Source organism: Proteiniphilum sp. X52, assembly GCF_003712195.1.
Taxonomy (GTDB): Bacteria; Bacteroidota; Bacteroidia; order Bacteroidales; family Dysgonomonadaceae; genus Proteiniphilum.
This window is the reverse complement of the sequence record NZ_RDSD01000020.1, coordinates 1-57671: the sequence shown is the minus strand read 5'-3', so window position 1 is coordinate 57671 and position 57671 is coordinate 1. Positions and strand designations below refer to the sequence as shown.

Annotated in this window: 41 protein-coding genes and 2 tRNA genes (1 of these 43 running past the window's edge); 25 read left to right on the top strand and 18 right to left on the bottom strand. The window is 47.1% G+C overall.

Features of this window, described 5'->3' with window-relative positions; genetic code table 11:
- The 6 genes from D7D25_RS13985 to D7D25_RS13960 form a co-directional block, all read left to right on the top strand.
- A protein-coding gene (locus tag D7D25_RS13985; RefSeq protein WP_122969557.1) for an SIS domain-containing protein crosses the window boundary here: on the top strand, nt 1-169 show its end. It extends 884 nt beyond the left edge of the window; only the last 169 of its 1053 coding nucleotides appear in the window; the start codon falls outside the window, past its left edge; it ends in the stop codon at nt 167-169.
- Between the two features lie 272 nt (nt 170-441).
- Nucleotides 442-1326 (top strand): ROK family protein, encoded by an 885-nt coding sequence (locus D7D25_RS13980; protein WP_122969556.1) that lies wholly within the window; start codon nt 442-444, stop codon nt 1324-1326.
- Between the two features lie 64 nt (nt 1327-1390).
- The gene (locus D7D25_RS13975; RefSeq protein WP_255417319.1) at nt 1391-4198 is read left to right on the top strand and encodes a sugar-binding domain-containing protein; all 2808 of its coding nucleotides are present in this window, start codon (nt 1391-1393) and stop codon (nt 4196-4198) included.
- A gap of 47 nt (nt 4199-4245) precedes the next feature.
- Nucleotides 4246-5298, top strand: a complete 1053-nt coding sequence (locus D7D25_RS13970; RefSeq protein ID WP_255417318.1) for a DUF4434 domain-containing protein — start codon at nt 4246-4248, stop codon at nt 5296-5298.
- 294 nt (nt 5299-5592) lie between these two features.
- Entirely contained in the window at nt 5593-5781 is a 189-nt protein-coding gene (locus tag D7D25_RS13965; protein WP_148038935.1) for a hypothetical protein, read from the top strand.
- Nucleotides 5782-5817: 36 nt separating this feature from the next.
- Complete coding sequence (locus D7D25_RS13960; RefSeq protein ID WP_122969553.1) at nt 5818-6159, top strand: antibiotic biosynthesis monooxygenase; 342 nt, start codon at nt 5818-5820, stop codon at nt 6157-6159.
- Between the two features lie 343 nt (nt 6160-6502).
- Here D7D25_RS13960 and D7D25_RS18590 read toward each other — a convergent pair whose 3' ends face one another.
- On the bottom strand, nt 6503-6946 hold the full coding sequence (locus D7D25_RS18590; RefSeq protein WP_122969577.1) for a cold-shock protein: 444 nt from the start codon (nt 6944-6946) through the stop codon (nt 6503-6505).
- 49 nt (nt 6947-6995) lie between these two features.
- Nucleotides 6996-8111 carry a DEAD/DEAH box helicase gene (locus tag D7D25_RS13945; protein WP_122969552.1) on the bottom strand — a complete coding sequence of 372 codons (1116 nt, stop codon included), beginning with the start codon at nt 8109-8111 and terminating at the stop codon, nt 6996-6998.
- A gap of 336 nt (nt 8112-8447) precedes the next feature.
- Between D7D25_RS13945 and D7D25_RS13940 the strand changes: the two genes are divergently transcribed.
- The 4 genes from D7D25_RS13940 to D7D25_RS13920 all read left to right on the top strand — a co-directional run bounded on the left by D7D25_RS13940 (nt 8448) and on the right by D7D25_RS13920 (nt 11674).
- Nucleotides 8448-8522: transfer RNA gene (locus D7D25_RS13940), tRNA-Val, on the top strand.
- A gap of 778 nt (nt 8523-9300) precedes the next feature.
- On the top strand, nt 9301-9525 hold the full coding sequence (locus D7D25_RS13930; RefSeq protein ID WP_148038934.1) for a hypothetical protein: 225 nt from the start codon (nt 9301-9303) through the stop codon (nt 9523-9525).
- A gap of 29 nt (nt 9526-9554) precedes the next feature.
- Nucleotides 9555-10148: an RNA polymerase sigma-70 factor gene (locus tag D7D25_RS13925; protein ID WP_122969549.1), complete on the top strand. Its 594-nt coding sequence runs from the start codon at nt 9555-9557 to the stop codon at nt 10146-10148.
- A 119-nt stretch (nt 10149-10267) separates the two neighbouring features.
- Complete coding sequence (locus tag D7D25_RS13920; protein ID WP_122969548.1) at nt 10268-11674, top strand: hypothetical protein; 1407 nt, start codon at nt 10268-10270, stop codon at nt 11672-11674.
- Between the two features lie 39 nt (nt 11675-11713).
- Here D7D25_RS13920 and D7D25_RS13915 read toward each other — a convergent pair whose 3' ends face one another.
- Nucleotides 11714-12109 (bottom strand): hypothetical protein, encoded by a 396-nt coding sequence (locus D7D25_RS13915; protein WP_122969547.1) that lies wholly within the window; start codon nt 12107-12109, stop codon nt 11714-11716.
- Nucleotides 12110-12192: 83 nt separating this feature from the next.
- Between D7D25_RS13915 and D7D25_RS13910 the strand changes: the two genes are divergently transcribed.
- The 11 genes from D7D25_RS13910 (at nt 12193) to D7D25_RS13860 (ending at nt 30534) form a co-directional block, all read left to right on the top strand.
- Nucleotides 12193-13098, top strand: coding sequence for a FecR family protein (locus D7D25_RS13910; protein WP_122969546.1), 906 nt, complete (start codon nt 12193-12195; stop codon nt 13096-13098).
- Nucleotides 13099-13354: 256 nt separating this feature from the next.
- Nucleotides 13355-16699, top strand: a complete 3345-nt coding sequence (locus D7D25_RS13905) for a TonB-dependent receptor (RefSeq protein WP_158602626.1) — start codon at nt 13355-13357, stop codon at nt 16697-16699.
- A 30-nt stretch (nt 16700-16729) separates the two neighbouring features.
- The gene (locus D7D25_RS13900; protein WP_122969544.1) at nt 16730-18652 is read left to right on the top strand and encodes a RagB/SusD family nutrient uptake outer membrane protein; all 1923 of its coding nucleotides are present in this window, start codon (nt 16730-16732) and stop codon (nt 18650-18652) included.
- A gap of 17 nt (nt 18653-18669) precedes the next feature.
- Nucleotides 18670-18939 carry a twin-arginine translocation signal domain-containing protein gene (locus D7D25_RS13895; protein ID WP_122969543.1) on the top strand — a complete coding sequence of 90 codons (270 nt, stop codon included), beginning with the start codon at nt 18670-18672 and terminating at the stop codon, nt 18937-18939.
- A gap of 10 nt (nt 18940-18949) precedes the next feature.
- Nucleotides 18950-19297: a hypothetical protein gene (locus tag D7D25_RS18170; RefSeq protein WP_185140265.1), complete on the top strand. Its 348-nt coding sequence runs from the start codon at nt 18950-18952 to the stop codon at nt 19295-19297.
- A gap of 368 nt (nt 19298-19665) precedes the next feature.
- Complete coding sequence (locus D7D25_RS13885; protein WP_122969576.1) at nt 19666-21657, top strand: glycoside hydrolase family 97 protein; 1992 nt, start codon at nt 19666-19668, stop codon at nt 21655-21657.
- Nucleotides 21658-21952: 295 nt separating this feature from the next.
- Nucleotides 21953-25183 carry a glycoside hydrolase family 2 TIM barrel-domain containing protein gene (locus tag D7D25_RS13880; RefSeq protein ID WP_122969542.1) on the top strand — a complete coding sequence of 1077 codons (3231 nt, stop codon included), beginning with the start codon at nt 21953-21955 and terminating at the stop codon, nt 25181-25183.
- 63 nt (nt 25184-25246) lie between these two features.
- Complete coding sequence (locus D7D25_RS13875; RefSeq protein WP_185140264.1) at nt 25247-27364, top strand: prolyl oligopeptidase family protein; 2118 nt, start codon at nt 25247-25249, stop codon at nt 27362-27364.
- A gap of 272 nt (nt 27365-27636) precedes the next feature.
- Complete coding sequence (gene ahpC, locus D7D25_RS13870) at nt 27637-28203, top strand: alkyl hydroperoxide reductase subunit C (RefSeq protein ID WP_122969574.1); 567 nt, start codon at nt 27637-27639, stop codon at nt 28201-28203.
- Between the two features lie 73 nt (nt 28204-28276).
- Complete coding sequence (gene ahpF / locus D7D25_RS13865; RefSeq protein ID WP_122969541.1) at nt 28277-29827, top strand: alkyl hydroperoxide reductase subunit F; 1551 nt, start codon at nt 28277-28279, stop codon at nt 29825-29827.
- Nucleotides 29828-30060: 233 nt separating this feature from the next.
- Nucleotides 30061-30534 (top strand): Dps family protein, encoded by a 474-nt coding sequence (locus D7D25_RS13860; RefSeq protein ID WP_122969540.1) that lies wholly within the window; start codon nt 30061-30063, stop codon nt 30532-30534.
- A gap of 190 nt (nt 30535-30724) precedes the next feature.
- On the opposite strand, the gene D7D25_RS13855 is transcribed toward D7D25_RS13860, so the two are convergent.
- The 4 genes from D7D25_RS13855 to D7D25_RS13840 all read right to left on the bottom strand — a co-directional run bounded on the left by D7D25_RS13855 (nt 30725) and on the right by D7D25_RS13840 (nt 36283).
- The gene (locus D7D25_RS13855) at nt 30725-31435 is read right to left on the bottom strand and encodes a LytTR family DNA-binding domain-containing protein (protein ID WP_122969539.1); all 711 of its coding nucleotides are present in this window, start codon (nt 31433-31435) and stop codon (nt 30725-30727) included.
- Nucleotides 31436-31439: 4 nt separating this feature from the next.
- Nucleotides 31440-32477, bottom strand: a complete 1038-nt coding sequence (locus D7D25_RS13850) for a sensor histidine kinase (protein WP_255417317.1) — start codon at nt 32475-32477, stop codon at nt 31440-31442.
- Nucleotides 32478-32711: 234 nt separating this feature from the next.
- Nucleotides 32712-35570 (bottom strand): outer membrane beta-barrel protein, encoded by a 2859-nt coding sequence (locus D7D25_RS13845; protein WP_255417316.1) that lies wholly within the window; start codon nt 35568-35570, stop codon nt 32712-32714.
- A 224-nt stretch (nt 35571-35794) separates the two neighbouring features.
- Nucleotides 35795-36283 (bottom strand): histidine phosphatase family protein, encoded by a 489-nt coding sequence (locus tag D7D25_RS13840; protein ID WP_122969537.1) that lies wholly within the window; start codon nt 36281-36283, stop codon nt 35795-35797.
- Nucleotides 36284-36424: 141 nt separating this feature from the next.
- Here D7D25_RS13840 and D7D25_RS13835 point away from each other — a divergent pair, with 141 nt between their 5' ends.
- The gene (locus D7D25_RS13835) at nt 36425-36613 is read left to right on the top strand and encodes a hypothetical protein (RefSeq protein WP_122969536.1); all 189 of its coding nucleotides are present in this window, start codon (nt 36425-36427) and stop codon (nt 36611-36613) included.
- A 9-nt stretch (nt 36614-36622) separates the two neighbouring features.
- On the opposite strand, the gene tdh is transcribed toward D7D25_RS13835, so the two are convergent.
- The 9 genes from tdh to D7D25_RS13790 all read right to left on the bottom strand — a co-directional run bounded on the left by tdh (nt 36623) and on the right by D7D25_RS13790 (nt 51022).
- On the bottom strand, nt 36623-37648 hold the full coding sequence (gene tdh / locus D7D25_RS13830) for an L-threonine 3-dehydrogenase (protein WP_122969535.1): 1026 nt from the start codon (nt 37646-37648) through the stop codon (nt 36623-36625).
- 64 nt (nt 37649-37712) lie between these two features.
- Nucleotides 37713-38903, bottom strand: a complete 1191-nt coding sequence (gene kbl, locus D7D25_RS13825; protein ID WP_122969534.1) for a glycine C-acetyltransferase — start codon at nt 38901-38903, stop codon at nt 37713-37715.
- Between the two features lie 27 nt (nt 38904-38930).
- On the bottom strand, nt 38931-40442 hold the full coding sequence (rmuC, locus tag D7D25_RS13820; RefSeq protein ID WP_122969533.1) for a DNA recombination protein RmuC: 1512 nt from the start codon (nt 40440-40442) through the stop codon (nt 38931-38933).
- 150 nt (nt 40443-40592) lie between these two features.
- Entirely contained in the window at nt 40593-41813 is a 1221-nt protein-coding gene (locus D7D25_RS13815; protein WP_122969532.1) for a bifunctional 3,4-dihydroxy-2-butanone-4-phosphate synthase/GTP cyclohydrolase II, read from the bottom strand.
- A 17-nt stretch (nt 41814-41830) separates the two neighbouring features.
- Nucleotides 41831-43789, bottom strand: a complete 1959-nt coding sequence (locus D7D25_RS13810; protein WP_122969531.1) for an LptF/LptG family permease — start codon at nt 43787-43789, stop codon at nt 41831-41833.
- A gap of 490 nt (nt 43790-44279) precedes the next feature.
- Nucleotides 44280-44669 (bottom strand): START-like domain-containing protein, encoded by a 390-nt coding sequence (locus D7D25_RS13805; protein WP_122969530.1) that lies wholly within the window; start codon nt 44667-44669, stop codon nt 44280-44282.
- Between the two features lie 348 nt (nt 44670-45017).
- Complete coding sequence (locus D7D25_RS13800; protein WP_122969529.1) at nt 45018-47003, bottom strand: glucosamine-6-phosphate deaminase; 1986 nt, start codon at nt 47001-47003, stop codon at nt 45018-45020.
- Nucleotides 47004-47102: 99 nt separating this feature from the next.
- Complete coding sequence (locus tag D7D25_RS13795) at nt 47103-48494, bottom strand: MFS transporter (RefSeq protein WP_122969528.1); 1392 nt, start codon at nt 48492-48494, stop codon at nt 47103-47105.
- Nucleotides 48495-48595: 101 nt separating this feature from the next.
- Nucleotides 48596-51022, bottom strand: coding sequence for an endonuclease MutS2 (locus D7D25_RS13790; RefSeq protein ID WP_122969527.1), 2427 nt, complete (start codon nt 51020-51022; stop codon nt 48596-48598).
- 275 nt (nt 51023-51297) lie between these two features.
- On the opposite strand from D7D25_RS13790, the gene D7D25_RS13785 reads away from it, so the two are divergent.
- Nucleotides 51298-51371 (top strand) — tRNA-Met (locus D7D25_RS13785).
- Between the two features lie 257 nt (nt 51372-51628).
- Here D7D25_RS13785 and D7D25_RS13780 read toward each other — a convergent pair.
- Nucleotides 51629-53968 carry an outer membrane beta-barrel protein gene (locus D7D25_RS13780; RefSeq protein ID WP_122969526.1) on the bottom strand — a complete coding sequence of 780 codons (2340 nt, stop codon included), beginning with the start codon at nt 53966-53968 and terminating at the stop codon, nt 51629-51631.
- Nucleotides 53969-54032: 64 nt separating this feature from the next.
- Nucleotides 54033-54593 (bottom strand): hypothetical protein, encoded by a 561-nt coding sequence (locus D7D25_RS13775; RefSeq protein ID WP_148038933.1) that lies wholly within the window; start codon nt 54591-54593, stop codon nt 54033-54035.
- A 353-nt stretch (nt 54594-54946) separates the two neighbouring features.
- Here D7D25_RS13775 and D7D25_RS13770 point away from each other — a divergent pair, with 353 nt between their 5' ends.
- Nucleotides 54947-56248, top strand: coding sequence for a cobyrinate a,c-diamide synthase (locus tag D7D25_RS13770; RefSeq protein ID WP_122969524.1), 1302 nt, complete (start codon nt 54947-54949; stop codon nt 56246-56248).
- Nucleotides 56249-56358: 110 nt separating this feature from the next.
- Entirely contained in the window at nt 56359-57123 is a 765-nt protein-coding gene (locus tag D7D25_RS13765) for a creatininase family protein (RefSeq protein ID WP_122969523.1), read from the top strand.
- Nucleotides 57124-57671 lie beyond the last annotated feature (548 nt).

The following is a 57671-nucleotide window of genomic DNA, read 5'->3' as shown; positions in this document are numbered from 1 at the left end:
CCATCATCATCCAAACATCCTTCCGGTCTATATAGACGAGACCGATGAGTTCCTTTTCTCTGTCCATAGTATTATTCCAGTGCAGCTGTTTATTGACGAATATGCCAAAAGACATGGTTTTGCAGCCGGTAGTTTCTCTCGTGGGGCAAAAGTAACGATGATAGAATAGGAAGAGTATGATGGACACGAATAAAAAAAGATATCCGTTCTTTTGTTTATCACAATTCTGATATATCTGATATTCGGGTTTTTCGTGGAAGGTCATTCATTTGCCGATAGCCTTTCTCAATGGGGGTAAAGAAAACTTTTTGTCTTTCATAGTGACTGTACCGTTGTCGCCTTGTTATTTGCCATTCTTGGCGATGAGACGACGGCTTTGGTCTCGTTTGCCGTATTAGGAAAAGTCAGCTTGGATGTAAAAAGTAATTAAAACAGATAGATATGAGTGCTAATATAATAATAGGTGTAGATCTCGGAGGAACTAAAATTCTTACCGGTGCCATAAACTTACAAGGTGAGATTGTTGGGACACCCGTGAAGGTACCGACGGAAAGCACATTGTCTGGTGAGTTGATATTTGAGAAAATCACCCGTTCTGTACAGCAGGTGATGAAGGAAAACAGCATCAAACCAGAGAGTTTGCGTGGTATCGGTATTGGCTCCACTGGACCGGTGGATGCGGACAAAGGTATCATTCTCGAATGTCCGCAGTTGCCGACCATGCATTATTTCCCTTTGCGTGGTGAGCTTGAAAAACATTTCAGCGTTCCTGTACATGTGAACAATGACGCCAATTGCCTGATTCTGGCGGAAGCCATGTTTGGTGCAGGGAAAAGTTGTAGCAGTATTGTCGGTTTCACGTTAGGGACAGGTTTGGGATGTGCGCTCGTTTTCAACGGAAAATTATGGGAAGGTGCCACTGGTACAGCCGCTGAGATATGGCCGTCTCCTTATAGACAGGGGCATATAGAGGATTTTATATCGGGTCATGGCGTTTCGGAAATCTACTATTCCATCGCGCATAAAAGCCTATCGTCACTGCAAATATTCCAATTGGCTGAACAGGGAGATATCAGTGCCTTGCAGACTTGGCGGCTATTTGGCAAGCATCTGTCCGTCCCATTGGCATGGAGTATTAACCTCATAGACCCCGAAAAGGTCATATTGGGAGGCTCCATCGCACATGCGTATAAGTATTTTAAAGATACGATGGAAGAATATTTGCATAAGAATATCTGTCCTGTTCCTGCTCGTCGAACGGCAGTCGTGCCCTCTTTATTGGGCGATGATGCCGGCTTTATCGGAGCTGCTTGCTTGCTCTTGTAAGTGGCTCCCGTCCCTCATAGATAACTATAAGATATACTGCCACATAAGCGAAAAATAAACCTATATGAAAATTATCTTTATGATGAAAATTATCCCTATTATCATCTTTATTTTCGTAAGTATAACTGCCTCCGCCAGTCATCCGGGCGGGAAGCAAATGCTGACAGAATGGGAAATGATATCCTCCACACAGGTATCTCAAACGGGAGATATTCTCTCTTCCCGTCGTTATGAGCCTCAGAAATGGATAAAGACCACGGTTCCGACCACTGTGCTTGGGACACTTGTGAAGGCAGGCATCTATCCGGATCCGCACTTTGACCTAAATGATTTAAGGATACCTGACGCCTCTGATGATTTGAATCAAAGGCTTGGACTGAGTAAATACAGCTATCTGGACGGTGTGGATAATCCGTTCAAAGACCCCTATTGGTTCAGGACAACGTTTACTATTCCTGCCAGCCAGAAAGGAAGGCGCACGTGGTTGAACTTCGATGGAATTAATTACAGGGCAGATGTCTGGGTCAACGGCAGGCAAATCGTTTCCGCCAAGGAAATGGCTGGTATGTTTCTGCGCTTTCAATACGACATATCGCAATATGTCGACTATCAGAAAGAAAATGTGATAGCGGTCAGAATCCATCAGGTAGACAATGTTGGCACCCCCTCTCCGGGCTATATGTTTGAGCCTTTTGGACCCGGACGAGGACAAGGAGAGGAGATATTCCGTGATGTCACGCTTAAATTTATGGCAGGCTGGGACTGCGCCCCTGTGGTGCGGGACCGGAATATGGGCATGTATCAGGACGTTTATCTTACTTATACAGGTGATGTGAAGATAGAGAATCCCTACATTGTTACAGACTTACACTTGCCTGATACGACCAATGCCTATATTACCGTATCCGCCGAGCTTCGGAACACGACCCATTCAACTCAAAAAGGCATCCTGAGGGGAACAATAGACTTGTTAAAAGAAATTGACTTCTACACCTATAAGAAACAGATGCCGGGCGACATGCGGACCATTGTATTTGAGAAAGAGGTGGAAATTCCGGCGGGACAGAATATCGAGATAGCATTCACTCCCCAAGATTTCGAGCAACTCCATATTCGTAATCCCTATCTATGGTGGCCCAATGGTTATGGGAGACAATATCTGCATACGCTGAACCTGACGTTTGAGACGAAAGGAAAGGAGTCTGACACTTTTAATACTACCTTTGGAATCCGTAAGATTACCTCGACACTCAAAGAAATCGATGGCGAATTTGGACGGATATTCTGGGTGAATGGCAAGCGGATTTTCTCTCGTGGGGGTTTCATACAGCCAGATATGATGCTTGATATGAACAAGAAGCGGATGTATGACGAGGCTCGTTTGTTAGCTCTTTCGGGTGTGAACATGATTGCCAACGAAGACATGCCCTCGCCCCCAGAGCATGTCATGGAAACGTATGACAAATATGGATTGCTCGTTTGGGAAGTCTTCTTCCAGTGCTGGACGAGTTATCCGGGTATGGAGACATTCAACAATCCCGTTGACACGGAACTGGCGTTGCGGAACATGTATGACGTGGTGAGACGCTACCGCAATCATCCCAGCCTTGTATTGTGGTGTATGCAGATAGAAACCATTGTCAGAGAAGAGCTTTATGTGCCTTTACGTGAGTATATCAGACATCAAGACCCGACGCGTCCTTTCATCGCGACGTCCAGTCATGGATGGGATATAGACAAACTCACACCTTACATGAAGCCCGATTTGCCTACGGGTATGACGGACGAGAACGAGCCGGACTATACATGGTATCCACATGCATACTATTATGAGAAGGTGTTGGAGGTGAAAGATCAGATGTTTCGGAATGAGATGGGCGTGCCTGCCGTCTCCACTCTCGCCAGCATGAAGAAATACATCAACGATTTGGGAAAGGGTGAGCGGACCGCCATTTATCCCTTGGACAGGACATGGGCTTATCACGATGCTTGGGATACCATCTATACACCGTCATTGAGTTACGCCTATAAGCCTTATGATATAGCCATCAGGAAACAGTTCGGACAACCGGAAAGTGCGGAAGACTACATTCGTTGGGCACAATATATCAATGCGGGCAGCTATCGGGCGATGTACGAGGCGGCGAATCACCGAATGTGGGACATCACCTCGGGGGTGATGCTCTGGAAACTGAATGCCACATGGCCCCAAGTGCTTTGGCAAATCTACGACTGGTTTCTGAACCCCAATGCGGGATTCTACTATGCGAAGAAGGCTTTGGAGCCATTACACATACAAATGAACGAGCACAACCGGATGATTTCTGTGATTAACACCATCCATACCCCGCAAACAGGATTAAACGCTGATGTCAAGGTATACGATTTCGGGATGAATATTGTATGGCAGAAACAACAATCTCTCTCTATCGGAGAGGATTGCTTCCAAGAACTGTATACGGTTCCCCAGCCCCCACACATCACGCCCGTTTACTTTGTGCGCTTGCTTCTGACGGACAAGGACGGTAAAATCGTTTCAGAGAATATATATTGGCTTTCCGCAGATGGGGAAAATGATTTCAGAGCCATTGCCCAAATGCCGAAAGTAGATCTGAACCTGACCTATCATGTCCTGACGAAAGACGACGATGTGATCATCAAAGCCAAAGTGAGGAATCCGACAGACAGGTTGGCTTTCATGCACCGCCTGATGATCACCAAAGGCTCAACGGGCGAGGAAGTATGGCCTACATTCTGGTCGGATAATTTCCTCACACTCTTTCCGGGTGACGAACGGGAGGTCACGGCTATTGTCTCCCGCCAAGACCTTGACGGGACGGAACCTTTCCTGCGGCTTGATACAGACCAATGAGTGACTACGATGTAAGTCTTATTGATAATTTATAATTGATAATGAAAATGATGAAGAAAATCTATTTACTGATGGTCGCCCTCTCACCCCTCCTCCTATCAGGTTGCGGAGACGATGACGCCGAGAACCAGACACAGCCACTGACAAGTCTGTCTTCCTCAGAGTATATTACCGTAGACGCTCAACGGGCGTTGACCGGCTCTTTTGTAACGTTTTGGGACAAGGGAGACTGGACACAATACCAGTGGAACGGTCTGTTTGAGGGAATGCGGAAGATAGGCATGAATATCGTCATCATCCAGTTTACCGCCTATGAGCAAAACGCCTGGTATGACACATCCAACACCTTCTCTACCAACATCTTTAAATTTGCGCTTACCCGATTGCTCAATGCGGCGGAGCTGAAAGGGATGGAAGTCTATATAGGGCTTTATTTCCATAACGAGTATTGGAGTAACCAGACCAATGCCGACTGGTTGCGGCTCCATGCCGACCGCTGCATCAGCGTCGCCCGTGAGATATATCAGCGGTATGGCACCTCCACCGCGTTTAAAGGCTGGTATCTGCCCCATGAGCCCGAACCCTATGCCTATCATTCCACAGAGCTATTGGCATCGTTCCGTGACAACTTTGTGAATCGCGTCTCCGACAGCTTACACCAGCTCTGCGACAAGCCCGTCGCCATTGCCGCCTTTTGGAACAGCAACCTGACATCTCCCATACAGCTGCAACATTTCATGGCAGAGCTGGGACGATGCAACTTGCAAGTCATCATGTTGCAAGATGGTGTTGGCGTGGGACATGTCAGTCTCGACCGCTTAGAGGATTACTACCAGAGCGCGGCAATAGGACTCTATGAGGAAAACACAAACTATCAGGGAGAATTCTGGACAGACATGGAGACCTTCGAAAGCTCCGGGGAACCAGCCGGTATAGACCGTATCAAGCAGCAGTTGGCTATCGAATTAGCCGTGCAGCACATCAGTCGTGCGGTCTCATATCTTTATGAGGAGAACATGTGTCCCACAGGCCCTTACGGGGCAGCCGCCTTAAAGCTCCGAAACAACTATACGAGCTTTATTACCTCAGGATATCAGTAACGCCAAGGTCCCCTTCCTTGTACCCCTCTCCTTTTGAAGGAGGAGGGAACATCGGAAAAATATAGTGGGAAAAGCAGTGTAAATCCGATAAAGCGGTTACTTATTGCGCTTGCTATCCCCAAAACTGATTAATATACCACTGAAAAATCATTATTTTAGGGTATTGCACAATTAACCGAAGAGGAGTAATTTTAATTTTTAATTGGGAGCTCCCCTGGGAGACAGCTGTTTAAGTCAGATCAAATAAAAATTGCAGTGATGGTCAGTTATTCAAATTCAGCATGCGATAATTGCATGAAACATTCCGAACATGAAACAAGGCTATATTGTGTGAACGTGGCGGAACGGGAAGTTTTTGACATTTTCAGGATTTTAGGTGTCCCCATGAATGAACAGGATATTCTGGTTGAGACAATCAACAAGGAAAACACCTGCTGGTATAATTTAAAGATGTTACTGGATACGCTTGTCCGCAATAAATAGCATAATAATTAATAAACGTTTTAAAAAATCACAGTTATGTATGTAATGTCACGTAATATGAAGGTGGCGAAGAACCTCACACACGCAGTCCTTGAGGATTTATCGCTCCCTTCCAGGTCTAGTAAAGCAGAAGGTTTTATTCGCCGCGATATATTGGTCAACAGGGAGGCGGACGATTTTGATATAATAAAAGTGCTTATTTACTGGAAAGACAAGGAATCCCGGGAGAAATGGCACGCCAGCAAAGAGCACTCTCTGTCGCATATCGACAAGCATAAGTTAAGGAAAGAAATGGGGCAAGAACCCATAAACCGTAAAGACCTGAATATGACTTTTGAAGAATTTGAGTTGATCTCAACATTCGCCGCTGAACAGTAATAAAACAACTTGTGAGTATCCGTATTATTGGAACGGAAGTCACATCAAAACCCCTGAATCTTTCAGCTCCTTTTTCCGGCTTTTTCTGGCAGTGATATGGAGATGAGAGTTGAAGATTTTTTCATGATGTATAATATACCCTACTCGCAACAACTTCTTACATTTGCACAATGAAAAAATATCTTTTTATTTTCTTATCATGCTGTGGATATGTCAATGCCCAGACGCTGGATCCCTCGTCGTCCACCAAGTATCGTCTGTTTCCATACCTCATCCGATGCGACAAGGGTGTTCATGGATAACGGGGAGACGTATCCGTACAGGAAAACGCTCTGGCTATCCTTTAATCCGTAATGACAATATTCACGGCATTCATCCCTTTTTTGCCGCGTTCCAGCTCGAAGGTAACCTTATCTCCCTCATCGATAGAAGCCGGTGCGCCGCTGATATGGAAGAAGTATTTATCCATATTGGCCGCATTCTTGATAAAGCCGTATCCTTTGTCGGGATTGAAATATTCCACACGCCCTTTGAGTGGAGGCTCGTCGATTTCTTCTTTTTTAGGTGTGGAAACTACGATATTGTCAATGTCGATTTCCTGCTTTTTTACCGGATCCGGTGGAGTGTCGGTGATCACCCCGTTTTCATCCACATACGCGATCATATCATCCAATGAGCCGGAGCCTGCGTTAGCTTTACGTTCCTCTTTACGTTTTTGTTTTTCCAAACGTTTTTCCTGTTTTTTCTTTTCTATGTTTCTTTTGTTATACGAAACTGATTTAGCCATATTTATACCTGAAATATCTTTATTTATTTTTTGTTTATTGAATTGTTGTTTAGCTTGCCACCACAAGGGTTTTTCCCGTCAATTTCTGGATATCTTTTAACATATCCCTCTCTTCATCGGCACAGAACGTCAACGCTGTACCTGTGTTCCCTGCCCTACCCGTGCGGCCGATGCGATGCACATAGGTTTCGGCCACATCCGGAAGATCGTAGTTGATGACCAGTTCCAGATTGTTGATATCGATTCCCCTGGCTGCAATATCGGTCGCGATAAGGGTCTGTATTTTATGCGATTTAAAATCGGACAGGGCCTTTTGTCTGGCATTTTGTGATTTATTCCCGTGAATGGCGGCACTATCTATTCCGGACTTGCTGAGTACCCGCGCGATCTTATCCGCTCCGTGTTTGGTGCGGGAAAATATCAATACCGATTTCCTCTTGTCTTTCTTCAGCAGGCTGATCAGCAGATTTTTCTTTTCCGGCTTTTCCACAAAATAGATATATTGCTCTATGGTGTCCACTACCGAGGATACCGGCGCCACCTCTACCCTGACCGGCTTGTGCAGGATAGAACGTGAGAGATCAGCTATGGAAGCCGGCATGGTGGCCGAAAAGAGGAGGGTTTGCCTCACCCTGGGGAGTTGTGGCAACAACCGTTTGATATCGTGGATAAATCCCATGTCCAGCATCCGGTCGGCCTCATCCAGCACAAAATGGCGGACAGAATGGAGACTGATGATCTTCTGGTTCATTAAATCGAGCAGACGTCCCGGAGTAGCGACCAATATATCTATCCCCTGTTTCAACGCGTTTACCTGTGCATTTTGTTTCACTCCACCATAAATGACACAGTGACGGAGACCCGTATAGCGGATATAATCACTCAGGCATTCATTGATCTGTATGGCCAGCTCACGCGTAGGTGTTAAAATTAACGCCTTGATCTCTCTTTTCCTTCCATAAGATTTATCCAAATACAATTGTTGTATGATGGGGAGTACAAAAGCTGCGGTCTTGCCTGTTCCGGTTTGTGCCAGTCCCAAGATATCACGGTTGTCGAGTGCCGGGGCAATAGCCTGTTGTTGTATTGGCGTGGGAGTTGTATGTCCTTTTTCGTTCAGAGCCCTCAATACCGGCTCTACAATAGTCAATTCTTTAAATGTCATGTTTTAATATTAAACAAGATGTACCACGTTAAATTGTATGGGCACATTCTTGCAACTGATTGATAACTTAAACAAATAAGTTGATTTTGATGTCGATTTCGACGATGGGAAGACCCGCGATAAACAGCGGAGCAAAACATTGATGAAGAAAGATCCAATATGAACTTAATTGCTAATGGGTGCAAAGATACGAAAATAAATCGGTTTATCAGCTATTATTCAATTTACGGTGAAATTATATACCCAATTAATCGTCTTAACATATCCATAATTTTTCTTATCTTTTCTCTTGGAATTATAATGAAGGTATCATATTTTTTTATATTTTTGCGGTCCGAACTGTTAGCTCAGCTGGTTTAGAGCGCTGCCTTGACAGGGCAGAGGTCGCCGGTTCGAACCCGGCACAGTTCACGGTATAAATATCAAGGTATTAAGGAGTTTTCGCTTCGGCGCGGACTCCTTTCGTCGTATTATTACTATCGTTTATGTCCAATTTTAGACACAAAAACTCATCTAAAACTTACCTTTTAAAATATGGTAACTTTGAAACTTATAATTGTGCCGGCAAAAGTGGTTAAAGATGCAAAGCACAAGATACGGATTGCGGTATCACACAAATCGACAAAAGAAAAGCCAAGCCCGCAGAAGAAAATCGCATATCCAAGGCGCCAGCGCCTTATACCCGCAAAATGGTGGGCAGGATTCGGGCATTGAAACAGAATAATCAAAAAACAAGCCTCCGGGGGGAAACGATCCGTTTCAGCGCCGATGGCGTGTGTATCTTTACCGGCTAAATCCCCAATGCGGACTTCCTGAAAGGCAAAGAGAAACCGCACCAATCGGGGAAGGATACAGCATGGCGCGCTCCCTGCCGGATTCATTCATAGCGAACAAGATTTTAGGGATTTAATCTTTTTCTATCTATTCAAAATTCAGGAATTTTTGAAGAACACTTTAACAATTATTTCTGATTTTGATGACAAAAAACTACTTTTGTGAATAATTAAACAATCATTTTATATGATACCGACCTGTTCAAAATAATCATTAGCAGGGGAATGAATATTTCCGTTAAGCTAAATGAGAAAAGGACAAACTTGTTTGGACTATGCGGTATCGAGGAATTGCTAATCGAGGTGCGGAGGCGACTCAATTAGCTAACTCTATTGAAAATAAAAATATTAGCCATATGAAGAAATATAAAAACATTCAATACTGCTTAATTGCATTTCTACTCTCCTTCCTTCTTTCCTCTTGTGATAACACATTGGATCAAAATCCCGCAGACTCATTCCATGAAGGGTCGCTCTTTCAGAATATAGATGTCGCAGAAGCATTCCTATACAATGTTACGATTGGATGGGCGGAGACAGGGAAGCTTACTCCCGATACAAGGGAGACCTGGGCGGGGTGAAGTGAGTATACAGAGAGAGGAGACGAGGAATGAACGGAAAAGACGCAAGGTATGAAAACCTGTTCCGAAAAGCTGCCTTTCAGGACGACGAGCAGGCCTTCAAAGAACTTTTTATCGAGTTTTACCCGGCCCTGTGCGTGTTTGCCATGCGGTATATCCTTTCCCCCGCGACGTGCGAGGATATCGTGCAGGACACTTTCTATCGGCTATGGAAAAACCGGAAAAAGATCGAAATCACCTCTTCCTTCCGGAACCTCCTGATCACCAGCGTGAAGAACCATTGCACGGACTATCTCCGGAAACAGTCCGTCCGGAAAGGAGATGCCGAATGGCAATCCGCTTCGGCTATCGCCGGCGCCCCCGATACGCCGGAGACGATTTATACCATCAACGAACTGGAGGAGATGCTCCACCGCGCCTTGGGCCGGTTGCCGGAAAATGTCCGGAGGGTGTTCGAACTGAGCCGGTTCGAAAAGATGACTTATCGCCAGATCGCGGAGGAGATGTCCGTCTCTCCCAAAACGGTAGAAGCTTATATCAGCAAGGCATTAAGCGCCCTGAGGGATGAGTTGGGCGATTACCTCCCCTTGCTGCCGCTCATATATGGAATGGCTTACATTTGATCCGGTGCAAAAACAGAATAACCCGGGTTTTGCGGGGAAAAATATCCATCTCTTAAAATATTTATTTTACCTTTGTGTCGAGAAAGTCACCGTTATTCATCCCAATGTGATCATCCGTTATGAAAAAGAAAAAGAAGCCGTCTCCGCAGATCCTTTCCCCCGAAAACTATATCCGCCAGAGGGCCCGGAATCTTCCCATATTCAAGTGTTTTGTCAATGACGGATGGGATGAGGAGGGCCTCGCACACGTTACCATAGCCCGTAAACATGTGAACGGAAATGTCACTTATTGCGCCTATCTTGTCGATCTGAAATGCCTCGGGATAAAGGACACCTTGTACCAATTCAATCTGCCGGAATATGAATTCGACGAGTATAAGAACAAATTGGCAACCCACCTTGGGTTGATTGAATGCGAATACAATCTGGCCCACAACATCGTTCATGCCGGATGGGAATATGCCGGGGATATCGGTTTCGAACCGCACAAGGACTTTCTCTCCATCACACAATACATGCTCGAGGAGGACAGCGACGAGATACCTTTGATCGATATCCGTTGCGGCGATGAAAACGGGAAACCCCTGTTCGTGCAGGGCCCTCTGGAGGACGACACCATGGCCGCAATGATCATAAACAGACTGGAAAAGAGGCTTGGAACCGGGAATTATGATTATGTGTTAGGGGCGGGCAATCCCTTTGATACCCCTTATGGCGATGAAGAGGATGACGAGGAGGATTTTTTTGATGAATATGCCGGGAACAGCTACCAGGAAAATGCGGCGATTTTCCTGGAGTTAACCCGATACTTGGAAAATGCGGGTCCGGAAGACGCGTCGTTTGCCGGTGACCACGACGAAGAGGATACGCAAGAGTGGGAAAGGTTCCAAAGGATTGAAGCGCTCACGGATCTGTTGTACGGCGATCTCACCGACTTCAAGGAAGTGGACAGGATGGTCGGAAAGTGGGGAAAAGAATCGCAGGGTTACACCATCACCAATGCCGCTTACGGGCAAATGCTCGGTTTGAAAAATGAGGATGAGGTCACGTATGAGGACTTGTCGTATCTGACCAAGGAGGATGACGGGGACAAGTTGCGGGAATATATATGCGAACGGTGGGGGGAACGGCTCCCTTACTTCGAGTTCCTCGAAATACAAAGCCTCGATGATCCTTCGGGGAAAAAAGCCAAAATCGCGGGGGCGCTTGAGCGATACCCCGATCATGCCCTTTTAAAGCTGGAAGAGAAAGCGATAAAGATCCAAGATAAAAAGTTGAAGAAAACGGAACTTTCATTCCGATCGGTGTTCGGTGAAAGGACGGAGATCACCCCGCATGAATATGTGAGTTGGCAGGTGGGGAGGCTTCACTACTTCGCTTCGACCCGCGATCTGGCCGGTATCGAAGCCCTGTCCCTTTTCCATGATCCCGAACTCCACAGGGAACACGACCAGGCAGGCATGTTCCTTTCCATACTGTACGCCATGAGAATTTCCGTGTTAAGGCTGTTCTTGTTAGAAACTTGACACCCCGGAACAAAAATGGATCATCGATTTGGAATTGTTTCATGTCAAGCGGCCGATTATTTCGGGTAACCCGGAAATCATGTAAAAGGGTAAATTTATCAACCGAAAATCTTTTTTGGCCAGCGTTGCCACCTTGTCCACGCTGTATTGTCCCGACCAAACCCGGACAGCAACATCATGATCGGTTTCGCCCATAAACTGGTGAATGGATGCCGAACCGACAAATCTGCCGATGAGCGCATGGATATCGGACAGTTGTGCCGGCAGCAATAACATATATTTCGGGTAGTTCTTCGTAAAAGTTAACGAAACAGTGAAACCATATTCAACTCTTTTATCATAGCTGCAAATATAGGCAATTTGTTTAATTGCATGGGTAATTTCTTTAAAAAAACATCTCATTGCATGGGTATTTTTTTCTATTTTCTGTCTCATTGCATGGGTGTTTATTTAAAAACTCCATTTTAACATAGGGGTTTTTCCCTCTCATACGTCAAGTAAATATAAAAAGGGTAAAAATGGCCGATTTCAACAAGGAGATATGCGACTTATCCGAAAATCTCGTGAGACAAAAGGAAATTGACACCGCGAAAGCCTGGTCGAGGCTATCCCGGAAGATCGCTTTCGACCTTTTCCGGGTAAAGGCGTGGAACACTGCGCGGACAGCCGCGGCCATCCTGCTCCCTGCCTTTTTACTGCATCAATATGTGGTAGGGCCGATGCTGAAAAAAAGCGAGCCGCAGGAGATGATCACCATCACCTCCGCGCCGGGAATGGTGACAAAAGCCGTGCTGCCGGACGGGAGTGAGGTGTGGCTGAACGCCCTGAGCTCGCTTACCTACCCGCGACGTTTCACGGAAAAGGAACGCGCGGTGCGACTCTCCGGAGAAGCTTATTTCAAGGTGGTTTCCGACAAGAAACACCGTTTCAATGTGGAAACCCGGAAAATGACCGTCAGCGCTTGTGGGACGGAATTTAACGTGAATGCGTACGAAAGTGAGACGAGCCACGAGGTTACTTTGGCACGCGGACAGGTAGAGGTCTCTTCTCAAACCGGCTCAAAAGCCACGGAAGCATTGGCGGTGAACGAAAAGGCGGTCCTCCGGCTGGAAACCGGCCATATTCATGTGGTGACGGCGGATCCCTATGTGGAAACAGCCTGGAAAGACGGAAAGATGGTGTTCCGCCGGGAAAAACTCGACAAGATTGTCACCAGGCTTTCCCGCAAATTCGGGGTGGATATACGCCTGGAGGGCGACAAGCTTAAGGAATACGAATACACGGCCACGTTTACCGACGAAACGCTCGAAGATATCCTCGACCTGTTGAAGCGGTCGGCACCCATCACCTATTCCATTTCCAAACAAAGGCAATTGAACAATGAAACATTCACCCGCAAGGAAGTCATCATAAAATCACGTTAAACCGCACTGTTTTCAGAAAAATAAGGAGGAGCGCCTATGATAAGATAAATGCCGATTGAAACACAAAAACGGGAGAGCTTGACAGCCTCCCCCGCCCATGACTTGCATTGCCGTCGCGGAAAATCTCACCTCACCGCCCGGCAACCGGTTACTAACCCATAAATGAATTTAATAACAATGTAAAAGTATGAATAATAAATCAATCAACCAAAAAGCACGCCTTTTTTATGCTTTGTTAAAAAAAACACCCATTGCTATGAGAATAACGCTTTTACTCCTGTTCGCGCTTGCTTTTCAACTGCAAGCCGGACACATCTATTCTCAGGACGCCAAAATTTCGCTGGACATGAGGAATTCAACCATCGAAAAGGTATTGCAGACCATTGAGGAGAAATCCGATTATTATTTCCTGTACAACAACCGGTTAATCGATGTCGACCGGAAGGTAACCATCCGGGTAAGAAATGCAGCCATTTCCTCAGTATTGGAGCGGCTTTTTAAATCGGAAGATGTCAATTATGAGGTGAAAGGTTCCCAAATCGTCCTTTCTCCCAAGGAGATGCACAGCCAGATAACCGCTGTTGCCGAGGCAAGGCAACAGCAGAAAAAAACCATTGCCGGAACCGTGGTCGATGCCGCCGGCGTACCCATTATCGGGGCCAACATTATTGAAGCGGGAACAACCAACGGAACCGTCACCGATGTGGACGGGAAATTTTCGTTAAGCGTGGAAAATAACGCGACTATCCGTGTTTCCTATATCGGGTACTTGGAGCAGAACATTGGTACGGCCGGACAAAATTCATTCACGATCACCCTGTTGGAGGATGTGCAGACACTACAGGAAGTTGTAGCCATCGGATACGGCACTCAACGCAAAGAAAATCTTGTCGGCGCGGTTTCCGCGGTTTCCGGAGAAGAGATTCAAGCGGTTCATTCCGGCGATGTGACCAACGCCATATCCGGACGCTTGCCGGGGGCAATTGTTATGCAACCTTCGGGAGAACCGGGGCGTAACGAGGCTAAAATCTGGATACGCGGCAGGACAACTCTCGGCGATAACACGGGGCCGCTGGTTGTAATCGATGGAATTCCGGACAGAAGCTTATACGAAATAGACCCGAATGACATTGAAAGTATTTCTCTGTTGAAAGATGCCTCTGCCGCCATTTACGGGTCCCAGGCAGCCAATGGGGTAATCCTGGTGACGACCAAAAGCGGCTCGGAAGGCAATTGGATGAGCTACAGGTTTTATCAGGGATTTAAAACACCTACGGTTCTGCCGAAAGTTGCCAATGCCGGAGAATACGCCCAATATATCAGCGATTATCAGGATTATGAAGGCCTTGCAAGACTTTATTCCGATAAAGATGTCGAATTATATAAAAACGGGAAGGATCCCTGGGAACACCCGCAAACCGATTGGATGAGCGACCTTGTGAGAAAATGGACGACGGAAAGCAACCATCATCTATCCTTAAGCGGTTCACTCAATAAAATGAGGTATTACACATCTCTCGGCTTCAGGAACGACCAGGCAATGTACGCCCAGGAATCTACGAATTACAAGCAATATAACCTCAGATTAAAATTGGACATTCCTGTAACGGATTGGCTGGAAACGTCGGTTTATTACGGAGGATTCATGACCACAAGAAAATACCCTACCACCTCAACTTATCAATTGGTGGGTTGGGCAACAATGGCATTGCCCACACAACCTTCTTTCTGGCCGACCGGGGAACCGGGCCCTGACTTTGAAGGAGGAGTCAACCCGGTGGTAAACACAAGTTTCGACGCAGGCTATGATCAGCAAGACAATTATAAAAACGAGGTAACATTCAGGGGAAGTTTTAAGCCGGAGAAAATAAAAGGCTTCACCCTCAACGGATTCTATACTTTTGACGTGAACAATCAAAATAGAAAACTCTTCAGAAAACCCTGGACTCTATATTACCCCAATTGGGATTCCGCGGTGCGCAATGCCGAGGGATATATTACCAGTATGGAGTTGACACCGAGAAAAAGGGGATTGGAGAATCCTGAACTTACCGAAGCAAATTTCAGGTATTTGAAAAAAATGTACAACATAAGCGCAACCTATGAAAAAGACCTGGGCGATCATGCTTTTTCTATTTTTGGCGCTTTCGAAGAATTAAAAGAAAATATATACGGATTTGATGCGTACAGAAAATACTTTATTTCCGATCTTGTCCAGACGCTTGATGCCGGGGGAGAAAAAGACAAAACCAACTCCGGGCAGATGAGTATTTATGCAAGGCAATCGTGGATTGGAAGGCTAAATTATAACTTCAGGGAAAAATACCTGCTCGAGTTTATCTTGCGTCGAGACGGGTCCTTGAAATTTCCACCCAACAGCAGATGGGGAAATTTTCCTGCGGTTTTGTTTGCCTGGCGGGCTTCCGAAGAAGATTTCTGGAAAAATAACCTTTCCGTAATTGACTATTTCAAACTAAGGACATCATACGGACAAATGGGTATGGATCCGGGAGATCCTTTCCAGTATATCCATAAATACAGCCTGGCTACCGGCATGACCTTCGGTAGCAATAAGGATGTGGTAACAAAGATCTACCAATCGGTCATTGCCAATCCGAAAATAACATGGGAAAAACAAACGACATTCAATGTCGGCTTCGATTCTCAATTCCTGAATCAGATGTTCCACCTCAATACCGAGTTTTTCTATAACAAGCGTTCCGATATTTTGGCGGCGCGCGACGCATCCGTTCCCGCATATACAGGTCTGGCCTTGCCGTTGGAGAATATTGCGGTTGTCGATAACAGAGGGTTTGAAATTGATGCCGGATTCCATAGAAAGATTACGTCCGATCTAAGCTTGGATTTAACCGGAAACGTAAGCTGGAACAAGAATAAAATTGTTTTCATGGATGAACCCGAAAGAGCTGTCCCCTGGCAACGATTAACAGGACATCCATACGGGGCACAACTGGTTTACAAAGCCATAGGCATATTTAAAACACAAGCGGAAATAGATGCTTATCCCCATTGGAGTGGGGCAAAACCGGGAGATGTTATTTTTGAAGACGTAAGTAAAGACGGAAAAATAGATGCCGATGACCGAATTCTCTTGGACAAAACCGATGCTCCGCAACTTTTTTATGGAATGATTCTGGACCTGACCTATAAAAATTGGACGCTTTCTTTACAAGGACAAGGACAAGGCACATATTACAAAAGCCCGATTGAAGGCAACAGAGGAATCGGGCAAAACGTTTACAAATGGATGGCAACAGATTATTGGACTCCGCAAAACAGTAATTCAAACAAGGCCCGCCCGTTTCATCGATCCGACCAATACTGGTCCTATATCAGCAATGCAAACACATACTGGTATGACAATATGGCTTATTTCCGCTTGAAAAATGTGGTTGTAGGTTATAATTTACCGAAAGAACTAACAAGTAAAGCCGGATTGGCAAATGTGAACATTTTCGCCTCGGGTTACAATTTATTTCTGATTTACTCCAAGCAAAGAAATTACGATCCGGAAGTTGGTAATCCCCAATATTATCCCGCAATGAGAACAGTATCACTGGGGGTAAAGGTTAATTTTTAATATAAATAACCCTGTAATCACACAAACAATATGAAAAAATATATAAACATTCAATACTGCTTCATCGCATTTCTACTCTCCTTTATGCTTTCCTCCTGTGAAAACGCATTGGATCAAAATCCCGTAGATTCGTTCAGTGAAGAATGGATCTTTCAGGAGATAAACCTTGCGGAAGCATTCCTGTTTCAATGCTATGATGTGATGGGCGGAGACAGGGAAGAAGTTTTAGGAATGCGCGAAGATTTATTGTCATCTGCCACGGATGAACTTCTTAATATTCATAGGGCCGGACAAGTCACTTTTACAAAAGGGAATCTTACTCCCGATTATTTGGGGCACTTTGGCAATTGGCGATATGGATGGATCCTGTGGGACTTTAATTATTCCAACATTAAAAACGTTAACACGCTTTTGGGCGAAATCGACGAAGTTCCCACACAATCAAAAGCCGATGAGGATAAAATTGCACAGATTAAAGCGGAAGCTTATTTTATAAGGGCTTTTAATTATACAAACCTGCTTCGGTCATACGGAGGCGTGGTGCTTATCGATAAAAAGTTTAATTTGAACGATGATTTTTTATCCCGGGAAAGAGCTTCATTGGAAGAAACGTTGAATTTTATTTTAACCGACTTGGACAAAGCGATTGCCGGATTACCCGACAAAAAGGAGATCGATCAGGGCAGAGCTACTAAAGGTGCCGCTGCCGCGCTAAAATCAAGACTTTTAAGTTTTGTTTCAGGAGAATTGATGAATGGCGGATATGAATCTTCGAACGATTTGGTTTCCTTTCAAGACAATAACAGAAGGCAACGACTTGCGGACGCGAAAAATGCGGCCAAAGACATTATTGACGGAAAATTCGGACATTATGCCCTTTCAGGCGCCACCCACGAACCTCCTGCAAGTATGACGGATGAGGAACTGATGGCTTACGCCGAAAATTACAGCAATGTTTTTCTACAAAAAGGAGCCTGGGATGACGAAGTTATTTTCGGAACACAATACCTGAACAGACAGGGCAACAGGGTTCGCAACAATCTCTACTGGGGCCCCAACGGATACAATTGTTGGGGAAATAACGAACCCATAGAACATATTGTCAGACAATTTGAAATGAAAGATGGAACCCCTTTCCAATGGGACAAGTACAACCCGGGACAAACAAGCATCCGGGAATTTACAAAGACGCAATTGAATGCAAATCCGGAACTAAACCCTTATGTTGGCAGGGAACCTCGTTTCTACGCAAATATTCTTTTCGATGGAGCTCCCTGGCGCGATAGATCATCCACGAACAACAAGATTCAAATAGCCTCGCAAGTGGATGCTCCCGGAGCAACTATCATGGGTGCGAAAAGCGTGGCCGAAAAAATGCAAGCCATTGCAACGCTTGAACCGGTCATCACGGGAGGAAGCGATTCCAGACAAGCCGCCAACCAGGCATGGAACGGAACAAAAACAGGATATTACCTGAGAAAAATGCTGGACATTAGCATTGACGGAGAGATAGATAACAATGAAAATACTTGGCTGGAAATGCGTTTTGCAGAAGTATTGCTGGATTACGCCGAAGCCTGTATCGAATTGGGAGAAATAGAAGAAGGCATTACCACCATCAACAAAATCAGAAACCGTGCCGGACTGCCGGGACGTCCGGTTACCGTTAGTCAGGAGCAGGCAAGAGAATGGTACAGGCACGAAAGATTAATTGAAATGTTTGCCGAAGGAGACAGATGGTACAGTATACGAAAATGGATGATTTGCGATAAAGTAATTGCGGACTTCCATCCCATGTATATTTACCACTTTAATGACGGAGTATCCATGTACATTTATAATACAACAGCCCTGGCAGATACAAGGAAATGGGATAACAAGAATTATTGGCTGCCTGTTTCGAGGACAGAAATAAACAAGGCTCCCCGGTTAAAACAAAATCCGGGTTATTAAATCATAATAAGACAACAATGAACTATTCAAGAAGAAAATTTATCAAGACAGCAGGACTGGCTACTGCCGGAACCCTTATCTCTTCCAGGGTGGCCTTGGGATCCAACTCCATCTGGACGTCCAACAGCAACACGCTGAAAGTGGGACTGATCGGTTGTGGTGGCCGCGGGACAGACCATCACGTTCGACCAGGCGCTGAACTCATCGGAGGTGTTGTTTCCGGAAGATATTTCCCGGGAAACAAAATACGACCTTCCCATTGCGATACCGGGGGTTACGGCATTTAAATAAACCAACATGAACAAAAGAGATTTTATCAAATCGGCAGCGGTGATGGCGGGAGTTTCTGCCATCACCCCGTTTGCAACCGTATCGGGCAAAAATACAGCGCCATCCGCGGCGGCGCAGCGAAAAACCAAGGTGTCGTTAAAAAAGGCGTTGGTCTTCGGGATGATCCCGGACAAGGGTTCACTCACGGACAAGTTCAAGATTGCCCGGAAAAACGTTTGGAACAACTTTATCCTCAGCTCCGTGGAAGCCAGGCGATATGTCGATGAACTCAACCACCCGGAAGTTTCCGGAGGAGATCCGACGCATTTGAAGAAAATCTCCGAACAAATGGACAAGATCATCTCCTTTCTATGAGAGGTAAGTGAAAACCCACCAAGATTCGTTAACGGTCGGACAGAAGGAAAACGAGGCAATTTTCTTCCTGTCCGACTTTTTTATTTTCAAAGAAGAATCAGCTCAATTCCTTGATTTACAGCATTCAAAATCGATCAACCCTTGTTGACTACCCGGCATGCTATTTCCATCCGTGGCGAAGAAATACCGGAACACAAACACCCATGGATTGCATTTTTTATGTCGCCAAGTTTTTGTAAATTTGGGCGGTAAATCGTGCCGAAAAACAGGATTCATCGCGATATTTAAGTGTTTTTGCAACATTTGTGAAGGTTTGAAAAGTTTAATTCCTATTTTTGCATTATCAAACAAACATAAAGAAAGGTAACATGAAAAGAACAATTCCACCGATCCTCATGCTTCTGCTCCTATGCGGAGCGATAAACGCGCAGAAAAAATACGGCATCTCCTCGCCCGACGGAAGACTTACCGCTGAGGTGACCGTGGGTAAACAGCTTGCCTGGAGCCTGTCGCATGACGGAGAGCGGTTGATCGAACCCTCGCCGGTATCGCTTACCATGGCCGGCGGCGAGCAACTGGGCCCCGACGCCCGTGTCCGGCATGCCCAACAGCGGAGCGCCGACGAAATCATCCCCTCCCCCTTCTGGATATCTTCAGCAGTCCGTAACCCGTACAATGAGCTGCTAATCACTTTCCGCGGCGACTGGGGCATCACCTTCCGCTTGTATGACGACGGACTGGCCTACCGCTTCCACACCTCCCGCAAGGGAACACTCACCATCAACGCGGAGGAGGCGAACTTCCGTTTTACGGGCGACCGGACTGCCTGGGTGCCCTATGTAAAGGGAGGACTGGGAGGCGACCAGCTGCAGAGCTCCTTCGAGAACACTTACGAGCATACGCCCCTCTCGCGGATCGACCGTGAGCGGCTCGTCTTTTTGCCGCTGCTGGCCGACGCCGCCGAAGGCAAACGGCTCCTCATCACCGAGGCCGACCTGGAGTCTTACCCCGGCATGTACCTCACGCCCGACAGTCAGACACCCCACACCCTCAGGGGGATTTTCGCGCGGGTCCCGGCCGCCGTGGAGCAGGGCGGGCACAACATGCTGCAGATGCGTGTCACCGCAAGAGAGGAGTACATCGCAAAAACAGAAGGGAGCCGCAGCTTCCCCTGGCGCGTCTGCGTGGTGGCCGATAACGACGCGTCGCTGGCAGCCAGTGACATGGTCTACCGCCTGGCATCGCCCTCACGGCTGGCCGACACCTCCTGGATCAAGCCCGGCAAGGTAGCCTGGGAGTGGTGGAACGACTGGAACATCCACGGTGTCGACTTCAAGGCCGGCATCAACAACGATACCTACAAGTACTACATCGACTTCGCCTCGGAGCACGGCATCGAATATGTGATCCTCGACGAGGGATGGGCCGTCAACCTGAAAGCCGACCTGATGCAGGTGGTCCCGCAGATCGATATCCCGGAACTGGTCGGTTACGGCCGTGATCGAGGCGTGGGCATCATCCTCTGGGCCGGTTACCACGCCTTCGACCGCGACATGGAAGAGGTGTGCCGCCATTACGCCGCCATGGGCGTGAAGGGATTCAAGGTCGACTTCATGGATCGTGACGACCAGAAGTTGGTCGACTTCATTTACCGCGCCGCGGAAACTGCCTCCCGGCACAAGCTGTTGCTCGATTTTCACGGCATGTACAAGCCCACCGGGCTGAGCCGGACTTGGCCCAACGTCCTCAACTTCGAGGGGGTCCACGGCCTGGAGCAACTCAAATGGTCGCCCGAGAGCGTCGACATGGTCACCTACGACGTCACCGTCCCCTTTATCCGCATGGCAGCCGGGCCAATGGATTACACCCAGGGAGCGATGCGCAACGCCGCACGCGGATGCTACCGTCCGATCTATTCGGAACCAATGAGCCAGGGCACACGGTGCCGGCAGCTGGCCCTCTACGTGGTGTTCAACTCGCCCCTCAACATGCTGTGCGACAGTCCCACCGAGTATATGCGTGAGACCGAGTCTCTCCAATTCATCGCCTCCATCCCCACCGTGTGGGATGAGACCGTGCCCCTCAGCGGCAGGGTTGGCGAGCACCTGGCGCTGGCCCGCCGCAGCGGCGGCGACTGGTACATCGGAGGCATCACAGGCTGGGAAAGCCGCGACATGGAGGTCGACCTCTCTTTCCTTCCCGCGGGGCGGTACGAGATGACCCTCTTCCGGGACGGAGCCAACGCACACCGCAAAGGTGGCGACTACAGGAAAGAGACACGCCATATCGCATCCGGTGAGACCGTCCACCTGCACCTCGCTCCCGGAGGCGGATTCGCCGCCAAACTGCGAAAAATATGAACCAAGAAACTGAAAATCCAAATCCATCAAAAAATGTCTAAAAAACAATGGATGAAAAAATTCAAAACAGCTTCTAAAAAACATTTTATAATGAAACCGACAGGTTTACAATAATCATTGCACACCCGAAGGGAATGAATATTTCCGTTAAGCTAAATGAGCAAAGTCCAAACAAGTTTGTCCTTTGCCATAGCGAGGAATTGAAAATCGAGGCGCGGAGGCGACTCAAATATCTAACTTTAGTGAATATTTTGCACATCAAAGGTTCCATATACCGAAATTAAAAAAAATCATAATGAAAAAATTATTGATCCTCTTCTTCGTTTCTCTTGCCGCCGGCATGCTATCTGCCCAGGAGCAGTCGGACCGTTATGCGGAGATCACCAACCCGAAACTGTTGCACATCAACCGCGAAGAGCCGCGGTCAACATTCTCCTCATTCACCGATATGAAGGAAGCCCTTGCCGCCGGTCACACCTCCAAAGGAAGCGACGCGGTCCTGCTGAACGGGAGTTGGAAGTTCCATTACACCGACCGGTTCAGCCAACGCCCCAAAGAAGGCTTCCAGAAGGCCGATTTTGACGACAGCGGGTGGAACGATATCCGGGTGCCGGGCAACTGGGAGGTACAGGGATTCGGTGTTCCCATCTACGTGAATACCTCCTACGAATTCACCTCGCCGGGACACGCCCCCTACTGGGACAGGCCCAATCCCCCACTCGTCCCGGAAGAATTCAACCCCACGGGAACCTACCGGAAAAGGTTCACCCTTCCCGACAACTGGCGGGACAAGGAGATCATCCTCGTCGCCGACGCGACCAGGGGGGCAGCCTACTACTACCTCAACGGGGAGTTCGTCGGCATGAACAAGGAGGGCAAGCTGCCCGCCCGGTTCGACGTGACCGGTCAGGCGAAAGCGGGAGAAAACGTGCTGGCGGTACAGATTCACCGCTGGAGCAGCGGCTCCTACCTGGAGTGTCAGGACTTCTGGCGGCTCTCGGGGTTTGACCGCGATGTCTACCTCTATGCCCGACCCAAAACGCACCTGGCCGATATCTTCGCTCATCCGGGCCTCGACGCCGGCTACACCGACGGGCTGTTCGCGCTCGACATCGCCGTAGCCTCCCCGCGGGGGAGCACCCAGGCGTTCACCGTCACCTACGCCCTGTCGGACGAGTCCGGCAAAAAAGTGGCCGGCGGATCCCGCGCGGAAAAGAGTTCCGGAAAAGCATCCGTCCGCTTTGAAGAGAGGATCCCCGGCGTGAAAAAGTGGAGCGCCGAAACACCATACCTCTATACGCTCGCCGTCGAGCTGATGGACGAAAAGGGGAACACCCTCGAAGCGACAGCCCTGAAAGTGGGTTTCCGCACAGCGGAAATCAAAAACCGCCAGTTCCTGGTAAACGGACAGCCGGTGCTGCTGAAAGGGGTGAACCTGCACGAACACAACGAACATACCGGCCATCACGTCACCGAAGAGCTGATGCGCAAAGATTTCGAACTGTTCCGCAAATACAACGTCAATGCCGTGCGTACCAGCCACTACCCGCAGCCGGAACTCTTCTACAGGCTGGCCGACGAATACGGGATCTACGTGGTCGACGAGGCCAACATTGAAAGCCACGGGATGGGATACGACCTGCGGAAAGGGGGCACCCTGGGAAACAACCCGCTCTTTCTGGAAGATCACCTGAGCCGCACCACCGGCATGGTGGAACGCGACAAGAACCACCCCTGCGTCATCACCTGGTCACTGGGCAACGAGGCGGGCAACGGATACAATTTCTACGAGACCTATCGCTGGATCAAGAGCCGCGACACCTCCCGTCCCGTGCAGTACGAACGGGCTGTAATGGAGTGGAACAGCGATATCTTCGCACCGATGTACTCCGATCCCGATGAGATCGAGCGCTACGCCAACGATCCGGCCGCCGACCGCCCCCTTATCCTCTGTGAGTACGCTCATGCCATGGGCAACAGCCTGGGCAACTTCACCGAATACTGGGACATCATCCGGAAGTACCCGCTGCTGCAGGGAGGCTTTATCTGGGATTGGGTAGACCAGGGACTGGTGAAGAACGATGAGAAAGGGAACCGTTTCTGGGCCTACGGGGGCGACTACGGGCCCACAGGCACACCCAGCTCGGGCGACTTCTGCATCAACGGGGTGGTCTTCCCCGACCGGAGCGTGAAACCGCACACCGAAGAGATGCGCAAGGTGTACCAGCATGTCTGGTTCCGCAACTTCAATCCGGCTGACGGGTCGGTGGAGCTCTTCAACGAGCACTTCTTCTCCGATCTGAGTAATTACCGGATTACATACAGCATCAAGGCCGGAGGAAAGGAACTGGCCCGGGGAAGCTTGCAGGCAGAAGCGGCTCCGCAGGAAACCGTGAAGGTGACGGTGCCCGGCTGGGCCCGTTACGCCCGACGCAAAGAGCAGCTGACCGTCAACTTTACGGTCACGCAGCAGAAGGAGGAACGGCTGATTCCGGCCGGCTGGGTGGTGGCCCGCGACCAGTTTGTGATCAACGATTACCCGGCTCCGGCAAGCGGGAAGCTGAAAGCGGCCGGAACGGAAGAGACGGAAACCTCGGTGATCGTCAGCGGCCGCGGTTTCAAGGCGGTCTTCGACAAGCAGACCGGGCTGCTCACCTCCTACCGGGTGGACGGCACCGAATACATCGAAAACGGCGCGGGACCCCGTCCCTTCTTCTGGCGGGCTCCCATCGACAACGATTACGGCGCACGGCTTCCGGAAAGGCTCTCCGCATGGAGAGAGGCCAGCTACCGGGAACCCCGGGCGGAAGACCTGAAGATCACCCGCGGCGAGACGACCACCCTCACCTGCCGCTACAGCTACCCCGAAACCGGCGCCACTAACGAAGTGACCTATACCCTCCATGACAACGGCACCCTCCATATCTCCAACCGGTTCGATGCCACCAACCCGGATACCGGAATGATACCCCGCGTCGGCATGCGGATGCGGCTCACGGGAGAGCTGGTGCAGGCCGATTATTACGGCAGGGGTCCCTGGGAGAACTACGCCGACCGGAAAAGCTCCGCCTTCCTCGACCGTTACTCATCACACGTGAGCGAGATGGTGACCCGCTACGTGTTGCCCCAGGAAAACGGACATCATACCGATACCCGCTGGCTGGCGCTCACCCGCGAATCGGGCAGCGGCCTCCTCTTCGTGGCGGACGACCGGTTCGAGTTCAACGTGTCCAACTACCTGCTGGAGACCATTGCCAACGGAGAATCGCTCCACAACGACGCCCCTGTGGGCGCCGCGCCCCGGAACAAGCACATAAGCGACTACCGCCCGTCGGATGAGGTGGACCTCTTTATCGACCACCGCATGCAGGGTGTGGGAGGGAACAACAGCTGGGGCAAGCTGCCGCTGGAAGAGTACCTGATCCGTCCGGGTGAAGCCACGGTCACTTACGGCTTCACACTGATCCCCATCAGGAGCAGGAAAGAGATTGAGCGCCATATTTCCAGCTCTTCAACCGGAAATTAACTACCTTTGCATTTAACTACAAAAGAAATATGAAACGCGCATGATAATAAATATTTTAGTCGTATGAAAAAAATCCTTATCCTTATGTGTATGGTATCTGCCTTGGTATCGTGTAAGCAAGAAAGCAAACAAGTGGTAGAGGTTACTTATCCTGAAACCAGGAAAGTGGATACGGTGGATACCTATTTCGGCACGGAAATCAAAGACCCGTACCGTTGGCTGGAAGATGACCGTTCAGACGAAACGGCAGCCTGGGTTAAAGCGCAAAACGAGGTGACGTTTGGTTATCTGGAAAAAATTCCTTTCCGGAATCAAATTAAAAACAAACTGGAAGATTTGTGGAACTACGAGAAAATCGGCGCTCCGTTTACCGAAGGGGATTACACTTTTTATCTCAAAAACGACGGATTACAGAATCAGTACGTTTTGTACAAAAGAGATAAAGACGGAAATGAAGAGATCTTCCTTGATCCGAATAATTTCTCAGAGGACGGAACTACTTCGTTGGCGGGACTGGAATTTTCCAAAGACAGCAAAACAGTGGCGTATGCCATTTCGGAAGGGGGGAGTGACTGGCGAAAAGTCATCATTATGGATGTGACTTCCAAAGCAATTCTGGAAGATACGCTTACTGATATTAAATTCAGCGGACTTTCGTGGAAAGGAAACGAGGGATTCTATTATTCGAGCTATGATAAGCCGACAGGAAGTGAACTCTCCGCAATGACAGACCAGCACAAATTGTATTACCATACATTGGGAACGCCGCAATCGGAAGACAAAATAGTTTTCGGACTTGGCCAAAAAAGACGTTATATCGGCGGGCATGTAACACAAGATGATAAATATCTGATTATCACAGCGGCTAATTCCACTTACGGAAATGAATTGTATATTCAAGATTTGACAAATCCAAACAGTAAGATTGTCACTCTTGTAAATAATTTCGACAACGATCATTATGTCATTGAAAATGACGGGGACAAATTGTTCATTGTGACCGATAAAGACGCCCCTAACCGCAAGATCGTGATAGCTGATGCCAAAAACCCTTCCGCTCCCTGGGTCGATTTTATTCCTGAAACTGAAAATGTACTTTCTCCCTCCACCGGATCGGGGTATTTCTTTGCCCACTATATGAAAGATGCGATTTCGCAGGTAAAGCAATATGATTACCATGGGAATTTAGTTCGTGAGGTTGAGCTTCCGGGAGTGGGATCAGTAGGAGGATTCGGAGGTAAAAAAGAAGATACGACACTTTATTTCACGTTCACCAATTATATCACGGCAGGAACGATATACTCGTACGAACCGAAAGAAGGAAAAACAGCAGTGTACGAAAAATCAAAAGCGAAATTCAATTCCGATGATTACGAGTCAAAACAGGTATTCTATACTTCAAAAGACGGAACAAAAATTCCTATGATTATCTCGCACAAAAAAGGAATTCAACTCAACGGAAAAAATCCGACCATTCTTTATGGTTACGGAGGATTCAACGTGAGTCTTACTCCGGGCTTTTCAATTGCCAACGCGGTTTGGATGGAAAACGGGGGGATTTATGCCGTGCCGAACCTGAGAGGAGGGGGAGAATATGGTAAACAATGGCACCTGGCGGGAACTCAAACGCGAAAGCAAAATGTATTTGATGATTTCATCGCCGCGGGAGAATTCCTGATTGAGAATGGTTATACTTCACCGGATTATCTGGCGATCAGAGGAGGTTCTAACGGGGGCCTTTTGGTCGGCGCTTGCATGACACAACGTCCTGACTTGTTCAAAGTAGCGCTTCCCGCGGTGGGGGTTTTGGATATGCTGCGTTACCACACATTCACGGCAGGAGCAGGTTGGGCTTATGATTACGGAACGGCCGGGCAAAGCAAGGAAATGTTTGAGTATTTATTGGGATATTCCCCTGTGCACAACATAAAGCCGGGAGTGGAATATCCCGCCACGCTGATTACCACGGCCGACCACGACGACAGGGTCGTACCCGCACACAGCTTCAAGTTTGCGGCCGGGTTACAGGAAAACCAACACGGGACAAATCCCGTGCTTATCCGGGTTGACGTGAATGCGGGACACGGAGCCGGAAAACCACTTTCCAAGACTATAGAAGAAAATGCGGATATTCAGTCATTCACTTTGTTTAACATGGGAGTACGACCATTAGGGAGCTAATATCCCTTTGTGACAAATCATTGACAAAAACAGGTGAAAAGCCCCTACCCTGACCAAAAACTCAGGTCAATCACTCATAAATATTATCAATTAAAAAAACTTTTCAATAAATAAAATCTTTACCTATCTTTGTGCCACGAATAAGGAAGAACCGCTTCCGGGTTCTTCAATGAACGATAAAGAAGGTGTCTTTTCAGGTTCTTCCGGGATTATTTACAAAACATCAAATGTTGCACAATGCTGAAACATTCAATTATAAAACAGAAAAAATTATGAGTTCAATTATCAATTCACAACTGACAGAGTTTAAAGTGGAAGCCTACCACGAAGGTGAGTTCAAAACAGTAACCCACAACGACGTATTGGGTAAATGGGCTATTTTCTTCTTTTATCCCGCGGATTTCACATTCGTATGCCCCACAGAGTTGGTGGACGTGGCTGAAAAGTATGAAGAGCTGCAGAGAATAGGTGTGGAAGTTTACTCGGTAAGCACCGACAAACACTTCACCCACAAAGCATGGCACGATGCTTCTGAAAGCATTCGTAAAATCAAATATCCGATGCTGGCCGATCCGACCGGACTCCTCTCCCGCGCCTTCGGCGTGATGGTAGAAGAAGAAGGTGTTGCCTACAGAGGCACATTCGTGATAGATCCGTCGGGAAAGATCAAAATTGCTGAAATTCACGACAACGGTATCGGACGTAATGCGGAAGAACTGGTACGCAAAGTGAAAGCCGCCCAGTTTGTGGCCACCCACGACGGTGAGGTTTGCCCTGCAAAATGGGAGGAAGGCCAAGAAACTTTGAAACCCAGCATCGACCTGGTAGGGAAAATTTAATATACAATCACTACTGACGGGTAACCTGCGGTGAATTGTTTTCCACGGGTTGCCCGTATTTTATTCACACATTATGTTAGATACATCTTTGATAGAGCAACTACGGGGTATCTTCTCGGAACTCGGTAATGATTACCTATTCGATGTTTCGGTAAGGGAAAATCATCCAAACCGCGTACAACTACTCGAACTGCTCAACGACGTGGTATCGGTTTCGGATCGTTTGTCATTGAAAGAAAATCCTGGTGACGGGCTCCTATTCGACATACTGAAGAACGGCGCGAAGACAGGCGTCAGATTCCGCGCGGTGCCGACCGGCCATGAGTTCACCTCACTGTTGCTGGCTGTCCTGAATGCGGACGGGAGAGGTAAAAACCTGCCCGATGAATTCGTGACAAAAAGAGTGAGGTCACTGAAGGGGGATATCCGTCTGACGACTTACATGTCGCTCACTTGCACCAATTGCCCGGATGTGGTACAGGCATTGAACGCCATGGCGGTGATAAACCCACGTATCACCCACGAAGCGGTGGATGGCGCTATCTATAAGGAGGAGGCCGATGCCCTGGATCTGCAGGGAGTGCCGGCGGTTTTTGCTGATGGCGAACTGCTGCATGTCGGCCGGGCTAATTTCGGCGAACTGCTGTCCAAACTGGAAGCGCATTACGGTGTGGAGACGTCCGAAACTGAAGAACAGACCGTCCGTGACTATGACGTGATTGTGGTAGGCGGAGGACCCGCCGGTGTCGCGGCGGCCATCTACAGTGCCCGGAAAGGGTTGAATGTGGCTGTGGTCGCCGAACGTGTGGGAGGCCAGGTCAATGAGACGGGAGGGATAGAGAATCTGATCTCGGTTCCCAATACAACCGGTGGCAAATTGGCAGATGATCTCAAGAACCATATGGGCGAATATCCCATCGATATTTTCGAACATCGTTCAGTCGAGAATGTAAAAATGGAAAATACACGGAAGATCGTCTTGACCCAGGCTGGCGAGATATTTACCGCCCCCGCGTTGATCATTGCTACGGGAGCAAGCTGGCGCAAGCTGAACGTGCCGGGTGAAACCGAGTTCATCGGAAGGGGGGTGGCTTTTTGCCCGCATTGCGACGGTCCGTTCTATAAAGGCAAGCGTGTGGCAGTGATAGGGGGAGGCAACTCCGGCATAGAGGCGGCCATCGACTTGGCGGGGATCTGTTCCCACGTCACCGTTTTCGAGTTCCTGGAAGAGCTGAAGGCCGACAAAGTGTTACAGGAGAAGGTGAAAAGCCTTTCGAATGTGGAGATCTTCCTCCACTCGCAAACGACCGAAGTGATCAATAACGGAGAAAAAGTCGTCGGGTTGAAGGTGAAAGACCGCAAGACTGAAGAAGAACGGGTTATCGACCTAGACGGGGTATTTGTACAGATCGGTCTGGCCCCCAACAGCGCAGCGTTTAAAGATGTGGTGAGGACCAACCGTTTCGGAGAGATAGAGATCGACGAACGGGCACGCACGGACGTCCCCGGGATCTACGCCGCCGGAGACGTAACCACGGTTCCCTACAAACAGATCATCATCTCGATGGGTGAAGGTGCCAAGGCGGCCCTGACGGCGTTCGACGATCGGATTCGTGGAATATGACCCGACGGTTGTTGCCTCGTCAGACTTCGTTTAGACGGCCAAGGCCGGCATTGGGAGATTCCCGAGAGTATAATAATGAGAAAAATTGGCAAATAGCGCACTATTTTGTAAATTTGCCACAGTTATAACAACTATTTCGTTAAGCAATGCCAGCGGAAGACAAGTTTACTTGGATCATGCCGTTGCGGGAAATAGTCTGAGTTTAATGAACAACCAGATTTAAACAATAAATTATGAAGACATTAGATTATTTAGGATTAGATCCTCAGAGCACAGGAAAGACAGTGGATGGCTTACAGAAATTACTGGCCAGCCTGCAAGTTTACTACACCAACCTTCGTGGATACCACTGGAACGTGAAAGGCATTGAATTTTTCGCCGCACACGAAAAATACGAAGAGTATTACGATGACACGGCTGAAAAGGTGGATGAAGTGGCAGAACGCATCCTGATGTTGAGCGGCGTGCCGGCTCATAACTTCAGTGAATACCTGAAAGTGTCCCTCATCAAAGAAACCGGTGTGGTATCCAACTCAAAGGAGGTCGCAAAAGAGATCCTCGACTCGCTAAAAGTGTTGATCGCTTTGGAGCGCGAAGTATTGGAAACTGCTTCGGAAGGAAATGATGAAGGTACCGTGGCGTTGATGAGCGACTATATCTCGGAACAGGAAAAAACTGTCTGGATGCTCGCCGCATATCTTTCATAGGGAATTTCTGAATGGATCAACATGCTGAAAACAAGGGATTTGCATATAGACATGTGAAGTGTCGGTTGAACATCCCGATCAGCGTTAAGGATCAAAATAAAAGAGAGCGAATCACTTGTGGGTTTGCTCTCTTTTTATGCCATTCATCAATTTTTATCGGTCTGTCGAATAGCCGATGACCTATAAAAACCTACTGTCCTATTATCGACATAAATTGTTTGCGATAGGTGTCGCCCATCGGTATCTGTTTTTCTCCGATGATAATACGCCTTTTATTGATACTTGAAATCTTGTTCCTGTGGATGATATAAGAGCGGTGGACACGCATAAAGCGGTCTGAGGGAAGGTCCTCCTCCAACGCTTTGAGGCTTATCAGCGACAAAATCGGCTTTGGCTGGTTTTCCGTATATATTTTCACATAATCCTTCAATCCCTCGATATAGAGGATATCGTCAAACAGGACATGCAGGAGTTTGTAATCTGATTTCACAAAGATGCCCGAGTTCTCCTGTACCGTTTCGGCAGCCGGCTTCTTACCGGTCATTTCGAACCAGTTCAGCGCCTTTTTGGCAGCAGTAAGGAAATCGGCGAAAGAAAAAGGCTTGAGAAGATAATCGAGCGCGCTTACCTTATATCCTTCCAGGGCATACTCACTAAAAGCGGTAGTGAAAATGATCCTGGTATGGTCACCGATAAGGCGGGCCAACTCCATCCCATTCACTTCCGGCATCTGAATATCAAGGAAGAGCAGGTCCACCTTCCTATCCGCCAGATGCTTCATGGCCGATAACGCATTACTGTATTTGCCCGTCAGTCTCAGGAAAGAGGTTTTCCGCACATACGACTCCAGAAGCGATAGCGCCAATGGCTCATCATCCACGATCCAACAATTGAGTATCATCCGACTATTTTTTTGTATCGATCAAAAGCATGGTTGCATATACATCGCCTTCAATGGAGGTCTTCCATTGATAATTGCCGGGATAAAGCAGCTCCAATTTCTTCTTCACCAGTTCCAGGCCGATACCGCTTCCGCTCTTATCCGATCCCGATTTCGGGAAGTAACTGTTCCGGGAGATGAACTCCACTTTTCCGTCGGGATGTTCCCTGAGCGAGATATCGATAAACGAAGGTTTTTCGCCGCTGACACCATGCTTGAACGCATTTTCAATCAAAGATATGAAAATTAAGGGAGAAATAAGCGTATTTCCCGACTCGGAATAAGAGAAATCAGTCGTCAGTTTCACATTGTCGGGCAATCGTATCCGCATCAACTCAATGTAGTTGCGCATGAATGTGGCTTCCTGGCGAAGGGGGACAAAGGTCTGGTTGTTTTCGTAAAGCAGGTGGCGCAGCATCTTACCCAGGTCCATCACCGCCTGTTGTGCCCTGGGGGGATCGAATTCTATCAGCGCGTAGATATTGTTCAGTGTATTCAGCAGGAAATGGGGGTTTGTCTGGTTCTTGAGGTTTTGCAACTCCGCATCCAACTTTGCTTTTTCCAATTCTTTCCGCTCGTTGTCCACTTCAAACCAACGAACGGTCATCTTCAACGCCACACTCAATCCGGCCATCAAAAACAACCAAGTAGCGTTTCTTACCAGCCACAGGAGCTGCATATTGTTATTCCGGCCTCTACCTCCACCCCATTTCATACGCCTTCTGGGTCTTAGTTCGGGCATAAGGTTTTCAATCAGGTCCCGTCCGTAATGCATCAGGAAGGCCATGGAAATAATAAGCAGCAGGTTGTAGAGGATGAACTGTTTGGTCTTCCCTTTATACAAGAGCTTATCGATCAGCAGGAAATAGTTGAGGTAAAATACCAGCATGAATCCCAGCAACTCAGGGAGCGACCGCATGAAGGCCTGCCAGTTAAATATACGTTCGGAATCCATAAAAAAGTAGGGGAGAATGAAAATCACCCCCCACAGCAATATGTGCATAAGCACATTGTTCCATGCCCCTCTTTTTTGTTTTGACTTTGACAGTGCATCCATTATCCTGCAATTAACCAACAGCCGTTCAGGCTCATTAGACTCTCCTTGGTGGTTTTCAATTCTCGGCAGAAGCAAAATTATCCTTTGCCCTTTTAATTCAACGAAAGTTATCCTTTGCCCCTTAAATTCAACAAGAAACACCCTTGCCCACTTGATCTCAACGAAAAAGTTCAAATCCCATTAGATAGGGCCACCCGGCCCACCTGGCCCGCCGTGACCCGGGCCTCTTCCCGGGCCTCCAAAGCCTCTTCTCTGAGGCATCATCTCTTCTTGTGTGACACCGCCTTTAAATAGATTGAACCTATATACGAAATGCACCATGAAATAACTGGTAAGTGTATTGGTGGTCGTGTCTTGTATATAGTTGGATGTCACACTTCTGTGGATATTGCTGCGTTGTTGCAGGATATCATATATTTTAAAACGGATGGTGCCGTTCTTTTGTTTAAATAAGGTCTTCTGTAAGGAAGCGTTCCACAGCCATTCGTTTTGCTCAAAACCGTCGGCATAACCTGAGTTGGTGGAGTAATTGATATCGCTTTCCAATGTCAGATTCCATGGCAGGTAAATCGCCGTGGTGGCGCTTCCGCCATAGTTCAGATATTGCTGGTCGATCTTTCCTTCCAGACTGTTGGTAACATTGTTGAAATTGACATTACCGCGGATAGAGAAGTCGAACCGGTCAGAACGGTAGTTCAATCCAAGTGCTTCCATCAATGATATCTGTCTGTTGGTATTCTGGTCTTCGGGGGTGAACTCTTTTGGCGCATCCTCTCCGGAAATCGATTTAGAGTATCCGTATGCCTGGTTATACCTTGCGAATGACATCGAGAAGATGGAGAACTTGATATTTTTCAACGGCACATTGAAGATCACGCGCGCATCGGTATTCCAGTTTCCCGACACGTTACGGTAAGTGGCTTCCTTACGTCCCGTGGTCACATCGGTGATAGTTGCCGCGACTATATCATTCGTCATGTATGCTCCATTCAGGTAAGCCGACAAGGAGCTGGCTTTTTCCGGATTCGCGCGTTGGTAACGCACATTGAACCGGTGTTGGAAGGATGGTTTGAGATCGGGATTACCATAGCGGATATTCAGCGGATCGGAAACATCCATCACAGGTGAAAGCTGTGTTACCGATGGTTGCTCGGTGCGTCCCCAGTACTGCAGACGGAGATTGTGCGTACGGCTCCAGCGGTAATTGAGCTGCGCCATGGGAGCAAAATTGAGCACATCCTGTTTGGTGTCGTGTATCAAGTCTGTCCCGATAAATGTTTTACTGCGGGAGCTGGATGGTTCCATTGATACACCGAGCATATAGTCGTAATTCTCTCTTACCGACCTGAAATTCAACTCAATCTCCTGATTCAAGAAATTATTTTCGAGCCGTTTGCTGTAGGTTGAGTCGAGCACGGTGTATTCTCCGAACTCATCCCGGGTGCGGGTATCCTTATCTGATTCCGACACATTCTGGCCGTACTCGTATGCCAACTGCAGGAAGTTATTTCTGCCTATCGGTTCCACATAAGAGAGGTAGACGCGCCAGGAGGTGTTGTGGCTTGTGTTCGTGAATCGCTGGTCGATGAGGTCATCGGGACGGGTTCCATTATAAAAGGTACCTGAGACGCTGCTGCCTCTATTTTCCGATTCGCCCCTATTGGCACGTAACTGGGCGCTCAGTACCCGCCCCTGTTTTCCTAACTTGCGGCTCACATCGAGGTTCCCGCCGTAACTTTTCCCATCTCCTTCCGAGAAATACTTCGAATCGCCATGGTTAATGGTGTCACCTGAGAGTTCGTTGCGCGTATGGAAATTCCCCGTTTCATCACGGTCGTTGCCATACAATGAGACAGTTGGCCGGAAGATAATGGTAGTGGCATCATCCGGATTCCACTCCATCCTTAGGTCCATATTAAAATTCCGGCTTCTGTTGTTCGACCGGTTGCTTTCATTTTCCAGAGTATTTCCCGCGCTCAGGATATTCTGGGTGAACACATCCGACCGCACATCGGTATCGGTAGCTCCGAACCGCACATTACCTCCGATCTTGAATCTGGAGGAAAGTTGGGTGCTGAAATTACCTCCCATATTCAATGAGGTGGATATACCGTCTCTTGCCCCGAACATCCTGCCTCTGCCTCCCCGGCCTCCCATACTGCCGAACATGGCTCCCGCCAGGTCGGAGAACCCGGCATTATTGGTATTGTTGATACCTCCGAGAAAGGTATACTGATTTTTATCCTTCATGTAATTGACCATGCCATTGGCTTCATAGCGGTCTTTGCTTCCATATCCCGCGAAGGCGTTACCGAACAGACCCTCCTTCATGCCGGGACGCACCAGCAGGTTGATCACATTCTCTTCTTCGCCGTCGTCGAAGCCGGTCATCTGTGCCATTTCGGTTTTTCTCTCCAGTACCTGGAGCTTTTCCACCATTTTGGCCGGAAGGTTTTTGGAAGCCACTTTGGGATCGTCGCTGAAGAACTCCTCACCATCGACCAGTATTTTGGTGATTTGCTTTCCGTTTACGGTGATCTTCCCTTCGTTGTCAATCTCCACGCCGGGCATCTTCTTCAGCAGGTCTTCCACGACCGCGCCTTCGGTCACTTTATAAGAATCGGCATTATATTCCAACGTGTCGCCTTTGACAGTAATTTCAGGCGCTTTAGCGGTGACTATGGTTTCCGAAAGCAGGACATTGTTGTCTTGGAGTTCTATATCTCCCAGCTGCACCCGGGGGTTGGAAGAAGTAACCTGCACATTCTTGAATATGTCGTTGTACCCGATATAAGAAACATGTACGATATATGCCCCGTTTCTCACCGGTATGGAGAATATTCCTTTCTCATTGGAAGCCTTCCCTGTGACAAAACTGCTGTCGGCTTGCTGGAGCACACGTATATTGGCCATCGGAACCGGTTCTTTCGACTCTTTTCCTATCAACCTGCCCGAGATGGAACTGTTTGTCTGTGCCTGCATCATTAAAGAGAATGCCGGAAGTAAAACAGCTATGGCCAAAACACAAATCTTTTTCATATGATTATTTTCATATTAAAGTTGGACACTCAACAACCAAGGCGTTGTAATCACCCCTGTATGTGGACATAATTCGCAACAAAAATAGCATAGCCGGCAGGTTTCCACAAAAGAAATAGATAAACTCACCTATTTTATCGACCAACAGAGGGTTTGAGGCGATTAACCCGTGAGAAGGCCGGGATAGAAATGGGTCGTACAAGGGCGCGCACAGTAATTAGTGATCATAATTCTTTGGCCAGTTTCAGCCAGTGAAAAGCTGCTCTCTCGGTCGAGATATCCGCCCAGGAGTCGATAGGGAATTCGAAGCATATCGCCGATGCGGTAGGGAGATTATCCAGGCGTACACCCAGGTCGTTGACCAGTTCGGTCACACCGGGATTGTGCCCCACATAAAGGCAACGATCCACCTCGTCAGGCAATTTTGAAATTACATTCAGTATCCAGCGGGAAGGGGCGAAATAGAGATTCTGGTCGGTTCTGATCTCTTCCTGCGGATAACCCAGGCTTTGCGCGGCCAGGATGGCGGTATCATGTGCCCGTCTTGCGGATGAGGAGAGGATCAGGTCGGGCGCACCCCATTTTTTTAAAATAAATCCTCCCATGTCGGAGGCATTTCTTTCACCGCGGTCAGAAAGGACGCGATCATAATCATCTTTGGCCATTGTATCCTGTTCGGCTTTGCCATGACGTAAGATAACAAGTTGTTTCATATAGCTTTAGCTTATAAATAGCGCTGTAATATTTTTTAAGGCACAAAAGTAATTATAATTTTCGAGATATTATATTTTTGTGCATTTCGTCCACATTCTTCACACAAATATCCACATTTATCAAACCTTTATTCTTATCAGATGAAGTTGCTGCTTGAGGAGGTGACGGCAGCCCACCAATGGGTTATAAAGAATATCGAACTGATTGATGATTACAAGGTACTTGCTGAGCCGGAAGCAGAAAAAAAAGAGAGCTCCGGAAAAGAACTCCCTTTATTAAAGCAGTTAAACCTGTTTGATAAGTTCGATAAAGCCGTCAGGTTTTTTTAATCCTGATTATCATTCCCAGTTCAGGATCACCTTGCCACACTGGCCTTCCTCCATCACGTCAAATCCCTTCTGGAAATCATCGACATTGAAACGGTGGGTGATGACGGGGCTCAGATCCAATCCCGAGATGATCATCTGTTCCATCTGGTACCATGTCTCCCACATTTCACGGCCGTAGATCCCTTTCAAGGTAAGCGCCTTGAAGATGATCTCGTTCCAATCCACCATCGTATTATTAGGCAAAATGCCCAGCAGTGATATCTTGGAACCGTTGTACATATTGGCTATCATCTCCCTGAATCCGGCAGGGGACCCGGACATTTCCAGTCCCACATCGAAACCGCGCATTCCCAGTTTCTCCACTGCCTGTGCGATTGTTTCTCCTTTTGAGACATTTACCGTGAGGGTGGCTCCCATTTTCCTGGCTATATCCAATCTGTATTCGCTCAGGTCGCTCACCACGATATATCGGGCGCCGGCAAAACGGCAGATTGCGGTAGCCATGCTGCCTATCAGTCCCGCACCGGTGATCAGCACATCTTCGGCGATCAACGGAAAAGAGAGGGCGGTATGGGTGGCGTTGCCGAAGGGATCCATGATAGAGGCGATCTCATCGGGAATGCGGGGATCGAGCTTCACCACGTTGGCGGCGGGCAGGGAGAGGTATTCGGCAAAAGCGCCGTCACGGTTTACCCCCACCCCGATGGTATTCTCACAGACATGCAGTTTACCACGGCGGCAGTTACGGCAGTGTCCGCAGGCAATATGGCCTTCGCCGGTCACACGGTCGCCCACCCTCAGGTTTTCCACGCCGCTGCCTATATCCACGATGTCACCGACATACTCGTGCCCGATGGTCATAGGCGTTTTAATAGTTTTCCGAGACCAGTCGTCCCATTTGTAAATATGGAGGTCGGTACCACATATGGATGTCTTTTTAATCTTGATAAGCACATCGTTCACACCGATCGGGGGAACCGGTACTTCTTCCATCCAAACACCTTTTTCAGGACGTAATTTTACCAATGCTTTCATTTGACAGATTTGATGATTTAATGATTTGATGATTTAAAGATTAGCTCATTAGCCTATTGCCACCTTAAGCAATAACTTTCAGTTTTTTCCCTACTTTGACAAACGCGGCAATTGCCTTGTCGAGGTGCGCGCGTTCATGGCCGGCGGAGAGTTGTACACGGATGCGCGCCTCGCCTTTGGGCACGACGGGGTAGTAGAATCCGGTCACATAAATACCTTCGTCGAGCAACTCCGCCGCAAAATCCTGCGACAGTTTCGCATCGTAGAGCATGACGGCACAGATAGCCGACTGGGTGGGTTTGATATCGAAATTGGCTTCCTTCATCTTCGCCACAAAGTAATCCACATTCTCGTGCAACTTATCCTGCAGGTGATTGGATTCCTGCAACATCTTGAATGCTTCCACGCCCGATGCCGCCACCATAGGGGGGATGGAGTTGGAAAAGAGGTAGGGCCGCGACCGTTGGCGCAGCATATCGATGATCTCCCTTCGGCCGGTAGTAAATCCGCCGATGGCACCTCCAAAGGCTTTGCCCAATGTGCCGGTGATGATATCCACCTTTCCCATCACATGGTATAATTCGGTCACACCTTTTCCGGTTTGGCCAACCACGCCGGCCGAGTGGCTTTCATCCACCATTACCAATGCATCGTATTTCTCCGCCAGTGCCATCATCTTGTCGAGTGGTGCCAGGTTGCCATCCATTGAAAAGACACCGTCGGTGACAATAATGCGGAAGCGTTGTGCCTGTGCCTCTTTGAGCTTTTCTTCCAGATCAGCCATGTCGGCGTTGGCATAACGGTAGCGTTGCGCTTTACAAAGGCGCACCCCGTCGATAATGGATGCATGGTTCAACGCGTCGGAGATGATAGCATCCTCATTGGTGAAAAGCGGCTCGAAGAGACCACCGTTGGCATCAAAACAGGCGGCATAAAGAATCGTGTCGTCGGTTTTGAAGAAGCGGCTGATGGTCGCCTCCAGTTCTTTATGATAATCCTGGGTGCCACAGATGAAACGTACGGACGACATGCCGTAGCCCCTTTCATCGAGTGCCCGTTTTGCCGCGTCGATCAGCCTTGGATGATCGGACAGTCCCAGGTAGTTATTGGCGCAGAAGTTGAGCACTTGCTGTCCCGTTTGTACTTTTATTTCAGCCTTTTGCGGTGAAACAATGATCCGTTCCTTTTTGTAAAGACCTGCCTCTTCAATCGACTTCAATTGGTCTTGCAGGTGTTGTTGCATTTTCCCGTACATATCTTTTTCTTTTTTAATTGCGTCAGATTACTTTTCATCGGCGACCTCGTCGAGCAATGACTGGGGTAGTGATTTCTTGGTTTTCACCCCCAGTTCACGGAGCTTTTCTGCCTGGCCGATGAGGTTTCCCCTACCCGATTTCAACTGGCTGTAAGCGTTCTCATAGCTTCGTTTGGCTCTGTTCAAATGGGTTTCTATATCGGTGAGTGAATCCACAAAGTTGACAAATTTGTCGTATAGCGCGGCTCCGCGCTCGGCAATGTCCATCGCGTTCCGATTCTGGTATTCCCGTTTCCAGAGATCCACTATCAACTTTAAAGCAGCGATGAGATTGGTCGGGCTGATGAACAGTATTTTTTTCTCGTAGGCGTACTGCCACAAGTTTTCATCATGTTGCAATGCCAGGCTATATGCCGGTTCATTAGGGATGAACAACATCACGAAATCGAGTGTGTCGGCATAATCCTGATAACTTTTCCGGCTCAGTTCGTCGATATGCTTGCGTACGGATCGAAGATGTTCGCCGATATATCTTTTCTGTTCCACCGGATCGTCCGCGCCTACATAATTGGCATAGGCCGTGAGCGATACTTTCGAGTCGATAATCACTTTCCGGTTGTCGGGATAGGCGATGATCACATCGGGCTTCATTCGTGAGCCGCTTTCGCCGGTGAAAGCGTTACCGTCGGTATCTCTCAGTGATTCCTGCACAAAATATTCCCGACCTTTCACCAATCCCGAACGTTCAAGAATATTCTCCAGAATCATCTCACCCCAGTCGCCCTGTGTCTTTGAGCTTCCTTTCAAGGCTCTGGTCAGGTTGTTGGCTTCGGTGCTGAGCCGGTCGTTCAATTCACGCAGGCTCTTCACCTCCTGTCCAAGTGAGAAACGTTCTTTCGACTCGTTGATATAGACCTCTTCCACTTTTTTTCGGAACGACTCGATATTCTCTCCGAACGGCTTCAGGATAGCATCCAGATTATCCCTGTTGAGATGGGTGAATTTCTCGGATTTCTCGTCCAAGATTTTCGAGGCAATGTTCTCGAACTCCAGGTTGAACTGTTTCCGTAATTCTACTATCTCCGCCTTCTGGTTTTCCAGTTTTTCGAGCAACGATTTATTCTCTGCAGTGAACTGGGCCAGCGACTTGTTCATTTCATTCCATGCTTCGTCTCTTGTTTTCAGTTCGCGCCTGATCTGCTCCACTTCTTCCTGGTAATTCCGGATAGTCTCCCGCGCGGCATTCAGATTGGCCGACAGCATGGCGCTGCCGCGTTCCGCCTCCAGCAGTTCTCTCTGTAACCGGCCGATTGTTTCCTCCCGCTCCTTTATGTCACTTTTCAATGATGCCTCATTTTCCCCCATGCCGGTTATTTTCTCTTTCGACAAGGCTAATTCGGTATTTAAAATGTTGTATCTGTCGGTCAGGGCGTCAAGTTCACTTTTTGAAACCGATTTCGACTTGTTGAGCAATGAGGCGATAATCCATCCCAGGACTCCCCCCGTCAAAAAACCGATTAGAAGGTACAAAATGTTCATAAAATCATTTATTTAGAGCAAAGAACCCATCATTGATTCACAGATTTAACGATTTACGGGTTAGTTGATAAGGAAGATCGATCAAATTGGGATATCCCCATCATCTTTCCATTTCACCACTTAATCACATTCATTGCCCCATCCACACACTTATTTTATGCATCTCAACAGATGGCCCATTCTCTTTTTCTTGGTTTCCATATAAAAATGGTTGTATGGGTTGGGGAAGATTTCGAGCGGCACATTCTCCACGACTTCCAGTCCGTAGGATTCAAGACCGACACGTTTGGTGGGATTATTGGTCATCAGGCGCATCTTTCTCACTTCCAGACTGCGGAGGATCTGCGCGCCAACGCCATAATCGCGTTCATCGGCCTGGTAACCGAGGTGAAGGTTGGCATCCACCGTGTCGAGCCCCTCCTCCTGAAGCTTGTAGGCAGCCGCCTTTGCCATCAGTCCGATTCCGCGCCCTTCCTGGTTGAGATAGACAAGCACTCCTTTTCCTTCCTTTTCGATGAGTCGCAGCGCCTTGTGGAGCTGTTCCCCGCATTCGCAACGCATCGACCCGAAAATATCGCCCGTTATACAGGAGGAATGGACCCTTACCAGCACCGGCTCATCGTCGCGCCATTCTCCTTTGATCAGGGCCACATGCTCCTGACCGGTAGCTTTCTGCAGAAACGGTATCATGGTGAATTCACCATATTCCGTGGGGAGTTGTACCGCTTCACCTCTTTCAATCAACGATTCGGTCCGGAGCCTGTATTTTATCAGGTCGGCCACTGAGACGATCTTGAGATTGAATTTCCGGGACATTTCCATCAATTCGGGGAGGCGGGCCATGGAACCGTCTTCATTCTTGATCTCGGCCAGGGCACCGGCCGGGAAGAGTCCTGCCAGACGGGCAAAATCGATGGTAGCTTCGGTATGTCCCGCGCGACGCAATACCCCTTTGGTTTGCGCGCGAAGGGGGAAGATATGTCCCGGACGGCCAAAATCTTCCGGTGCCGTCTCTTTGCGGGTCAGTGCCAGGATGGTTTGTGCCCTGTCATAAGCCGAGATGCCGGTAGTGCATCCGTGTGTGAGCAGATCGACAGAGACAGTGAACGGAGTGGAATGTATCGATGTGTTGTGTGAGACCATCATCGGCAGGTCCAATTCTTCGGCCCGTTCTTTGGTGATGGGGGCACAGATGAGCCCCCGCGCGTAAGTCTCCAGAAAATTGATCTTTTCGGGAGTGATATGTTCTGCCGCGATAATGAGATCGCCCTCATTTTCGCGGTCTTCATCATCGACCACTATGATAAAGTTGCCTTTCCGAATCTCTTCGATGGCTTCTTCAATAGTATGTAATTGAATTTCTTGTTGCATTTGTATATGGATTATTTTTATGCTAAAGCTATCGTTTCAGGCTCATGAATGCCGTGTAAAATATTTATCATCTCCGCGTTCAACCTTTGAATGTTCCTCAGGTCTTTCCTGATTGTCCACTCAAGGGGGATAGAGAGGAATCTGAGAATAATTCCCACAGGGAAAAGGCACATACAGATTTTAGCCGGTAGTGAAGCGGTATTGAAAATCCCCACTCTGTTGAATATTACAGGATACTCTTCCGCCTTTGCCAACACTTCCAGTTTACGTGAATTGGACAGGCTGTTGAGTATTATCTCCAATGAACTTCTAAGAGATCGTAATTCCTTGTCATAATTGGTGTCAGTCCAGAAGTCTTTATATGAGAGGCGACCATGTCTGTCCAGGAACCGGCCGATGCTCTGTGACAAATCAGACAGCAATTGCGATATTTCCTCATAATCCGGTTTTTCAATGATCACACTTTTTACCGGATATTTTCTCTTATCACGAATGAAAAGGAGTCTTTTGAAAAAGTTGACATAGGTGTCGGCATTCATGATTACCGAATCATTCACCGCCTTGTAAGTCAGGAAAATCCCTATGGGCAGCAAAACGAACGAACTGAACCACATGCCGAACCAGTGCGGCCAGACACCGTCGCGGGTCATTTTATAGCCCACATTCTCGACGATATAGTAGATGATAAACAGAATAACCGATATCACGATGGGTGTACCCAATCCCCCTTTTCTCACAATGGAACCCAATGGAGCTCCGATGAAAAAGAATATCAGACAGGTGAAAGGGATGGTGAATTTGCGGTGCCATTCCACCCAGTGGCGGTTAATGGTGCGCTGTGTGGTGGTTTTATTGAGCGACCTGAAGAGAAACTCATTGCTGTTGTTATCCGCTTTCATATAGGCACTTTGCAAAATAGCGGATTGCTCGTTCAGTGCTTTCGTCACTACCAGGGTGTCGGGACGAGGCACCTCTACGGGTGCGAGTCGCGCGGCAGCGATGAGGGAGTCTTTCTTCCCCGCAGGGTATCCATTCCTGAAAGAAAGATAGGAATGGTTCTTCATCGTTCTCCTGTCCACCTGGTTCACACTGTCGAGCACTACTGACATCGAATCGATGGAAGCGCCCAGTCGCGACAGATTTTTAGACACATAATTGCTGGTGGCACTGCCTTCAATGATCTCCTCCCCCATACGATTGAAGTTGGCATCGTAAGCAATCATCATCGTCTTTGTCTCGAAATTCTCCCGCGCGTAAGGAACAAAATCGTCATTATAACGCGAAGAGGAAGAACTGCCCTGTTGAAAATTCTGAAACTGTTGACCGCTGTACATGGTGAAGATAAGCATCTTCTTGTCGTCCGTGGTACTCATCTTGGCCGAATCGCAAATGATCACCGCCATATTGTTGAATCCGCTGGCTATATCGTAGATCAATACATTGTACAACATCCCTGTTTTATGGTCTTTCTTTCCCACATATAGATTATAACCGTCGATCTCTTTGTAGAATACACCTTCGGGAACATCCAACTCGGGCGAGGCCTGCCGGATGGAGATGAGCAGCGAATAAAATTTGGTTTGTATTTTCGGAAGCGCATTATTCTGGTAAAAAAAAACTCCGACCGCGACAGCCACAATCAGGATGGTAAGCGGCTTCATGGCCGTCAGCAACGGGACACCGGCCGCCTTTACCGCCAGCAACTCCAGGCTTTCGCCCATGTTCCCGAACATCATCAGCGATGCCAGCAGGATCGCCAGCGGCAGCGCGATATAGACCAGCGTGAGGGCCGCATACCAAAACATCTCGCCGAGTATGCTTATCTCCAACCCTTTGCCAACCATATCTTCCACATATTTCCACAGGAATTGCATCAACACCAGAAAGAGGCATATGGCAAAAGTCATTAGCAAAAGCGGAATATATGTCGTAAGAATATAGCTGTAGAGCCGCTTTATGTGGAAAAATCTTCTCATTAAACAATTGGACAAAAAGAATATTTTCGTTCAGCTAAAATAACGATTAAGCGAGAGTAATGTCAAGCTGGCTTGAAACATTGCCGGGCAATGGTTATTTATCAGAATGTGCAAAGTCAAACTCGATTGAATATTTTCAATGGAACTTGAAAACATTTAAGCATGCTTGAGCTTTGCCATAGCGGGAAAATATCCAATGTGATTGAACTTTTAATTTTATGACAAAGATAGTGAAAGCTGGGAGAAATCATGAGAGTTTACTCTCAAAAGATTTCCCAGGCGCATCCTATCCCATCCAAAGATAATAAAATCAAATGAATCGTGGCTTCTCAAATTGCCCGTTTTCGTTAAGCAATAGGGGCAAAAGACGAGTCTAATCGGATGATGCCGTTGCGGGAAAACGACGGTGAGAATTGAAAATCAATGAGTAAAGGGGACTCAAAACGGCTGAATTTTTATTGAAAGATAAAGAAATGAGGGTGTGGGAAAGTCAGATTCCGAGCCTTCTTTTCATTTCATCGACTTGAAATTCCCATAGCGCTATGGCATCACCTTTCTCATCAGACTCTGCAAAATCAGTTATTTCGAGAGTCATAGCACCCGACAGGTCGAGTTTACGCAGTAAAAATTCGAAATAAAGTTCTTCATTTTCCTCATCAAGCCACCTGTATCGGATGCTTGATTGTGGTTTTTTGTGAACAATCCGGGCTTCATTATCCGTTTTTCCCCACATGAATTTGTAGATGGTCTCTGATTCATCCATCGTCACCTCATCTGCAAACCATTCCGAAAGGCCGTCAATCTGACTGATCATTCGCCACAAACTACTCTGGGTGGCATTTCCCATCAGGAATTCGATATGAAATTTCTCTTTCGACATCTCTCAATTCAAAACAGGCTCACAATATACAATTTTTTTAGGGATTTACAGCCAAAACCATCGGTTAATTTTATATTGAATTGAGCGATATTGAAGATAAGCCCCGAAAACAGCTTAAAGTGGAACGGACTCCGGCCGATTGAACGATCCTTGAAAAGCCAAACCAGACTATGCGGATGAATCTTTCACCTTGCCCCCTTGAAGACAAAACCTGTTTCCCACCACTCCCACTTCGTCGCCAACTTCCTTTCACCTTGCCCCCTTAAAGACAAAACCCGGTGCCGGGAAACAGCAATCACCTGTCTCGGGCACCGGGAATTCTCTATTAGATTGGAAGTCTGTGGAAAGTTATTGCACGGGAATATACTCGACGAATGCCTCTATGGCTTCGTAGGAGGCCAATCCCAACTTCCAGTACATGTCCGCCGTCGCCCTGTTGCGCTCTTCCGAACGTTGCCAGAACAACCTCTCATCATCTCCCAGGAAGGGCGCGCTCTCCATTTGCGACTGATGTCTGAGGATAGCGTTCCTTTTCTGTCTAAGTTCTTCAGGAGAGAGGGGTACAGCCATTTCTATATGGTCTATCTCCCACTCCATCCACGCGCCCCGGTACATCCAAACCCGGCAATCTTGATACCACTCCTCTTCTTTCATCAGGTCTATGGCCGCCAGGACCGCGTCGAGACAGACCTTGTGTGTTCCGTGCGGATCAGCCAGATCGCCCGCCACATATATCTGGTGCGGTTGAATGGTCTCGATAAAATCTTTCACTATAGTGACATCCTTCTCCGATATGGGATTCTTCTTGATTTTACCGGTTTCATAGAAAGGCAGGTCGAGGAAATGCACGTTCTCTTCCGGAAGGCCCACATACCTGTCGGCTGAACGAGCCTCTTCACGGCGGATTCTGCCTTTAATGAAAAGGATATCAGGGGTATCGATGTCATCTTTCGATTTCTCATGTAAAAGGTAATGACGGATACTTTCATATTTTTCGAGCAATCCTGTGTTTTCGGGATTGAATTTCTTGCGCATGCTGTTCAGCACGGAGATGTAGCGGATCACCTCTTCGTCGCCCACGGCAATATTTCCGGAGGTCTGGTAAGCCACATGCACCTCATGTCCCTGATTGACGAGCCGCTGGAATGTGCCTCCCATTGAGATCACGTCGTCGTCGGGATGCGGACTGAAGATAATCACCCTTTTGGGATAGGGCTTCGCCCTTTCGGGACGGTAGGTATCATCGGCGTCAGGTTTTCCTCCCGGCCAACCGGTAATAGTATGCTGTAGGTCATTGAATATTTTGATATTCACGTTGTATGCCGATCCGTAGAGTGTGATCAGTTCACTCAATCCGTTATCGTTGTAATCTTTATTTGTCAGTTTAAGGATAGGTTTGTTTACCACCCCGCAAAGCCAGACAATAGCCCGGCGGATCAATTTGCTGGTCCATTCGCAGTTGGTCACCAACCAGGGGCGGCTGATACGGGTCAATTCGGAAGCGGCTGCCAGGTCTACGAAGACTTTGGATTCAGGGTGTGTTTGCAACAGAGAGCCGGGGACCAGGTCGGTCACCGCTCCTTCCACGATGTCCTTGATGCTCTGTGCCTTTTGCTCACTCCAGGCTACCAGCGATATCTTTTTCGCATCCATCATATCGGACAGCCCCATAGTGATAGCGCTTACCGGCACTTTGTCGAGTGATCCGAAGTTGCGGGCAATGTCTTTTCTGGAGTCACCGTCGAGCATCACCAGACGGGTTTCCGAATGCAGGCTGCTACCAGGCATGTTGAATCCCACATTCCCTTTACTGCCTAATCCCAATAGCAAATAATCGAGTCCACCCATTTTTTTCAGGCTTTGCTCAAACGCCTCGCAATTTTCGGCGATCAGATCTTTCTCAACGGTGGCATCCGGGGAGTAGATATTTTCCGGTGCAATGTCTACCTGGTCGAGGAAATTCTCCTTCAGCATCTGCAGGTTGCTATAGGTGAAATCGAGCACCGGATAAAATTCATATGTGTTAAAAGCGATCACATTGCTGAAACTGACACCTTCCCGCTTATGGTATCTCACCAACTCCTCATAAACCGGCAGAGGCGAGTTTCCCCCGCTAATTCCCAGCACAAAGGGTTTGCCTTCCTGCTGTTTTGCTTTCATCTCGTTGACAATCTCCTTCGCGATTTTTTTTGCCGCTCGTCCCGGTTCTTCAAAAATGGCTACCGGCAGTTTCTCGAAACGCGACAGGTTATATTCCTCGAAATCATTTTCCGGCTTGTAATACTTTTTGGGAACCCTCTCAAAAGTAATGTGTGAACTCAAATCTAATCTCATATCTCTATACGATTTAAAAAAGATAACTATATACTTATTTATGATATAACATCCGGCAAAGGGACAAGTTTTCTGTTTCAGGATTTCATTTCCTGTTTTTCAGATCCCGGTAGCCGGTTGCTCCCTCTTCTTATCCAACTTACGTGTAATATGCCCGTAAAATAGAAGGGCTATGGCCGAGATGGCACCGATACCCACAAAAACGTACCAGATATAGTGAGCGTTTTGGGTAGCCGCGGCGTAAGCCACTGTGTCGAGGACGCCCGCCTCATTGGTGAACAGCCGTGGATCGGGACAGTATTTGTCCAGGAGGAATCCCGACAAGCCGAAAGCCAGCAGGAACGAAAAGAAAGAATGGAGGTGGCTGAATCCCAGATAGAGTCCTTCTTCACCCTTGGGTGCCTGAAGGGAGAAATACTCCAAGTAACGGGGTGAAATGAAACATTCGGCCAACGCCTGCATGGCGATCCCCACAATCATCATGAATGCCACGGGATGCATGCCCAGGATGTTGGCCGCTCCCACTTGCGTGCCCAAGGACATCACCAACGCGGATAGCGGGATAATAAACATTCCCGTCATCATGGAGGTGACGGCGTTCCGTTTTTTCATGATGGAGGTGACGAAATTCACGCATACGAAAACCACCAAGGGATTTACGTTGGCATACCATCCGGGCGATGCCCCCTCTCCGATCAGGCGGATCACATATTTGGGCATGGTGGCATACATCTGGCTCTGTATGACCCAGAAACCACTCACAATCAATATCAGCAACATCAAACGGCCGTTGAGCATCACTTTTCCCAGTGACCGGCCCAGCTCCGCAAAACTTTTCCCTTTTCCTTCGGTCTTTGCCGATTGATAGAAGAAATAAACGGCCATCAGGGCAAGGAGTGTCATGGCTGCCGAAAAGTAATTCAGGTAAACCAATCCCTGGTCGCCCATGCTCCTTCTCAGCGGATCGACGACCGTCTTTCCGGTGAAGGCTCCGATGTTCACCATCATATAAAATATGGAATAACCGCGAGCCCGGTTTTCCGGCGTGGTTTCGCGCGCCACCGTACCGGATATCACCGATTTGATGAATGACCCTCCCAGAACGACCAGTATCAGCGGAGCGATGATAGACCATCTCAGATAACTCCCATTCAACCCTGTGTAAGTGGTGGTCATCCCATAGCTCACCAAGCCCGCGCTTTCAAGCATCGTGGGAAGGATTCCCAGCCCGGCATAGCCTACTGTCAGCAGTGCGAAAGCCAGGATGATGGCCGAACGGAACCCTATCTTATCCGAAATGGCACCGGCAAACACTGGCAGCAAATAAAGCATGGCGGAAAACAAACCGGCGATGACCCCCGCTTCAATATCGGAAAAGCCCCACACATTCGACAGATAAAGTGTGATGACAATAAAAACGGCATAATATGCCAGACGCTCGAGAAGTTCCACAAAATTGGCAACCCAGAAGGGTTTGGAGAATTTAACCATCAGCGATTATTTAATTGTAAAAAAATCAGAATAAATTTAATATGGTGGACAAAGATAAAAAAAATTTTGAATATTGAGGGGGTGGAGTGTCAAGCTTGTTTTTACTCAAGATCGACTACCGTAATACCGGCACCTCCGAACTGCACGTGTTCATCCTGAAAACGAGCCACTCCATGCACACTACCCAGATATTCCCTGATAACCTGGCGCAGCGCTCCCGTGCCTGTGCCGTGAAGAATTCGTACCCGGGACACTCCCAGCTGAATGGCATCATCCACGAAGTACATCACCGCCTGCAGCGCCTCGTCGCCGCGCATACCCCGCACATCGATATCCTGCTTGAAATTGAGTTTTCGTTCATGCAACAAGTCGCGGGTATTGGAGACTTTCCGCTCCTTTTTTATCTGATTGGCGCTTACCCGCTCCAATTTATCGAGATCGACTGTGGATTTGATCATCCCGAAAGCCACGACCGCCTTCTTTCCGGAGATCTCCATGATCTCACCCGGCGAGCTTTGGCCTATCAACCGTACCGTGTCGCCGGCCGCAAGAGGTTGGGCCGCTTTCAAACCGTTATCATCACCTGCCGTCCGCCTCTGTTTCTGTTTTTTCCGCTTTTTCGTTTCCGGCATGTCGACCGGTTCCATTTTCTCCTTGAATTCCCGGAGCGATTGCCGTATCTGTTTGGTTTTTTCCTTATCGGCTCCCGCCTCCCTGATCTCACGGATTGTATTTTCAATACGGGCGTTGCTTTCGGCCAGCAACCGTTCCGCCTGCTCACGGGCCTGCGCCAGTATTTCCTTTTTCTGCTTGTGGATGGTTTCCAGGTCAGCCTCATATTTTGACGTGATCTCTTCCAGCCGTTTCCGTTCGCGGCGTATCTCGTCCCGTTTGCGTTCCCAATATCGCTTGTCGCGTGATATATCCTGCAGGTATTTATCCATATCGATATAATCTTTCCCCACGATCTCCGATGCGTGGGCAATCACATCTTCGGGAATACCTGTCTTGCGGGCGATCTCCACGGCAAAAGAACTTCCCGGATTGCCGATAGCGAGACGAAAGAGCGGCTGCATCTCATGTCGGTCGTAAAGCATGGCGCCGTTCACCACCCCTTCATTCTCGTTGGCGAAATGTTTCAGGTTCTGATAATGGGTGGTGATCACGCCGAACGACTGCCGACGGTTGAACCTGTCCAACAGCGCTTCGGCGATGGCTGCCCCTATCCGGGGTTCGGTGCCGCTCCCGAACTCATCGATCAACAGCAGCGATTTGTCATTACAATGCTTCTCGAAGAATTTCATGTTCAGCAGGTGGGAGCTGTAGGTCGACAAGTCGTTCTCAATGGATTGCTCGTCACCGATATCAATAAAGATATCATCGAACACCCCCACCCTGGAGTTCTCTTTCAACGGGATCAGCAGTCCGCATTGCACCATGTATTGCAGCAGCCCCACCGTTTTCAGGCAAACAGATTTACCTCCGGCGTTGGGACCGGAGATCACCAGGAGCCTGTTATCACCTTCCAGGATAATATCGAGCGGGACGATCTTCCGGTTCTGTTTCTTCAGAGACAGGTAAAGCAACGGGTGCACCGCTTCCACCCAATCGATTCGCGGAGTGTTGTCGATAGAAGGCTTGATACCACCGATCAGCCTCGCGAAAGCTGCCTTTGCCTGGATAAAATCGATTTTTGCCAGGAATTCGTATGACTCCAGCAGATCGGGCAGAGAAGGACGCAGGTAATTGGTGAAATCGGTCAGTATTTTGATGATCTCCCTTCGCTCATCGGCCTCCAACTCACGGATCCGGTTGTTGGCTTCCACCACTTCCGACGGTTCGATAAAGACCGTTTTACCCGAAGCCGACTCATCATGCACTATCCCTTTGATCTTCCGCTTGTGGGAAGGGTTCACCGGAATCACTAACCGTCCGTCGCGCATACTCGGCGACACATCCTTATCCACATACCCTTCGGCCTGGGCCTTACGCAGGATGGCATTCAGGCTTTTAGAGATACCGTTCAGGGTGGAGGTTAATTCGCGCCGGATTTCCGACAGGCGGGGCGAGGCATGGTCTTTCACCTGTCCGAAACCATCCAGTATAGAGTCTATCCTCCTGGTCATTTCGGGAAAGGTCGGGATCCCGCCTGCCAATGCAAGCAAATAGGGATATTTGGGTGCTTTCCCTTCATCACGCCGCAGAAATGCCACAATCCCGTGGATGGTCTGCAATGAGCGCCGCAGTTCAAACAAGGCATTCTGGTCGATCCACGCCCCTTCCACGCGGATACGCCTCAGCACGGGACGCATGTCATAAAAATGGTCGGCGGGAAATGAATCCTCCTCCTCCCCGATACGGACAAACTCCTCAGTCTGGAAGAGAAGAGGCTCTATTTCACCGTAAGAAGCGGAGAAATGCATCTCTTCCACCTTTTCTTTTCCCAGAGGACTCAGGCACCGTTCCGAAAGGAGTTGGCGCACTTTCTGAAATTCTATTTTCTGTTCGAAATTATCGGGATAGATCATTATCTGTCAGTTTAAAGGTTTCCATATACCAAACTCACAATAGGTTTGCATAGGATACCCTTGAGGCTGCAAAATTACAATATTAAACCGACTTTCACCACTCTATATGATTATAACCGCTATCTTTTTTGATAGTAAGGGCTACTTTCTTCCACGGAATCACTTTTGCTGTTTTTTTAATTCCCTTGTATGTTTTTCGGTTTTGTTGTTGCAGGATTCAAAAAGTTGTGCTACTTTTGCACCTCGAATTCCGGAGGAAATTCATATTTATTGTTGGCGAGATAGCTCAGTTGGTTAGAGCGCATGATTCATAATCATGAGGTCGGGGGATCATGCCCCCCTCTCGCTACTTGAAAATGAGTCAGTTAAGAATTTTTCTTGACTGATTTTTTTTGTCGTCAACACACCATAAATCGTTGATAGGCAATAATATCTTTTCCAACAACTCGATTGTTCCCATGGAATACATGGGATAGAACCTATTTTGTTAACTCATACCAAGATTTGAAGAACCATTCTTTTTAATTATCTCTGTTTCTAATGAATAGATGAGTTCTGAAGTCAAATTATTCAACACTTCTTTGGTTTTAATGATATCCCTTTGCATTATTGTTTTAATTTAAATGTGCCATCATCATAATCAGAGTTGTATAATTTTCTATTTTCACTATAGGGTTTAATGATGGTGTTAAAATTCCAAGAAATAGATAATCCTAAGGTTCGCTCCTTGCTCTTAAGCCATCCCTCATAAGTGTGTTGAACGATGCTGTCATCTATCGTATGATTTTTAAATTTATTCTTCACAAAGGGGAAATAATAAGAAAGTTGAAAGGTCCAATCTTTGTATGAATATCCAGTATTAAGGTATGATACTTTTTCTGTACCTAAAATATATAACCCTTCCAGTGAATTACTACCAATCCTCTGATAATACTCAAGCGAAAAATTTTTGTATTGATACGAACTGTAAATAGTAATGGGGATGAAATATTTTTTGATTTCAACAGCGTTTTTTGTGGGTTTGAAAAAATGATTGTAAACTCTGATGTTGCCTCCTATTCTTAATCCATTGAAGGGTCTTATTGACAGATCTGCATTTATCCCATACTTATAATTTTTTGTGGCGTTAGAACTAGAGAATGTAATAAACATTTTGTTGTCAATCGGCTCTCTTTCAAAAAAATCAAAAATGTAGTTTTTATCATTTTGGTAAAATAGAGATAAGTCTACATCTAACACCCCCCTCGAATATGAGTGATTCAAACGGACATCATGGTGTACACTTGTTTTCAAATCGGGGTTCCCTCTACGAATTATATTTTGCATAAGCATAATGGAATTGTCTGAGAATTGTTGAATTTCTGGTACTCCTGTTGATACCCGGTAAGTTAGTCGAAGAAAATTATCATCATTGATAGCACGTCCTAAAATAATAGTTGGTGTAAATGTTGGTATATTAGTGTTTCCTGATGACGTTTTTATTGTATTCAACCTGCCCCCTAAGCTTATCCTGTATGATAGTTTTCTTATCAAGCCAGATGTTTCCGCATATAAAGAGTGTTCTTGTAAATGAATATTATTGGGTTCTCTATTGGCATCATGAGTAATACTGGTTATTTCATTTTCAGCGGTTGAAACTAAGGATTTGTATCCAAAAGAAAATTCATTTTTTCCAATGTTAGTTATATAATTTATTTCCCCAATATATGTTCTTTTTAATGTTTCAATATCCGATTCATCTTTAAATGGGAATAAACCACCTTCTTCCGAAAATATATTTTGGTCGTTTTTATAAAAAGAAGACACTACGTTAATATTAAGCTCGTTACTTTCCTTAATTTTTTTTGAATAATATAAATCGAAAGAGGGAGAAAAAGTATTTACTTTATTTCTAAGGAATCCAATTTTGGAATCTACAATGTCGTTAATCAAATATTGCACATTACGTGTTTCATTGGAGTTATCATTGGTGAATCCGATAATTCCTTTTGCTTGGAATATATAATCATTTTCCTTTAGATTTGAGTAAGCAAAACTTACATTGTGTTGATTATTCCAATTTTGCTCTTCTTTTTCGTATGAGTATTCATGATGTTCATCCTGTAAAGAATAAATATATTTCCCTTCATATAAATCTTTTTTCTTTCGCTTTGGAGTAATAAAAAGATCGGCGCCAAGCGTAAATTTGTTTCTTCCGCTAACATATGAAATATATGGTGTAAACATAGAATATAGTTGGCCTGCCATTAAATAAAAATCACCTGAAAATCCTGAATCAAAATCTTTCGTTACTATATTTAATACTCGTCCGGAAACATTGTATCGAATGGGAGGGATATCATAATACTCTACCCTTTTTATTTTATCAACGGCAATCAACTTTAGTTCAGAATCATTTGATTTCACTCCGTTTATCAGTATGAGCACTCCTTTTCCGTCTGATGTGGTTAAAGAATTGTTTATTTTATTAACTAGCAAGTAAGGTAAATTGAGCATTAAGTCCCTGGCGTCTTTTGCATTTCTCTTTTGTTCTTCAGAAAAAGTGACTTTTCTCCTGTCTATATCTTGTTGTGTTCGTTTAGCTCCGACTATGATTTCTGATAACAGTTTACTATCTTCTTTCAAAATTATATTGCCAACATCTGAAAGGTTGTTTTGTACTTCTAATAAGTTCAACTCTAAAAAATGTGTTTCATATCCCAAATAAGAGACAGACAGCACATAGTTTTCTGGTGATGTTGTGATTAAAAAACTACCATCCTCGGCAGTGCTCGTACCAGTTACAAGATTAACTGAATCAGTTTTTCTATAAAGTCGTATATTAGCATAAGCCAAGGATTTATTAACATTATCTTCAGTAATCATAACTTTTCCTTGAATTTTAACTTGTGAAAAACACACGCTAAAACTAAATAAAAACAATACAATAAAAGGATACTTTCTCATGACACAACTGGCTTATTAATAAATAATTCCCGGTTTTGAGACAGCCCCATCCGCGTAAAGCCATTTATTTAGGATTTTGTTCTATTCTAAAATAACCTCCAGTATCAAGGCTGATTAATTGAACGAGCAAAACTCTTTTTTCTTTTGATCTGTTTTCAGTGAGGTCAACCGTGATAACAGTCGGTTCATTCTTGTCCCTTGGACCTGGACTTTCAGATATTATAGAAAAGAATGAACCTTTTATCTCTGTCACACTTCTATTGTTTACTGTCTTTGTATCGTAGGAGAATGACGGGTCTGTTACTTTACCGTGCTCAATTTTATTGATATTTCCGGTAGAAAGATCCACAATGGTGTCGTTGTATTGTACATATTGAAACGTCCAATTTCTATTTTCCGTTTTCATTTCAATCCGGGTAGCTTCCGGGGGCAAATCTTTATAAACATTAGGGGTAAGGAATTTGACTTCTTCGCCGGCAAGAGGGCCCTCGCAACTTACACTGAATAGATAAAGTATAAATGCCATCAAAAATTGAATACCCGTTGTTACCTCTTTTTTATTCATAGTTGTATAACGATAAAATGATTGATTTTCTCCATAAATAACTAATTTTGTTCCTTCCATGTAATAATTAAATGTCATGCAGGTTTTGTAAGCTATTCATACCGACGCCTATGATATAGATGCAATGAATGTAAGTTTCGCTGCACTTATAATTTAAAAATTACATATATTTTTATATTTATAACATCAATCGGGCAGTTTTGTTTAATAATTTAAAATTATTAAACAATAAAAAAAGAAATCACCATCTGTGATATGACGTCCCCATCGCTGATAATTAATGCATAAGAAATGTGATTTTTTATTATCCGGAAATATCCGGTATGGCAGTGAAATGAATAGTATCAGGATAATCGCCGGTTTGCAGTGGTTTGGCAGGTGAAAATTTCGTCAAAAACCTTACCTTTGCGACTATGGAAAGATCTCAGTTCTTAATAGACGCCTCATCATCGGGATGCGGCAAGACCATGCTGACCATCGGTTTTTTGCGGGCATTCAAAAACCGGGGGTTACAGGTGCAGCCCTTTAAGTGCGGCCCGGACTATATCGACACGAAATTCCATGAATTGGCGGCAGGCAAGCCATCTATCAACCTCGACCTGTTCCTTTCATCACAAGAACATGTGAAGCGATTGTACTCAACCTACACGTCCGGTTGTGATGTCGCCCTGACCGAAGGGGTTATGGGCCTTTTTGACGGGTTTGACAAGTGGCAGGGCAGCGGCGCGCATATTGCCGAAACACTCCATATACCCATTATACTGGTGTTGAATCCCAAAGCGACAGCCTACTCCGTGGCACCTATCCTGTATGGTTTCAAAAATTTTCACAAGAACATATCCATTGCGGGTGTTATTTTCAATATGGTCAATTCCGACAGCCATTACCGGTTCTTGCAGGATGCCTGTGACGACGTGGGTATACCGGCATTGGGGCGGCTCCCGGAAAACAACGATCTGGAGATCCCATCGCGTCACCTCGGTTTAAGTATCGACCGCGACCTGCTTTTGGATGAGTTCGCGGAGAAAGCGGGCAATTTTATGGAGCAGCATCTCCCTATTGATGAAATACTGGAGATGACCCGGAAAAGCTTCACTCCGCCTGCTCTCTCAAAGGAAAACGCGGTATCAAGCCCCAAAGTGTTAAACTCGGCTGTCGCCACGGACGAAGCTTTTGCATTTTACTACCATGAAAATATTGAGTACCTGAAGAGAAGAGGAACCGTCACATTTTTCAGTCCAATCCGCGATAAAGAGCTTCCCCACGCCGATTTCGTATACCTCCCGGGGGGATATCCTGAATTGTACCTCGACAAGCTAAGCAAGAATAATTCCATGCGGGAAAGTATCCGCGGTTATGTGGAGCAAGGCGGACGATTGCTGGCTGAGTGCGGGGGGATGATGTACCTTTCATCCTGCATTGCCGACAAAACCGGAAAAGAGTATCCCATGGTCAATATTTTTAACCAGAAAGCCAGTATGGAAGCAATGAGACTCACGCTGGGATACCGGCAATTCACATCGAATGGCGTCAGTGTGAAGGGACATGAATTCCATTACTCATCTGTTTCCGGAAATGAGGAGAGTATCATCACCCAATACAATGCCAAAGGTGTTCCGGTTGAGACGAAACTATTGCGTTACAAAAACGCAATTGCCGGATATACACATATATACTGGGCGGAAATGGATGATTTGATGAGCCTCTTCAATTAGAACAAACTGTATTTAAGTTTCGTAAGTCGTCATATGTACAGGGCCGCGTTTGGAAATAACGCGATTTTCACCTACTTTTGCCTTTATTCATTTATAAACCCAGTCGAGCGATGATCAGACCTTATATTTTAGCGGAATCGAACTGGAAATCGGTCAAGGATTCCGGTTTTGACCTGGCGATATTGCCATGGGGTGCCACCGAGGCGCACAACTACCATTTACCTTACGCCACCGACAATATTCTGTCGGAAAACATCGCGGCCGAAGCAGCGAGGATTGCATGGGAGAAAGGCGCGAGGCCTGTCGTGCTACCCAATATACCTTTCGGAGTGAATACCGGACAGTTGGATATCCGGCTCGACATGAATATTTATCCGAGCACACAGTTGATCATCCTGAATGACATTGTGGAAAATCTCCACCGGCATGGTATTAAAAAGTTGGTTATTCTCAATAGTCACGGAGGTAATGATTTCAGGATTATGGCGCGTGAGCTGGGGGCGAAATATCCGGAGATGTTTATCTGCGTATGCAATTGGTTTCAATGGAAAGGGAGAGATGATTTCTTTGAACACAAGGGCGACCATGCCGATGAGATGGAGACCAGCCTGTTGCTGCACCTCAGGCCGGAATTAGTACTCCCGTTGGACGAGGCGGGCGAGGGAAAAGAGAAAAAACACAAGATCGAAGCCTTAAGACAAGGTTGGTTCTGGGCAGAACGACGGTGGTCGCAAGTGACGGAAGACACCGGTATCGGCAATCCCAAGGCGTCGAACCCGGACAAAGGGAAACGATTTTTTGAAACAATTACCCAAAAAGTTGCTGCCGTATTGTTGGAGTTGGCGAAAAACGATGTGAGTAATATGTACGAATAAATATTTGGAAATATACACGTATCCTGCTGGCGCCCGATCCCGTTTGCAATAAATGGTAAACTTAAGGTTGATTTTTTGGTAACTTTACAAATTAAGACACTTGAGCAAACACCCCTGAACACAAAACTCCATATTTACTTTTTTTGCAGGTGGATTGATTTACTTTGTGTTCGCACACAGTTGACGAAAATGTTAAAAAATACTCAAAAAGACAGCAATTAACCTTTGTTATAATGTTTTAATAATTAAAATAAGAGAAAAGATATTTTATGAATTTATCTTTGCAAAATAAAAAAAGACAAATTAAATCGGGTTAATTCTTAAAATATTTACAATATTACCAGCATATAGCCCTCTAAAGCTTTCGAATTCTAATATTTTTAAAGAAATACATTAATAATGCACCCATTGAAATCCATACATCCATTAACAAAATTTGTAAACATATTGTTTGCAAATTTTGATTGTGTAGCGGGGGGGGGGGGGGGGGGGGGGGGGGGGGGGGGGGGGGGGGGGGGGGGGGGGGGGGGGGGGGGGGGGGGGGGGGG

What these genes read in the sequence shown, in the direction of transcription:
- D7D25_RS13980 (WP_122969556.1), top strand. Translation starts at nt 442, where the DNA reads ATGAGTGCTAATATAATAATAGGTGTAGATCTCGGAGGAACTAAAATT.
- D7D25_RS13975 (WP_255417319.1), top strand. Translation starts at nt 1,391, where the DNA reads ATGAAAATTATCTTTATGATGAAAATTATCCCTATTATCATCTTTATT.
- D7D25_RS13970 (WP_255417318.1), top strand. Translation starts at nt 4,246, where the DNA reads ATGATGAAGAAAATCTATTTACTGATGGTCGCCCTCTCACCCCTCCTC.
- D7D25_RS13965 (WP_148038935.1), top strand. Translation starts at nt 5,593, where the DNA reads ATGAAACATTCCGAACATGAAACAAGGCTATATTGTGTGAACGTGGCG.
- D7D25_RS13960 (WP_122969553.1), top strand. Translation starts at nt 5,818, where the DNA reads ATGTATGTAATGTCACGTAATATGAAGGTGGCGAAGAACCTCACACAC.
- D7D25_RS18590 (WP_122969577.1), bottom strand. Translation starts at nt 6,946, where the DNA reads ATGGCTAAATCAGTTTCGTATAACAAAAGAAACATAGAAAAGAAAAAA.
- D7D25_RS13945 (WP_122969552.1), bottom strand. Translation starts at nt 8,111, where the DNA reads ATGACATTTAAAGAATTGACTATTGTAGAGCCGGTATTGAGGGCTCTG.
- D7D25_RS13930 (WP_148038934.1), top strand. Translation starts at nt 9,301, where the DNA reads ATGAAGAAATATAAAAACATTCAATACTGCTTAATTGCATTTCTACTC.
- D7D25_RS13925 (WP_122969549.1), top strand. Translation starts at nt 9,555, where the DNA reads ATGAACGGAAAAGACGCAAGGTATGAAAACCTGTTCCGAAAAGCTGCC.
- D7D25_RS13920 (WP_122969548.1), top strand. Translation starts at nt 10,268, where the DNA reads ATGAAAAAGAAAAAGAAGCCGTCTCCGCAGATCCTTTCCCCCGAAAAC.
- D7D25_RS13915 (WP_122969547.1), bottom strand. Translation starts at nt 12,109, where the DNA reads ATGAGACAGAAAATAGAAAAAAATACCCATGCAATGAGATGTTTTTTT.
- D7D25_RS13910 (WP_122969546.1), top strand. Translation starts at nt 12,193, where the DNA reads ATGGCCGATTTCAACAAGGAGATATGCGACTTATCCGAAAATCTCGTG.
- D7D25_RS13905 (WP_158602626.1), top strand. Translation starts at nt 13,355, where the DNA reads ATGAGAATAACGCTTTTACTCCTGTTCGCGCTTGCTTTTCAACTGCAA.
- D7D25_RS13900 (WP_122969544.1), top strand. Translation starts at nt 16,730, where the DNA reads ATGAAAAAATATATAAACATTCAATACTGCTTCATCGCATTTCTACTC.
- D7D25_RS13895 (WP_122969543.1), top strand. Translation starts at nt 18,670, where the DNA reads ATGAACTATTCAAGAAGAAAATTTATCAAGACAGCAGGACTGGCTACT.
- D7D25_RS18170 (WP_185140265.1), top strand. Translation starts at nt 18,950, where the DNA reads ATGAACAAAAGAGATTTTATCAAATCGGCAGCGGTGATGGCGGGAGTT.
- D7D25_RS13885 (WP_122969576.1), top strand. Translation starts at nt 19,666, where the DNA reads ATGAAAAGAACAATTCCACCGATCCTCATGCTTCTGCTCCTATGCGGA.
- D7D25_RS13880 (WP_122969542.1), top strand. Translation starts at nt 21,953, where the DNA reads ATGAAAAAATTATTGATCCTCTTCTTCGTTTCTCTTGCCGCCGGCATG.
- D7D25_RS13875 (WP_185140264.1), top strand. Translation starts at nt 25,247, where the DNA reads ATGAAAAAAATCCTTATCCTTATGTGTATGGTATCTGCCTTGGTATCG.
- ahpC (WP_122969574.1), top strand. Translation starts at nt 27,637, where the DNA reads ATGAGTTCAATTATCAATTCACAACTGACAGAGTTTAAAGTGGAAGCC.
- ahpF (WP_122969541.1), top strand. Translation starts at nt 28,277, where the DNA reads ATGTTAGATACATCTTTGATAGAGCAACTACGGGGTATCTTCTCGGAA.
- D7D25_RS13860 (WP_122969540.1), top strand. Translation starts at nt 30,061, where the DNA reads ATGAAGACATTAGATTATTTAGGATTAGATCCTCAGAGCACAGGAAAG.
- D7D25_RS13855 (WP_122969539.1), bottom strand. Translation starts at nt 31,435, where the DNA reads ATGATACTCAATTGTTGGATCGTGGATGATGAGCCATTGGCGCTATCG.
- D7D25_RS13850 (WP_255417317.1), bottom strand. Translation starts at nt 32,477, where the DNA reads ATGCACATATTGCTGTGGGGGGTGATTTTCATTCTCCCCTACTTTTTT.
- D7D25_RS13845 (WP_255417316.1), bottom strand. Translation starts at nt 35,570, where the DNA reads ATGAAAAAGATTTGTGTTTTGGCCATAGCTGTTTTACTTCCGGCATTC.
- D7D25_RS13840 (WP_122969537.1), bottom strand. Translation starts at nt 36,283, where the DNA reads ATGAAACAACTTGTTATCTTACGTCATGGCAAAGCCGAACAGGATACA.
- D7D25_RS13835 (WP_122969536.1), top strand. Translation starts at nt 36,425, where the DNA reads ATGAAGTTGCTGCTTGAGGAGGTGACGGCAGCCCACCAATGGGTTATA.
- tdh (WP_122969535.1), bottom strand. Translation starts at nt 37,648, where the DNA reads ATGAAAGCATTGGTAAAATTACGTCCTGAAAAAGGTGTTTGGATGGAA.
- kbl (WP_122969534.1), bottom strand. Translation starts at nt 38,903, where the DNA reads ATGTACGGGAAAATGCAACAACACCTGCAAGACCAATTGAAGTCGATT.
- rmuC (WP_122969533.1), bottom strand. Translation starts at nt 40,442, where the DNA reads ATGAACATTTTGTACCTTCTAATCGGTTTTTTGACGGGGGGAGTCCTG.
- D7D25_RS13815 (WP_122969532.1), bottom strand. Translation starts at nt 41,813, where the DNA reads ATGCAACAAGAAATTCAATTACATACTATTGAAGAAGCCATCGAAGAG.
- D7D25_RS13810 (WP_122969531.1), bottom strand. Translation starts at nt 43,789, where the DNA reads ATGAGAAGATTTTTCCACATAAAGCGGCTCTACAGCTATATTCTTACG.
- D7D25_RS13805 (WP_122969530.1), bottom strand. Translation starts at nt 44,669, where the DNA reads ATGTCGAAAGAGAAATTTCATATCGAATTCCTGATGGGAAATGCCACC.
- D7D25_RS13800 (WP_122969529.1), bottom strand. Translation starts at nt 47,003, where the DNA reads ATGAGATTAGATTTGAGTTCACACATTACTTTTGAGAGGGTTCCCAAA.
- D7D25_RS13795 (WP_122969528.1), bottom strand. Translation starts at nt 48,494, where the DNA reads ATGGTTAAATTCTCCAAACCCTTCTGGGTTGCCAATTTTGTGGAACTT.
- D7D25_RS13790 (WP_122969527.1), bottom strand. Translation starts at nt 51,022, where the DNA reads ATGATCTATCCCGATAATTTCGAACAGAAAATAGAATTTCAGAAAGTG.
- D7D25_RS13780 (WP_122969526.1), bottom strand. Translation starts at nt 53,968, where the DNA reads ATGAGAAAGTATCCTTTTATTGTATTGTTTTTATTTAGTTTTAGCGTG.
- D7D25_RS13775 (WP_148038933.1), bottom strand. Translation starts at nt 54,593, where the DNA reads ATGGAAGGAACAAAATTAGTTATTTATGGAGAAAATCAATCATTTTAT.
- D7D25_RS13770 (WP_122969524.1), top strand. Translation starts at nt 54,947, where the DNA reads ATGGAAAGATCTCAGTTCTTAATAGACGCCTCATCATCGGGATGCGGC.
- D7D25_RS13765 (WP_122969523.1), top strand. Translation starts at nt 56,359, where the DNA reads ATGATCAGACCTTATATTTTAGCGGAATCGAACTGGAAATCGGTCAAG.